This window comes from Microcoleus sp. B7-D4 (assembly GCF_036705125.1).
GTDB lineage: Bacteria > Cyanobacteriota > Cyanobacteriia > Cyanobacteriales > Microcoleaceae > Microcoleus.
The window spans coordinates 1-57,671 of the sequence record NZ_JAUBTT010000016.1; the positions used below are offsets into that span (position 1 = coordinate 1).

55 protein-coding genes and 2 tRNA genes (1 of these 57 running past the window's edge) are annotated in these 57,671 nt (G+C 45.8%); 37 read left to right on the top strand and 20 right to left on the bottom strand.

Annotation, left to right across the window (positions count from 1 at the left end; all coding sequences use genetic code 11):
- Positions 1–347 precede the first annotated feature (347 nt).
- The 3 genes from QUB12_RS08645 (at position 348) to QUB12_RS08655 (ending at position 2,787) form a co-directional block, all read left to right on the top strand.
- Positions 348–920: a hypothetical protein gene (locus QUB12_RS08645; protein ID WP_333144787.1), complete on the top strand. Its 573-nt coding sequence runs from the start codon at positions 348–350 to the stop codon at positions 918–920.
- A gap of 232 nt (positions 921–1,152) precedes the next feature.
- Positions 1,153–1,869 carry a GUN4 N-terminal ARM-like repeat domain-containing protein gene (locus QUB12_RS08650; protein ID WP_333144788.1) on the top strand — a complete coding sequence of 239 codons (717 nt, stop codon included), beginning with the start codon at positions 1,153–1,155 and terminating at the stop codon, positions 1,867–1,869.
- 357 nt (positions 1,870–2,226) lie between these two features.
- Positions 2,227–2,787 carry a Uma2 family endonuclease gene (locus tag QUB12_RS08655; protein ID WP_333306386.1) on the top strand — a complete coding sequence of 187 codons (561 nt, stop codon included), beginning with the start codon at positions 2,227–2,229 and terminating at the stop codon, positions 2,785–2,787.
- 143 nt (positions 2,788–2,930) lie between these two features.
- Here QUB12_RS08655 and QUB12_RS08660 read toward each other — a convergent pair whose 3' ends face one another.
- Positions 2,931–3,248 (bottom strand): hypothetical protein, encoded by a 318-nt coding sequence (locus QUB12_RS08660; protein WP_333144790.1) that lies wholly within the window; start codon positions 3,246–3,248, stop codon positions 2,931–2,933.
- Positions 3,249–3,466: 218 nt separating this feature from the next.
- Here QUB12_RS08660 and QUB12_RS08665 point away from each other — a divergent pair, with 218 nt between their 5' ends.
- The 3 genes from QUB12_RS08665 (at position 3,467) to QUB12_RS08675 (ending at position 6,893) form a co-directional block, all read left to right on the top strand.
- On the top strand, positions 3,467–4,861 hold the full coding sequence (locus QUB12_RS08665; protein ID WP_333144791.1) for an ATP-binding protein: 1,395 nt from the start codon (positions 3,467–3,469) through the stop codon (positions 4,859–4,861).
- Positions 4,862–4,869: 8 nt separating this feature from the next.
- Complete coding sequence (locus QUB12_RS08670) at positions 4,870–6,165, top strand: tetratricopeptide repeat protein (protein ID WP_333144792.1); 1,296 nt, start codon at positions 4,870–4,872, stop codon at positions 6,163–6,165.
- 71 nt (positions 6,166–6,236) lie between these two features.
- Positions 6,237–6,893 carry a restriction endonuclease subunit R gene (locus QUB12_RS08675; RefSeq protein WP_333144793.1) on the top strand — a complete coding sequence of 219 codons (657 nt, stop codon included), beginning with the start codon at positions 6,237–6,239 and terminating at the stop codon, positions 6,891–6,893.
- Positions 6,894–6,928: 35 nt separating this feature from the next.
- Here the strand turns inward: QUB12_RS08675 and QUB12_RS08680 are convergent, their stop codons facing one another.
- The 7 genes from QUB12_RS08680 to QUB12_RS08710 form a co-directional block, all read right to left on the bottom strand.
- Complete coding sequence (locus QUB12_RS08680) at positions 6,929–7,531, bottom strand: hypothetical protein (protein WP_333144794.1); 603 nt, start codon at positions 7,529–7,531, stop codon at positions 6,929–6,931.
- 42 nt (positions 7,532–7,573) lie between these two features.
- Complete coding sequence (locus QUB12_RS08685) at positions 7,574–8,293, bottom strand: DUF2786 domain-containing protein (protein WP_333306388.1); 720 nt, start codon at positions 8,291–8,293, stop codon at positions 7,574–7,576.
- Positions 8,294–8,439: 146 nt separating this feature from the next.
- Positions 8,440–9,654 carry a DUF790 family protein gene (locus QUB12_RS08690; RefSeq protein WP_333306390.1) on the bottom strand — a complete coding sequence of 405 codons (1,215 nt, stop codon included), beginning with the start codon at positions 9,652–9,654 and terminating at the stop codon, positions 8,440–8,442.
- 15 nt (positions 9,655–9,669) lie between these two features.
- Positions 9,670–10,131 (bottom strand): DUF3598 family protein, encoded by a 462-nt coding sequence (locus tag QUB12_RS08695; RefSeq protein WP_333306392.1) that lies wholly within the window; start codon positions 10,129–10,131, stop codon positions 9,670–9,672.
- Positions 10,132–10,401: 270 nt separating this feature from the next.
- Positions 10,402–13,227, bottom strand: a complete 2,826-nt coding sequence (locus tag QUB12_RS08700; protein ID WP_333144798.1) for a C2 family cysteine protease — start codon at positions 13,225–13,227, stop codon at positions 10,402–10,404.
- Positions 13,228–13,994: 767 nt separating this feature from the next.
- Complete coding sequence (locus tag QUB12_RS08705) at positions 13,995–14,171, bottom strand: hypothetical protein (RefSeq protein ID WP_333144799.1); 177 nt, start codon at positions 14,169–14,171, stop codon at positions 13,995–13,997.
- A gap of 97 nt (positions 14,172–14,268) precedes the next feature.
- On the bottom strand, positions 14,269–15,807 hold the full coding sequence (locus tag QUB12_RS08710; protein WP_333144800.1) for a DEAD/DEAH box helicase family protein: 1,539 nt from the start codon (positions 15,805–15,807) through the stop codon (positions 14,269–14,271).
- A 925-nt stretch (positions 15,808–16,732) separates the two neighbouring features.
- On the opposite strand from QUB12_RS08710, the gene ald reads away from it, so the two are divergent.
- Complete coding sequence (ald, locus tag QUB12_RS08715; RefSeq protein WP_333144801.1) at positions 16,733–17,821, top strand: alanine dehydrogenase; 1,089 nt, start codon at positions 16,733–16,735, stop codon at positions 17,819–17,821.
- 22 nt (positions 17,822–17,843) lie between these two features.
- Here ald and QUB12_RS08720 read toward each other — a convergent pair whose 3' ends face one another.
- The 3 genes from QUB12_RS08720 to QUB12_RS08730 form a co-directional block, all read right to left on the bottom strand.
- Positions 17,844–17,993 carry a hypothetical protein gene (locus QUB12_RS08720; protein ID WP_333306394.1) on the bottom strand — a complete coding sequence of 50 codons (150 nt, stop codon included), beginning with the start codon at positions 17,991–17,993 and terminating at the stop codon, positions 17,844–17,846.
- Between the two features lie 117 nt (positions 17,994–18,110).
- Positions 18,111–18,431, bottom strand: coding sequence for a hypothetical protein (locus tag QUB12_RS08725; RefSeq protein WP_333306396.1), 321 nt, complete (start codon positions 18,429–18,431; stop codon positions 18,111–18,113).
- Positions 18,418–18,651, bottom strand: coding sequence for a hypothetical protein (locus tag QUB12_RS08730; RefSeq protein WP_333306398.1), 234 nt, complete (start codon positions 18,649–18,651; stop codon positions 18,418–18,420). Before QUB12_RS08730 ends, QUB12_RS08725 begins: the two co-directional genes overlap by 14 nt.
- Before the next feature lie 70 nt (positions 18,652–18,721).
- On the opposite strand from QUB12_RS08730, the gene QUB12_RS08735 reads away from it, so the two are divergent.
- The 4 genes from QUB12_RS08735 to QUB12_RS37530 are packed head-to-tail and all read left to right on the top strand — an operon-like array spanning position 18,722 to position 19,563.
- On the top strand, positions 18,722–18,877 hold the full coding sequence (locus QUB12_RS08735) for a hypothetical protein (RefSeq protein WP_333234095.1): 156 nt from the start codon (positions 18,722–18,724) through the stop codon (positions 18,875–18,877).
- Positions 18,878–18,912: 35 nt separating this feature from the next.
- On the top strand, positions 18,913–19,206 hold the full coding sequence (locus QUB12_RS08740) for a hypothetical protein (protein WP_333058269.1): 294 nt from the start codon (positions 18,913–18,915) through the stop codon (positions 19,204–19,206).
- On the top strand, positions 19,206–19,394 hold the full coding sequence (locus QUB12_RS37525; RefSeq protein WP_333410395.1) for a type II toxin-antitoxin system PemK/MazF family toxin: 189 nt from the start codon (positions 19,206–19,208) through the stop codon (positions 19,392–19,394). Before QUB12_RS08740 ends, QUB12_RS37525 begins: the two co-directional genes overlap by 1 nt.
- Before the next feature lie 25 nt (positions 19,395–19,419).
- Positions 19,420–19,563, top strand: a complete 144-nt coding sequence (locus QUB12_RS37530) for a type II toxin-antitoxin system PemK/MazF family toxin (protein WP_445252072.1) — start codon at positions 19,420–19,422, stop codon at positions 19,561–19,563.
- On the opposite strand, the gene QUB12_RS08745 is transcribed toward QUB12_RS37530, so the two are convergent.
- On the bottom strand, positions 19,504–19,644 hold the full coding sequence (locus QUB12_RS08745; RefSeq protein ID WP_333144808.1) for a hypothetical protein: 141 nt from the start codon (positions 19,642–19,644) through the stop codon (positions 19,504–19,506). The genes QUB12_RS37530 and QUB12_RS08745 overlap by 60 nt on opposite strands.
- Positions 19,645–19,741: 97 nt before the next feature.
- Between QUB12_RS08745 and QUB12_RS08750 the strand changes: the two genes are divergently transcribed.
- From QUB12_RS08750 to QUB12_RS08765, 4 genes are all read left to right on the top strand, one after another.
- On the top strand, positions 19,742–20,086 hold the full coding sequence (locus QUB12_RS08750) for a hypothetical protein (protein ID WP_333144809.1): 345 nt from the start codon (positions 19,742–19,744) through the stop codon (positions 20,084–20,086).
- Positions 20,083–20,292: a hypothetical protein gene (locus tag QUB12_RS08755; protein WP_333058272.1), complete on the top strand. Its 210-nt coding sequence runs from the start codon at positions 20,083–20,085 to the stop codon at positions 20,290–20,292. Before QUB12_RS08750 ends, QUB12_RS08755 begins: the two co-directional genes overlap by 4 nt.
- A 261-nt stretch (positions 20,293–20,553) precedes the next feature.
- The gene (locus QUB12_RS08760; RefSeq protein WP_333306400.1) at positions 20,554–20,844 is read left to right on the top strand and encodes an endonuclease domain-containing protein; all 291 of its coding nucleotides are present in this window, start codon (positions 20,554–20,556) and stop codon (positions 20,842–20,844) included.
- Positions 20,845–21,078: 234 nt separating this feature from the next.
- Complete coding sequence (locus QUB12_RS08765; protein ID WP_333306402.1) at positions 21,079–22,269, top strand: transposase; 1,191 nt, start codon at positions 21,079–21,081, stop codon at positions 22,267–22,269.
- 3 nt (positions 22,270–22,272) lie between these two features.
- Here QUB12_RS08765 and QUB12_RS08770 read toward each other — a convergent pair whose 3' ends face one another.
- On the bottom strand, positions 22,273–22,503 hold the full coding sequence (locus QUB12_RS08770) for a hypothetical protein (RefSeq protein WP_333306404.1): 231 nt from the start codon (positions 22,501–22,503) through the stop codon (positions 22,273–22,275).
- A 64-nt stretch (positions 22,504–22,567) separates the two neighbouring features.
- Complete coding sequence (locus QUB12_RS08775) at positions 22,568–28,192, bottom strand: S8 family serine peptidase (RefSeq protein ID WP_333306406.1); 5,625 nt, start codon at positions 28,190–28,192, stop codon at positions 22,568–22,570.
- A gap of 49 nt (positions 28,193–28,241) precedes the next feature.
- Between QUB12_RS08775 and QUB12_RS08780 the strand changes: the two genes are divergently transcribed.
- Positions 28,242–28,487, top strand: a complete 246-nt coding sequence (locus tag QUB12_RS08780; protein ID WP_333144812.1) for a hypothetical protein — start codon at positions 28,242–28,244, stop codon at positions 28,485–28,487.
- A gap of 741 nt (positions 28,488–29,228) precedes the next feature.
- On the opposite strand, the gene QUB12_RS08785 is transcribed toward QUB12_RS08780, so the two are convergent.
- Entirely contained in the window at positions 29,229–29,357 is a 129-nt protein-coding gene (locus tag QUB12_RS08785) for a hypothetical protein (protein WP_333300927.1), read from the bottom strand.
- Here QUB12_RS08785 and QUB12_RS08790 point away from each other — a divergent pair.
- The 8 genes from QUB12_RS08790 (at position 29,356) to QUB12_RS37535 (ending at position 35,265) form a co-directional block, all read left to right on the top strand.
- Entirely contained in the window at positions 29,356–30,381 is a 1,026-nt protein-coding gene (locus QUB12_RS08790; protein WP_333144814.1) for a site-2 protease family protein, read from the top strand. The two genes, QUB12_RS08785 and QUB12_RS08790, sit on opposite strands and share 2 nt — an antisense overlap.
- 102 nt (positions 30,382–30,483) lie before the next feature.
- Positions 30,484–31,161 (top strand): PEP-CTERM sorting domain-containing protein, encoded by a 678-nt coding sequence (locus QUB12_RS08795; RefSeq protein WP_333144815.1) that lies wholly within the window; start codon positions 30,484–30,486, stop codon positions 31,159–31,161.
- A gap of 159 nt (positions 31,162–31,320) precedes the next feature.
- Positions 31,321–31,402: transfer RNA gene (locus QUB12_RS08800), tRNA-Leu, on the top strand.
- A 73-nt stretch (positions 31,403–31,475) separates the two neighbouring features.
- Positions 31,476–32,273, top strand: coding sequence for an RNA methyltransferase (locus QUB12_RS08805; RefSeq protein ID WP_333144816.1), 798 nt, complete (start codon positions 31,476–31,478; stop codon positions 32,271–32,273).
- A 609-nt stretch (positions 32,274–32,882) separates the two neighbouring features.
- Entirely contained in the window at positions 32,883–33,842 is a 960-nt protein-coding gene (locus tag QUB12_RS08810; RefSeq protein WP_333106022.1) for an RNA polymerase sigma factor, RpoD/SigA family, read from the top strand.
- A gap of 221 nt (positions 33,843–34,063) precedes the next feature.
- Complete coding sequence (locus tag QUB12_RS08815; protein ID WP_172187001.1) at positions 34,064–34,405, top strand: DUF760 domain-containing protein; 342 nt, start codon at positions 34,064–34,066, stop codon at positions 34,403–34,405.
- A gap of 188 nt (positions 34,406–34,593) precedes the next feature.
- Entirely contained in the window at positions 34,594–34,998 is a 405-nt protein-coding gene (mutT, locus tag QUB12_RS08820; RefSeq protein ID WP_333144817.1) for an 8-oxo-dGTP diphosphatase MutT, read from the top strand.
- Positions 34,999–35,088: 90 nt separating this feature from the next.
- Complete coding sequence (locus QUB12_RS37535) at positions 35,089–35,265, top strand: hypothetical protein (RefSeq protein WP_445252073.1); 177 nt, start codon at positions 35,089–35,091, stop codon at positions 35,263–35,265.
- A gap of 164 nt (positions 35,266–35,429) precedes the next feature.
- Here the strand turns inward: QUB12_RS37535 and QUB12_RS08825 are convergent, their stop codons facing one another.
- Positions 35,430–36,668: a histidine kinase gene (locus QUB12_RS08825; protein WP_333306408.1), complete on the bottom strand. Its 1,239-nt coding sequence runs from the start codon at positions 36,666–36,668 to the stop codon at positions 35,430–35,432.
- Between the two features lie 53 nt (positions 36,669–36,721).
- Between QUB12_RS08825 and QUB12_RS08830 the strand changes: the two genes are divergently transcribed.
- The 3 genes from QUB12_RS08830 (at position 36,722) to QUB12_RS08840 (ending at position 41,295) form a co-directional block, all read left to right on the top strand.
- Complete coding sequence (locus tag QUB12_RS08830; RefSeq protein WP_333306410.1) at positions 36,722–38,446, top strand: DUF2079 domain-containing protein; 1,725 nt, start codon at positions 36,722–36,724, stop codon at positions 38,444–38,446.
- Between the two features lie 251 nt (positions 38,447–38,697).
- Positions 38,698–39,885 (top strand): glycosyltransferase family 4 protein, encoded by a 1,188-nt coding sequence (locus QUB12_RS08835; protein ID WP_333306412.1) that lies wholly within the window; start codon positions 38,698–38,700, stop codon positions 39,883–39,885.
- 165 nt (positions 39,886–40,050) lie between these two features.
- Positions 40,051–41,295: an MFS transporter gene (locus tag QUB12_RS08840; RefSeq protein WP_333144821.1), complete on the top strand. Its 1,245-nt coding sequence runs from the start codon at positions 40,051–40,053 to the stop codon at positions 41,293–41,295.
- A 385-nt stretch (positions 41,296–41,680) separates the two neighbouring features.
- Here the strand turns inward: QUB12_RS08840 and QUB12_RS08845 are convergent.
- Positions 41,681–41,754, bottom strand: a tRNA-Arg gene (locus QUB12_RS08845).
- Between the two features lie 78 nt (positions 41,755–41,832).
- On the opposite strand from QUB12_RS08845, the gene moaC reads away from it, so the two are divergent.
- From moaC to QUB12_RS08860, 3 genes are all read left to right on the top strand, one after another.
- Positions 41,833–42,354 (top strand): cyclic pyranopterin monophosphate synthase MoaC, encoded by a 522-nt coding sequence (gene moaC, locus QUB12_RS08850; protein WP_333306414.1) that lies wholly within the window; start codon positions 41,833–41,835, stop codon positions 42,352–42,354.
- Positions 42,355–42,442: 88 nt separating this feature from the next.
- Positions 42,443–42,700, top strand: a complete 258-nt coding sequence (locus tag QUB12_RS08855) for a 2TM domain-containing protein (protein ID WP_006633890.1) — start codon at positions 42,443–42,445, stop codon at positions 42,698–42,700.
- Positions 42,701–42,764: 64 nt separating this feature from the next.
- Positions 42,765–43,067 (top strand): DUF3181 family protein, encoded by a 303-nt coding sequence (locus tag QUB12_RS08860; RefSeq protein ID WP_333240221.1) that lies wholly within the window; start codon positions 42,765–42,767, stop codon positions 43,065–43,067.
- Between the two features lie 64 nt (positions 43,068–43,131).
- Here QUB12_RS08860 and QUB12_RS08865 read toward each other — a convergent pair whose 3' ends face one another.
- Positions 43,132–47,451, bottom strand: a complete 4,320-nt coding sequence (locus QUB12_RS08865) for an FG-GAP-like repeat-containing protein (protein WP_333306416.1) — start codon at positions 47,449–47,451, stop codon at positions 43,132–43,134.
- Between the two features lie 284 nt (positions 47,452–47,735).
- Between QUB12_RS08865 and QUB12_RS08870 the strand changes: the two genes are divergently transcribed.
- A complete protein-coding gene (locus QUB12_RS08870) occupies positions 47,736–48,800 on the top strand; it encodes a TIGR03032 family protein (RefSeq protein ID WP_333306418.1) in 1,065 nt (354 codons plus the stop codon).
- 144 nt (positions 48,801–48,944) lie between these two features.
- On the opposite strand, the gene murJ is transcribed toward QUB12_RS08870, so the two are convergent.
- Entirely contained in the window at positions 48,945–50,558 is a 1,614-nt protein-coding gene (murJ, locus tag QUB12_RS08875; RefSeq protein ID WP_333306420.1) for a murein biosynthesis integral membrane protein MurJ, read from the bottom strand.
- Between the two features lie 67 nt (positions 50,559–50,625).
- Between murJ and QUB12_RS08880 the strand changes: the two genes are divergently transcribed.
- The 6 genes from QUB12_RS08880 (at position 50,626) to QUB12_RS08905 (ending at position 56,625) form a co-directional block, all read left to right on the top strand.
- Positions 50,626–51,795 (top strand): DUF3095 domain-containing protein, encoded by a 1,170-nt coding sequence (locus QUB12_RS08880; protein ID WP_333306422.1) that lies wholly within the window; start codon positions 50,626–50,628, stop codon positions 51,793–51,795.
- Positions 51,796–51,869: 74 nt separating this feature from the next.
- Positions 51,870–52,601 (top strand): DNA/RNA nuclease SfsA, encoded by a 732-nt coding sequence (gene sfsA, locus QUB12_RS08885; protein WP_333306424.1) that lies wholly within the window; start codon positions 51,870–51,872, stop codon positions 52,599–52,601.
- 251 nt (positions 52,602–52,852) lie between these two features.
- Positions 52,853–54,175 (top strand): 3-isopropylmalate dehydratase large subunit, encoded by a 1,323-nt coding sequence (locus QUB12_RS08890; protein ID WP_333145338.1) that lies wholly within the window; start codon positions 52,853–52,855, stop codon positions 54,173–54,175.
- 277 nt (positions 54,176–54,452) lie between these two features.
- Positions 54,453–54,596, top strand: coding sequence for a hypothetical protein (locus QUB12_RS08895; RefSeq protein WP_333306426.1), 144 nt, complete (start codon positions 54,453–54,455; stop codon positions 54,594–54,596).
- Between the two features lie 553 nt (positions 54,597–55,149).
- Positions 55,150–55,911, top strand: coding sequence for a DNA-binding protein (locus QUB12_RS08900; protein ID WP_333306428.1), 762 nt, complete (start codon positions 55,150–55,152; stop codon positions 55,909–55,911).
- Between the two features lie 222 nt (positions 55,912–56,133).
- Positions 56,134–56,625 carry a gluconokinase gene (locus QUB12_RS08905; protein WP_333145335.1) on the top strand — a complete coding sequence of 164 codons (492 nt, stop codon included), beginning with the start codon at positions 56,134–56,136 and terminating at the stop codon, positions 56,623–56,625.
- 724 nt (positions 56,626–57,349) lie between these two features.
- Here QUB12_RS08905 and QUB12_RS08910 read toward each other — a convergent pair.
- A protein-coding gene (locus QUB12_RS08910; RefSeq protein WP_333306430.1) for a carbohydrate kinase crosses the window boundary here: on the bottom strand, positions 57,350–57,671 show its 3' portion. 656 nt of this gene lie beyond the right edge of the window; only the last 322 of its 978 coding nucleotides appear in the window; its start codon lies off the right edge, out of view; the stop codon is at positions 57,350–57,352.

A 57,671-nucleotide genomic window follows, 5' to 3' on the forward strand; every position in this document is an offset into this window, starting at 1 on the left:
GCAGGCTACTTCAGTCTACACCAATTGTCGTGAGTATTACCTACAAGTCTAGGAAAATATCATCCTAGCAATTGCTCTTGTGTGGTTCCCCCGGAGTGCGGTTGTGGTTGTGGTTGTAGTTGTGGTGGTGTTTGTTGTCGCAACGGCCTTTAATCGAGGCGGTTGAAACTAGATCCCAATATCAGTCTACCTAATCCCGGAGGGGGTCAGTTTCAGAGAACGGTGAATGGGAAAATAAACAGGTAAGGCGAGTCTGTCGGTGGAGTTTCCCCGCCTATCAACTTCCTTACCTTCTGATGTTCGGGATTTGGATCTGGCACAATCGTATTTCATCTCGTAAAAACCCAATGGAAAATACTCTCGAAACTACCCGCAGACAGCGCGTATTGACAAGAACCCAGGAACGGCGTCAGGCAACACCCAAAGAAAAACAGTTGATTCACCTGCTAGCCAATATGGCTTGCAGTTTGATTAAATACGACTACAAACACGCAGCGGGCAAGGGTACTCTCCCGCCTTCGGAAAGCAAGCGTTTAGCGGAATGGCACTACCTGCGAGTTCAGCAAATTCGCAGGATCGAACGCTCATTGGAGCCCGTAGCGACCCTTAAGCGCGTGTACTACAAGAGCATCCTCAGTCCGAGGGATCTGAAGTCTTTGAAACTTCTGTGGCTGGAGGAGGACAAAAACCGCGTCAAACGGGTCGATCCTGAGTTGGACGACATCCTCAGCGAAGCTTTGGATCGGGGAGATACTTTAAAACAGCTATTTCACTCGATCGAAGTCAAAGAACGCACCTTTTCTGCAACTCCTAGCCCCGGCGCCGTGCCGCTTTGGGTCAAAGAGTGGGAAGACTCGGAATATGACATAAACTTTTTTCCGCCTTCCTTCCCTGCATGGGTTTCGATCGTGGACGACTAGGTTCAGGAAAAACTCTTTGACATGGCATCGATCGCAAATTTCAGATGGTAGACTTATTTGCGATTGCTGCCATTGGCCAAGAGTGTGCGGGCGTGAGGCTAAACGAGGCGGCGTTGCGCGCAGGCATCCGAGTACATAGAAGTGAATCGGAGTCAGTACCATTGTACAATGGGGGAAAACCAGGGCTTCAGCTAATCGCTGATAGCTGATAGCTGATAGCTGATAGTTTCTCATGACTGACTCGATTTCTACTTCTCCTCTAGACTCGGCGGCCGATACAGCCGAACTCCGCTCTCAGTTGAGGTCGGGTTCGGAAAAAACTCAACTGCAACTGCTGCAACAACAAATAGCAGATTCCGGTTGGGATGTATTGATGGAATTTTTATTAGAGCGCAAGTCAGATGCACCGACTGCGGTAATGGGTAAGGCTTACCAAATTCTTTACAGTGCTGGTTCTCCGAGAGTGGCGGAGTTTTTGCAAGCGAATTTTCCAACTGGGGTTGTGCCGCTGCGATCGGACTCTAACATTGATTACACTCCGCTGCAACAATTATTGGCGTTACAGGAATTTCAAGAAGCCGATCGCTTAACTTTAGACAAGCTTTGTGAATTGGCTGGTGATACAGCTTCTGTGAGAAAGTGGCTGTATTTTACCCAAGTTGAGAGTTTGCCCGTAACGGATTTGCAAACAATTAATACGCTGTGGAAAGTTCATTCCGAAGGCAAATTTGGCTTTTCGGTGCAGCGGGAAATTTGGCTAGGTTCGGGGAAGAATTGGGATAAGTTGTGGCCACTAATTGGCTGGAAAAAGGGGAATAATTGGACGCGGTATCCGCAAGAGTTTATCTGGGATTTGAGCGCGCCTAGGGGTCATTTGCCGCTGTCGAATCAGTTGCGGGGAGTGCAGCCTTTTGCAGCTTTGATGGCTCATCCTGCCTGGTTGAAGTGAATGGTTTTGGGGCTTTTGGAGAATGCGGGGCGGGCTGGATGGCCTGCCCCGCTATTGTTTTTGGGGAATTGGGATTGGGATTTTTGAGGCGCAGAAATTCACAGAAATTCACAGGCGGGATGCCTGTTCCAATTTTGGCATAGAGAGAGAAGGGCGATCGTATTTCTAGGAATGTTGGGAAATTTTGTATAATTGATATTTGATATCATGTCCGGTCGATTACCCTGATTCCTGTAGGGGCGGGTTCACCAATAATATTTGCCAAAAACGGACAATCTCACAAACCCGCCCCGACCAATGTATTATGGGTGAGCGATCGGACATGATAGGAGTTAATTAGCGAGAGGGCTGGGAGTCATGGTAGGCATCGGAACCAAACTCACTTTAGCAGAATTTCTAGCTTTGCCCGACGGAGATGTATATTGTGAGTTTGTAGATGGTGAAGCAGTTCCTAAAGTGTCTCCAAAATTTTTTCATTCCAGTTTACAGGGAGCTTTGTGTGACCTGATTCGTGTATGGTGTAAAGGACGCGGGCGAGTGCTTCCAGAATGGGCAATTTTGTTAAAACGTCAGGATAAAGATTGGGCACCTGTTCCCGATTTAACGTACATTTCTTATGAACGTCTGCCGAAAAGTTGGCGGCGAAATGAAGCTTGTCCCGCAATTCCTGAACTGGTGATTGAGATTATATCGCCCGATCAAACGATGAAGGAATTTGAAGAGAAGGCGAAAGATTATTTGGCGGCGGGCGTTCCGCGAGTTTGGGTGATAGATCCAGAGGCTATTTTAATTAAAAGTTTTTTGACCGATGGTTCTAGTCAAGTTTATACGGATAATACACCGATTGTGGATGAGTTGCTGCCCGGTTTGGAGTTGACGACTAGACAGATTTTTGAAGAAGCCGAATTGATTGATTAAGGGCGATCGTACTCTGTGAAAGATATCAGTCGTAGGGTGCGTGACAACGGGAAAACTTTTACTCGCGGCGGTGGAACTATTAAGTCACGCACCGCACGCGGGCAAAGCATTGAATAATACGCTGTCACCGGAAACGATCTCACTTACACTTCGAGACGGATTTTGACTGTTGTGCCAAAAGCTTTTCTGAAGGCTGATTCAACATCGGGAAGTTTTTGAATGGCCATTAGCAAAAGTGGTGTTGACGAGACTTTAATCCGGGCTTCGCCATCATGGAGACCAATCAGTTTTCCGTGCTGTCGCATCAGTTCTTTAGTCGTGCGTGCTGATATGTGAAGTAGCACAGTTTTCCATGTTAGGTCTAGTATTCCTTGCATGGCTTCTTCTATTTGTTTGAGGGTGTCGTTTTTTTTAGGTAAAACGCCTGGTAGTTCCAGTTGAACGAAATTTTGTGCTTGCATAGTCTTACTCATGATGAAGAAATGATTGTTTTAACTGGGAAATGAGCGATATCGCCTAACTTGCTTCCCATCTCTATATTCCTTGAACAGCAAAGGTTTGACGGCTCAATTTCAACGCACCTCTGGCGCTGTATCCAAAAGTGAGCCAAAATTGAGCCGCGCCACAAATTGGCAGATGTTATAAGTTAAATATGGTTACTGAAGGTTAAAAAATCAGCATGGCAGCTACTCTAAGAGCATCTGAATCTGGGCTGGAAATAGTCGATCGGGCAAGGCGAAAGAAAGGCTTGGAAAAACAAGCTTCTAGCTGGTGCGGAGATGCCCAAACTTCAGTCGCAACTTTAAAGCGGTTTTGGCGGCGAAAGCCTATTGGGCAGGAGGTTTTTGTCAAGATTTGCAAGGCTATAGAATTGGATAACTGGGAAGATATTGTTGATGATAGTCCCTTGTCTCAGACAGATTCGAGAGCAGAGTTTTTTGCTTGTGACGATGCTTGGGTTGGTCGAAAAGACTTGATTAGTCAACTCACAGAGAAAGTTCAGGGATCGTGTCGCTTGTTAATTCTTCTGGGCATCGCGGGAATTGGTAAAACGGCTTTAGCTGAAAGATTGGCGGTGGAGTTACAAGACGACGATCGTAAGTTTCATCAGGAGAATTTTGAAAACCAGCAGCAAGCTTCTGATTTTGCTAGTGTGGCGATTCGATGGCTGGAAAAGTGGGGAGAACGGATTACGCCAGATGACCGCAAAGATACACAGCGGTTGTTGAATAGATTGGTCAAGCGATTGCGAGAAAATCGGTATTTGGTGGTGATAGATTCTCTGGAACTGATTTTAAAAGGAAATGAAGAAACAGGCTGGAATGGTTTTCAGGATGAGTTGTGGGCAAAATTTTTTGAAACTTTTTTGGCAGTAGAATCTTTCCAAAGTCGTATCATCGTAACATCGCAGGATTTGCCAGAGCAAATTCCGGCTCGTTATAAAAATTTCTGGTATCGCCAAGAATTGAAGGGACTGACACCATCAGAACAGTTAGCCTTGTTCGATAAAACTGGACTAGAGGTTGATATAGATTCACCAAACAAACCTTATTTAGAACGAATCGGCGCTGCTTATGAAGGGCATCCATTGGCTTTGCGGGTGATTGCTGGGGAAATTGGCAGTCATCCTTTTTATGGTAACGTGACGGGTTATTGGAATAAATACGGGCAGGAAATTGAAGAAGTGGAGAAGGCAATTGAGGAAGCTAAGACCAAAGGAATAACGGCATCAGCAGATGACGACTGGCGACTGGATCGATATACTCGCGAACTGCGAAAAAATGTGCTAGTCCGGCTGGAAAAGACGTTTGAGAGATTGAAAAAAGATGTTTTGAATGCCTATCGATTGCTTTGCGAAGCTTCGGTGTATCGCTGTGCAGTACCGGAGGAGTTTTGGCTAAGTCATTTGGAAGATTGGGATTGCGATGACCAGAAGCAAGAGTTAGCGTTGGAGGCGCTGCGCGATCGCTTTTTGGTAGAAGAAGAATTAATTGACGATGAGATACACTTGCGGCAGCACAATTTAATTCGCAGCGTAGCACTTGAACACTTAAAGCAATTGACAGCGAGGTAGTGGGCAATATGAAGAGTGCTTTTGCTGAATTTGATTTTAAAAGTCAAAATGGTTTGGATGTTGACATCACGCCACCGGGAGAGTGGATGCTGGCTAATCTGGGAATTGATCTAGCAGCACCGGAGTTTAGGGAACTGCCCCCTTGTAAACGCGCTCAGTACAGAGCGGTTAAAAATTGGCTGACGAGGTACAAACTGAAGCCGGATGCTTCCAATCTTGAGAAAGTTCGGCGATACTTGGAAGCATTTCACCATCTGTGCGAAGTGGAAGACTGGGAAAGAGCTTGGGGAATTATTACTACTAGCATCAATTCGTCAAGTCATGAGGAATTACGTATTCAGCTATACGTTTGGGCATACAATTATGAACTGATTGATATGTGCCAAAGACTCTTAAGCAAGTTAGATTCTCCCCGAAATGCTATTCTTTGTCAAAATCTAGGAATTGCTTATAAGAATCTTGGAGACCATGCCAAAGCTATGGAGTACCATCAGCAGAATTTGACTATCGCACTCCAACTTTCAGACCTACAGGGTGTGCATAGTTCTTGTGGAAATTTGGGAGTTGCTTATAAGAATCTTGGAGACTATACTACAGCTATTCATTACTATTGGCAGAGTTGGACGATTGCGCTGGTACTGGAGGACCTACAGGGGATGGGAACTGCCCTAGGAAATCTGGGAGTTGCTTACAATAACCTTGGAGATTACACAATGGCGATTGAGTATCATCAACAACATTTATCGATCGCTAGGCAAATAGAAAACTGCCAGGAAGAAGGAAATGCTCTAGCGAATCTAGGCAAAACTTACCTAGACCTGCGAGCTTATGCTAAAGCAATTGATTACTCCCAGCAAAGTTTGGCAATCTGGCAGGAAATTGGACACCGCTACAAGGAAGGAATAGCTCTGGGAAATTTAGGGCTAGCTTACTATTCACTTAATGATTATACGAAAGCAATTGATTGTCAGCAGAGAAGTTTAGCGATTTCAGATGAAATAGGAGATCGCTATGGAAAAGCAATGGATTTGTGTCATTTAGGGGCTATCTTAGCCGCACTTGGTCAATATTCACAATCCCTAGAATATTTACAGAAATCAATACATATTTGTACAAAAATAGGCGCTCTTTTTATGGAGGCTTATGCTCTCAGTCAACTGACGGTAGTTTTTCTGAAACTAGGCAACCTCTCTCTAGCGCTTGAGTATTGCGATCGCGCTTTGTCCATATCCACAGAATTAGGCATCCCGCTAGCAAAAGAATGTCAAGAGTTAAAAGAAAAATTGCTGCTCGATCGAGCATAGCTTATGAGATTCTGAAACTGCACGAGCTAAAATAAGAGGTAGAATTTATCGTATCCCAATATTCTTAGGCTATGACTGCTCTCAATGCTAAAAATTTAACTCTCAGTGAAGTTCTCCGCCTGCTAAAATTCCAGAAATTGCCCAACGGCTCATTCACTCCGTTATTATCCCTAGAACCTTTAACCGAATTTGAACAACAAGAACTTATACAAACCTGCGAAGACTTCGATAGCTACCTGACAGATGGCAAGGTTTCTGAAGGCCAAGTCAAGTTAGTATCTGTTGGCCCGTTACTGCGGCTGGCTGGTTTTTATCGATCGCCAATTAAGATGTTTTTGGAAGAAGGTATCGCCGATATTGCTGTAGAAGATGAAGGCGCAACTATTACAGGGCGTTTGGATCTGTTAGCGATCGACAAAAATACACTCACAACTACAGATGTACCTTTCTGGATTTTAGTAATTGAAACGAAAAATAGTGCGATCGATGTATTGGCCGGCTTGCCTCAGTTACTCGCGTATGCTTATAAAAGCCTAGAGCATCAAACATCCGTCTGGGGGTTAGTGACAAACGGAGCGCGCTATCAGTTCGCTTACATCCAGTCGGGAACTCCTCCTACTTTTCAGTTGATGCCGTTACTAAATTTAATGGACTGTGAACCTGCTATCCAGATTTTACAAGTTCTAAAAGCTATTGGCAAGTTACAAAATACTCGCCTCGGTAACTGATACTAAAAAGCCCCTAAATTATCACATAAAATCAGCTAACCTTCCCGCACCATCCATACCAAAAAACCCAAAATTTGCTCGACAGGAGGAAGTGGATAATCAATCAAGTCAATTGTCACTGTTTGCCCTTCGAGTTTGAGGAATCGCCACTGAGTGCCATTGCTTACCACACCATAAATTATGGGAATCGGCTTTTTCTTAGCCTCATTAAATTTTTGTGCTGCCACCATTTCAGCAATACATTGCCCGAATCCTGTTCTGAGGTCAGATTTTTTTGCCTCCACAATGATGACGGCCGGTGCTTCGATTTCTAGAATTTCTTCGGAACGGCTAAAGAGAAAATCACACACGCCGTTCAGTCCAATTGATTCGTCTACTGTGAAGTCTTCTCCAGAAAATAAGCTGACTCGCCGCTGTAAAATTCGTCTCGCTTCTAGCAAAACAGGGAAAATAATTCCTTCAGAACGAGCTTTTTCGCTGGCGGATGAGGCAAACGGCAGGCTTTCTTCCAAAAAGGCAGTCAGTGCTGGAGAAGGGGAAATAGGGTCAATGTTAGGCAAAAAACGAACTGCTTCTACAGTGGTTAGATTAAATGCTTCCTTGACTTTACCGATTGTGGTGAAAGAACTGTAGGGCATAGGGATTAACAGTATAAATTGAATGGCTAACTATACTTAAACTCACAGAGATTCATTGAGTTGTTTTTGTTCCTCTTCAGGCTGCACTTGCTTGTGCAAACTAATTTGGTCGCCCACTTCATACCCCGAATTAAAACCCGCCTCGCTGCTGACTTGAGAATCTGTTCTCGTTCTAATTTTAACCCCTCTGCCCTCTAGATAATCGGCGATCGCCAGTTGATTTTTCTCAAACATCGATCGCACTACAATCCCTGGAGTCGCCGCCACATCCCCCGAACCCGGAATCCCCGACTCTTCCATCTCCTGTTTTTGTTCCAACAATCTTTGTCTCAACCTCGTCGCGCATCCAACCCGAAAAGCATTCAGATACGCCAACCCCCTGCCGTTTCCTTTGCGGTATTTAGCCCTTTTTTCAATCGCCGAACTCAAATACTCGTACAGATGTTTGCAAACAATCAGGTTTGTAGAAGTTCCCACCAAAAACATACTGCCATTATAAGTATTTCGCATGGCAGTACAACCGTTAGCGTCGGCAATTCCCGAAAGCAGCATCATTTTCCAAGTGACAAATTTCGATGTTGTTTCAACTGAGTCTTCGTCAATCTCTTCTTGGTGATTTGGCCCTAAATCGGCGAGGCTGAGATTGTACTGTGCCAGTAAAAGGGAAGCTTTTTCGGCCGCAGCAGTCGATTCGTTTTCATTGGATGAGGTGGCTAGGGCTAAAAGTTTTTTGATTCTTTCGACAATACTTGTGTCTGCCATTTTTCAATCGGTTTTAGGATGAGAGAGGATTTGGTGATCGAGGTGACTTTAGTATAATACCAAATCTGACTTAAATATCCCTCTTATTTCTTAGTCCGCGCAGGCGGACTTTGTTTGTGTAGTCGCGGTTTCAACCGCCGAGAACTCTATTCGAGGACTTCCAGGACTGATTTGGGCAACAATTTATCTTTAAACCAGACTACTTTTGCTGGCACATCATTTACATTCACCCCGGCTTTTTCTAAGTTCAGCCGTTCGGAAATAGCTAAAATCAAGTGATCGCATTCAGACTTCTGTACTTGGGCAAATTTCTTTTGCAAATACTCCGGCCGCCAATAGCCAACTATTTCTAATAAAAATACTCGTCCGTCGGGATGCACTAACCGAAAGTCGGGTATCATCACGCTACCTGGAATCGGAATTAAATCAACTTCTCGCTCTAGTTGCCACTCGGTTTTTGTGGAATTCCATCTTTCAGCAAATGCGGCTTCTAACATACTATCATAAGGCTTGCCTGGGGGATAGTGGCTGACTAAACCGCAGTCGGAATTTAGGGTGAATTTACCTGTTTTCAAAACGCCACTAAAAGGATCTTTTGTGTGCAGGGTGGAGTGCATACTCCATTTGGTGACGTGCAGCAGGGCGGGCAGCATTTTCGCGAGGGCTAAGCCGTAGCGGGTGCTGGGTTTGAATAAGCTTGTAGGGCCGTCTATTGTGAGTGTAAAACCGTGGTCTGCATCGCCTTCGATGTAAGTCATTAATTGAAATAGTTTCAGATAGCGAAATAAGAGTTTGTATTCTCCTGGATCGTTGCGGTGGGCGGTTAATTGGACTTGACTTGCTCGGTAAAATATGCCTTGAACTTGAGAAAGATTGTATTTGTGAAGCAAGTTTTCGGGTGTTGGTGCATTAAACTCAGTGAGGATTTTGTTTTCGTTTAAATCGGCGTATAAACCTGTAGTGATTTCGTGAGGCAAAACTTCTCTGTTTAACTCTTGGCTGAGCTCACTTGCTACTTTTTCCAGGGTTAATTGGGTGGATTGAGGGCTGGGAGTCGATCGCGCAGACAAGGCAAAAACCCGCTGTCTCAACTCTGAGGGTTCTAGGGGACTGATGACTTCCAAGGTGCAGAAACCGCCTTTCAGCAGGTGCGCTAATCCCCGTTTCAGCCGATAATCGGGGCTGTCGCCTTCTAATTCTAGCAAGCGTCCGTCGAGTTCGCCTTGGGTTTTGCCGATCGACTCTTGAAAGCAGTTGATCATTTCTTTAGCTGCTTCTAAGTTTTTAGCATCTATCTTGAGGCGGAGAGGGATGATTGATTCTCCGTTTTGGCGGTGACTTAATAAATCAGTTGGTAACATAAGCAGTGAAAAGTTTTACTCAATTTTTTGTTCAACAATCACCATAACTCCCCTAAGTTTTCCCTCTTCTGTCAAGCTTTGGGTAGTCCGAATTCGGCGATCGGAACTGACAAGATGGATTGTTTCAACAGCCCTCATAAAGCCAGTTGCTTTGTCCCATACTTGAAAAATTATCAAATCATCTCCAACTTCTGTCGCTAGTGTATTGTAGTTGGAAAAAACCGAGTCGCGACCTTCAATTTGCACTTGACCTTCGCCGACAACATAACCCACAAACTTTTGGGTTTCACTCTGGCCATTGGCATAAGTTTGAAGGTTAGTTTGCCTCCACTCGTTATCAACTATTTTCTGGGTAACAACTGCTGTAAAACGCCTTGTTTCTTTGCAGTCGGCATCCAGTATTGTCCAATCTCCCTCCCAAACTCCTGTATGTTTGGGGAAAACTTTAAAGTTAGTTATTAGTGCAGTTTCGCTCATTTTTAGGCAATGTAAATTAGTTGTTGATGATATTTTATTCCAGCTTCCTTTAATTTTAGTGTAGCCACAATCATAGAAGAGGATATTACTCAAAGACCTCTAATTGAGGCGCAGCCCAAAATTGCGTGTCGGTACGAGTTGGAACCTATTGCGTAGGTTGGGTTGACAATCGGAAACCCAACAGCCGTTTACTAGGTTGGGTCTCGCGAAACGAGACCCAACCTACATCTGTTCCAGCTTAACAGTTGGGTTTTGAAGAAGCGATAAATACTATGGCTGGGTCAGACTCACCCGACGAAATTGCTGCAACAACCGGTTGAAGGTGATCGCCAAAAACCCATCATTTCCGATCTTATTCGGATCTTCCGGTGCGAATAGCGGTACCCCCATGTTGTTTTCATTCTTTCTCAGAGAATTGTCATACCCCCAGGGGTTCCGCAGTAGGATCATCTTTTTACCATCAGCCGCCTCATAGGCATTGTGGATACTGTAGGCATGATTACTAACAAACAAATCTTCAGATCGCTTCCTGGCCTCCAAGCCTGCCACTGCCGTGACATAGCGACCCCCATTCAAGGCATCTTGAATCTGTTGAAAGATTTGCTCGCTCGTAATACTTTTTGAGTTCTTGGGCTTGCCACTCTCACCTAAATTTTCGCTCACCATATAATTTGGATTGGCTCGGTTGTCGGGATTCCACGCCATTTCTGTGATCGCCTGATTTGTGAGCCGTTTGAGGGCAACCCCCGGCCAATCGCCATTCCCAATCGCATTATAGCCATCGCGACCGGTCTCCTCACCCCGGAACTTAGCGTAGGCACGTTCAACAATGGGGGCCCAGATGGATTCCCCCGACGCTTGGTTCGGGTCTCGTTGCTTCTGATCCCATTTCACCCCAAACATTTCATTTTTCTTGGTCTTCTCATTTTCCTTGGTCACCACCTGGTCGTCCACGGTGACCATGCGCGGTTCGCCTGTTCTGTAGTTGTAGAACTGGAGGGTATAGTTGTTACCATCGCTCTTAATGAGATCGTTGAGCACTCCACTCTGCTTGGAGATCGGCTGGCTGACATCTTCGATCTTGCCGAACGTGGCCGCCAGGGCTGCAAGAAAGGCGCAGTCGCCGAACCTTCCTTGGTTGAGGCCAGAGATTTCAATCGGCCGATCTCGACCGCCCGTTAGAGGCGCATAGACTAATTTATGAGGCGTATCTTCTTTGAGACCCGTATCAGCCCGCTTCCCCTTTTCTAGAAATGTGGCGCGGGGCAACTGAGTGTCAGCACTCGCACTGCGTACCGCGTTTGCAATCGGCGTTCCCGTCACAGTGGCATTCAGCCTGTCAGCACTCGCACTGCGTACCGCGTTTGCAACCGCCGTTCCCGTCACCGTGGTATTCAGAGTATAGTCACCCAAGCCCGGAGCATCCACACTGGTGGCAAACACTACATATTGACCCCCCTGTTCCGTGGTGAAACTCACCTGGGCATTGAAGTCTCCGCCACTGGTGTTAATGTCATTGTTTTCAACGATCACTTCGCCCGTGAGCAGATCGACCACGGTCAAATAGGCATCGAAGTCATCCGATTGTTGAGTCACAGTCACCGTTAACCCAGCACCCAGTTCCTCTAGGAGATAGGGATCGGCATAGTTTTCCAGATCGTTCGGATCGAAGTCATCGTTTTGAGTCAAGGTGCCCGTTGTGGGGACGCCGGGGAAAAGTGGCTCATAGGCTTCAATGTCCACCCGGCTGCCAGGTTCGGAAATAGCAGCAATTTTGTAGGGCGTTGCCACCCCTGGGGCGGTGACATTGACGAAATAAGTACCGGGGTTGATGTTATCTTCCTGGATTTCATTGGTTCCCTGGGCAACAATCTCATCCGCATCCAACTGGTTGTTGCTATTGCGATCGCTCCACACAGTAAGGTTTAGATCCGCCTTCCGGTTCTCGGCAAACACATCTAGATAACCGCCGGGGTTGAGCACTTCCAGGCGATAGGCATCCACTGCATCAGCCCCGCCGACATAATCATGCAATTCCACCTCCCCATCGGTTGGCAAAGTCCGTGATGTGCTGGGTCGATCGCCCGCCAAATCAGGGGCTACAGTCCCGGCAACACCTGCCAAACTCAGGCTGTAGTTGGTATTCTCTTCAAAGGCCTCCACCGATAGGAAATATTTACCCGGATCGAGAGTTACATTCTCACTGGTTTCATTCGCAATTCCCGATCGCTCCGATGCGGAGATGATTTCATCTCCTCCTAATTCCCCATCGTCGTTTTTATCCTTATATAGTGCCACATCCGCATCTGCGCTCAAGCCACTCAAGCCCAAGTTAACAATGCTCGTTTCCTTCACCTGGAATTGGAAAAAGTCGGCATAATCTTCATCGCTCACTGCCCCCTGAAGGTTAGCTCCTCCCGGTATCGAACCCAGCACTGTAGCCCCCGGTTCCGTATCGTCCAGTGTCGCTTTGACGGTACTGAATAAGCCACTCAGGCTAGCAGGGCTGACTCCCTGCACCCGCGCCAAGATTGCACCAGTTGCTTTCAGCCGAATGAATGTATCGGTTCCATTCGCTTCCAGCGTTACGTCGGCTTCAGTCAGGGCATCGCCTGCTCCATCCGTCAGAGCGATGACATCGCCCTCTTCATCGCTAAAATCGGCGATCGTATCGGCGAGAGCCGGATTGGTTACAGCATCAGCGACATTCAAAACAAAAGCATCGGAACCATCGCTGCCAATTAGGCTATCAACTCCAGCACCCCCGGCTAGGAAATCGTCTCCCTCTTGACCTATTAATGTATCGTTGCCTTCACCGCCATAGATAACATCATTACCGCGTTCTCCCTGGAGATAATCTGCTCCAGCATTGCCCAACAGCAGATCGGCTCCGCGTCCGCCTTGTAGGCTGTCATTCCCGATTCCACCGGAGATCGAGTCCGAGCCGTCGTTCCCATACACCAAATCCGGGCGATCTGAGCCCACAATGGAATCTGCTCCTGCGAGCGATCGAATCCCAAAACCGGCCGGAACTTTGGAGTCGATCGTAAAAATATCGACACCGCTGGTCAAATCAAACAAGTTATTGGACGCCATTAGTATATGATCCCTTAATGATGAATGTATGAAGACATGAAAAATCCCACCAGCAATACCTCGGAATTAGTTAGAGCTGTGAATTAGTTGTGTATCCCAAATCCGGCTGAAATATCCCCTTGATGTCTTAGTCTGTCCTTAACTAAGTTCGAGGATAAAGTCCGGCAGACGTTGTAATTGGTTCTCGTGAGTTTTAGGTAATTTTAAAAATAAAACTTCCCGTGCTACAGCCCGGAAAGCCTGCGTGAGCGGATGCTCACACTACCGTTTCTACCACCAATTCAGAACAGCCAATTTATTCGTCTACTTAGGAGTTGCTGACGACAATATTGATGAGCTATTGCATCTTTATTAACTCTTATCAGACAAATATATCATACTTTAGAGAGATAACAAAGCAATCTGTATAATTAATGAAGGCTTGCTGAATCAGTTGGAAAAGTCAACGCTGTATGGGTTCACGGGGTGACAACCCCGTGAAGCTTGTAAGCTTCCCAAAAATCAGTGTCGCAGATGGCACACTGGCGATAAACTACCGGTAAAAATTGCCAAAGCCCCCGCTCTCGTGAGTTTTAGGTGATAATAAAAATAAAACTTTCGGTGGTAAAGGCCCGAAAGCCTGCGTGAGCGAGACGCTTACACTACTTCCACTACAAATCCAGAATAGCCGTATAGTTTGAGGTCAAAATTTTTCAATAGCCTTTTTCATAAAGGGGCTAACGGAGCTGAATTTGGCATTCTCAGGCTATACACTAAGTTGGCAATATTCAATCTTTATTTTCTTCGTCATAATTTTCTCCCCATTTGGCTGGTGATTCGGCTGCTTTTTTAGTCGCCTCCAGGTTGACTCCGTAAATGGGTGTTGGTTTGACAGTTTCTAATTTCTGATATTCAGGCTTGGGCGGTTCTATTTGTGTTTGTGGTTGGGGTTTGTGAGGCTGCATTCCTCCTCAGCGGCGTTGGGATGTTCTTCGTCGCGAAGAACGCGAATGGAAGAGGGAGAAAGAAAGAAAGAGAGTGTTCAGAAATAGTTTAGGCTTGCTACCAGGGAATTTCATCATTATCTTCTCCCCATTTTGCTGGTGATTCGGCTGCTTTTTTAGTCGCCTCCCGGTTGACTCCGTAAATCGGTGTCGGTTTGACAGTTTCTAATTTGTGATATTCAGGCTTTGGCGGTTCTATTTGTGTTTGTGGTTGGGGTTTGTGAGGCTGCATTCCTCCTCGGCGGCGTTGAGAAGTTCTTTCTTCGCTGGTGTCTTCGGTGACGACTTCGTAGAGAATAGCTAACTTATTTACATCGCTGCTTTTGCGGAGAACTCGACCCAATCGCTGAATGTATTCGCGTTCGCTGCCGGTTCCTGACAATATGATAGCAATTCTGGCGTCGGGAACGTCTACTCCTTCGTTGAGGACGTGGGAGGCGACGAGGGTTTTGTATTCGCCGCTGCGAAAACGATCGAGGATTTCGTGGCGTTCTTTGACTGGGGTTTGGTGGGTTATTGTGGGGATGAGAAATTCTTGGGAAATTCGGTAAACTGTGGCGTTGTCTCCGGTGAAAATTAGGGTGCGCTGGGGAGAGTGTTCTGCTAATATGTTGGCTAAAATTCGCAGTTTTCCTTCAGTACAAAGGGCGATTTCTTTGGCTTGGCGGTGGGCTAGCATGGCGCGCCGTCCCAGGGGCGATCGCGCGCTTGCCATGATAAACTGTTTCCAACCATCGAGGCTAGATATTTTGATGTTAGACTGTTTTAAGAAGTCGTTGCGAATGTTGATTAATTCGGCGTAGCGGTGGGTTTCTTCTGTTGACAGTTTTACCATAATTTGAACTATTTTATGGTCGGCTAAAGCATCGCCTGCCAAATCTTCGGGTCTTTTGCTAAATACTGTCGGGCCGATCAGGAAATGTAAATCGCTGTGGCGGCCATCTGTGCGATCGGGTGTAGCTGTCAGTCCCAGTCTAAAAGGCGCGATCGCATATTCGGAAATTACTCGATAAAAGTCCGTTGGCAAATGGTGGCATTCGTCAAAAACCAGCAAACCGTATTTATTGCCCAAGGTTTCTGCATGAATACTTGCACTGTCGTAGGTTGCCACTAAAATTGGCGTTTTGTCCCGCGAACCTCCGCCCAACAATCCGATTTCGATGTCGGGAAAAGCTGCTTTTAAATTAGCATACCACTGGTGCATTAAATCGAGAGTTGGTACTACAATTAATGTACTGCGACCAGTGACTTGCATGGCTAATTGTGCCAGATAAGTTTTGCCGGAAGCGGTGGGGAGGACGACTACTCCTTGGCTTCCTGCTTCCTGCCAAGCTGCGAGGGCCTGTTCTTGATGTGGGTAAGGCTGCATTTCCACGCTGGGTACGAGTTCGAGTAGTTCGTATGCCCTAGCTTCGTCGGTGAAGTGAATGCACTCGGCTTGGAGGCATTCTACCAGCGGGCGGTAGTGAATTGCTCGAATGCGGTATTTTTCCACGCGATCGTCCCAAGTGGCAAAGTCCACCCAGTCTCTGCCTTTGGGCGGCGGGTGTAGCAAGAGAGTTCCGCGATCGAATGTTAAGGTAGGTATCCGTGGCATTTGTTTAGATATGGGGGCGAGTTATGCCTGTTAAATTATAAGTGACCGATCAAATATATTGACACCAAACTCTCTATAAGTTAGTTTTTTTATAAGCAAATCTATAGAACCACCCTCTACTTTATACCGTTTCGGGTTGTTTGTTGAGATTTTTACCATTTTTTTTAGCCTATAAGTTTGCCAAAATGTCAAAATTTCATTGGCACGTACCTACTTATAGCCATCCTAAATCATTTGTGAATTTCTTACTCCCTCCCCGCGGGTTCGGGGAGGGTTGGGGTGGGGTAAAAATTTTACGACTCTTGCAAGGATTGCTATATAACCACCCTAAATCATTCGCCTAATTATTGTAGGGGCAATCCCCCCGTGGTTGCCCCGATAGATAGGGGATAGGCACTCTTAGCACTCCCCCTACAAATTTACATGAATGATTTAGGATTGCTATAGTTGAAAGTCTGGCGAAAATGTGGGAAGATATAAAAATAGTAGGGCTGCTGAACGGGTAGCTCAATACGGGTGCTTTGCAGAAAAAATCATTTCTATTACCAAGCCCCAAAAACTGCACCTCATTGATTATAATTGGGAGTAATTTAAATAAAAAGTAAGTAAAAAAAAACCAAAAAATGGGTTAGAAAAGGTAAATGTAGAATAACCATTTTAAGCGGCTTGACTTACGAGTATTTTGACGTAATGTATATGAATGCCGACCACGCATATCAAATAAAGTAGGAACAATCTAAAAAGACGATCGACTTGATGGAAAACGATCAATTTGGGAAATTGCGATCGCACTGGCAGAAAATCCCACAAAAATTCTCATAGCCCAGCCGGATTGCCAAATCTAAAATCTACAATGGTATTGTCCCGCTGGGGATGGTTTTTAGGTTAGATTCGATCGACGTATGCCTGAGATTAGAGGTTATAGATGGAAATAGGCGTCCCCAAGGAAATCAAGGATTTAGAGTTTCGAGTCGGGCTCAGCCCCACAAGTGTCCGGGCTTGTTCGGACAAAGGCCACACAGTTTTTGTGGAAACGAATGCTGGTGCTGGGGCCGGTTTTGCGGACGAGGACTACGTTGAAGCAGGCGCTAAGATTGTCTTAAATGCTTCCGATGTCTGGAAGCGCGAACTAATTGTTAAAGTTAAAGAACCGCTGCCTGCTGAGTATCCGCTGATTCAAAAAGAGCAGTTGCTGTTTACATATTTGCACTTGGCGGCCGATCGCACATTAACCCAGCATTTAATCAGCAGCGGAGTCCAGGCCATCGCCTACGAAACCGTCGAACTCCCGGACAGAAAATTGCCGCTGCTAACGCCGATGAGCATTATTGCAGGGCGTTTGGCCGTGCAGTTCGGAGCTCGCTTTCTGGAACGACAGCAAGGTGGCAGAGGAGTGCTTTTGGGCGGCGTACCGGGAGTGAGACCGGGTAAAGTTGTGATTTTGGGCGGCGGCATTGTCGGCACAGAAGCAGCGCGAATTGCTGTAGGAATGGGCGCGAGAGTGCAGATATTAGACGTAAATGTCGATCGCCTAGCCTACCTGGAAACTCTGTTCGGTTCCAGAGTAGAATACCTCTACAGCAGTCCTTTGCAAATTGAAGCAGTTGTTCCCGATGCTGATTTGTTAATCGGTGCGGTTTTGGTCTTAGGTAAAAAAGCTCCGGTGCTGGTTTCTCGCGAATTTGTTGCGAAGATGCACCCCGGTTCAGTGATTGTTGACGTAGCCGTTGATCAAGGCGGCTGCGTGGAAACTTTGCGGGTAACTTCTCACACAAATCCTACTTATGTTGAGGAAGGAGTTGTGCATTACGGCGTGCCAAATATGCCCGGTGCCGTGCCTTGGACTGCGACTCAAGCTTTGAATAACAGCACTTTGCCTTATGTTTTGCAGTTGGCAAATAACGGGATTAAAGCTTTGGAAATGAATCCGAGTTTGGCGAAGGGATTGAACGTGCAGAATCACCGATTGGTGCATCCGGCCGTGCGCGAGGTTTTCCCCGATTTGGCCGATTAGATTCCCCTTTTTTTTAAGTAAGCTATCCCGCATCTAAATTGTATTTTGGTGCGGGTAGGAGCAACAGTCTCGATACCCCTCGCATCCCCTTAAGAAGGGAGACTTTGAGTGAGGAGAGTTGAATGGCTTGCTCGATGCGATCGAGGTCATCAGATAAAATATTAGGCAGCATAATTCAGTCGTTGCGCTAGTTGCTGATGCAGCCCTCGATCGAGAAAAAGGAGTAAAGGGCGATCGACCTTTTTATGCCAAAAAGAGCGATCGACCTTCTCCCTAATTCACAAGATAATCATTCAGAGTTTTTAGTAAGCGTTGATGTCGCTTGCGATGAAATAGCTCCAATAGAACCGATAATTTGATTGCGAGGCAATACAGCAAGGAAACCTAACCGAATTAACGATTGAGACCGTAAACCACTGGCAGCAAAGTCTGGGTCTGAAGGGGAAATAATATCGACAAAATCTGGAACCTGTTGATGTAGTTGGGTGCTAACACCACAAACTAAAAAATCTCCATAAGGAGGTAGTTCCCTCAGAAGGATGACTGGACGATTCTTAATTTTCCCGTCAGCTTGAGGAATTGGGGTGAGAACAACATCAGCTTCCTGCATAGTCAGGATTTGGTGTTTTAATTGCATTGAGCGGGTAATCGTCGTTCTGATTGTAGGCCTTGTTTAGTTGATGCCTTGACAACCACAACCAGGCTTCGCGTTCTGCTAATTGTTCCGGGAGGACTGTGATAATGAGTTTTATGTTTGGTTCAAGCTTATAGGGTTCATCTAGCTGAATAGATTGCCCATCAAAATGTGCTGATAAAGAAATAAGCTTCATGGCTTGGATATCTTGAAGGCGAGTGCTTTTACTAAGTTTATTATATTTTGACGCTCTAGGGACACAGGCTTTGACCCGTTTCTCTACCATAAATTTGCTCCATTCCTTAGAAAAACGATCGCCCCTCCTCGAAGCAAAAAGCGAGATTCCTCGATCGAGAAAAGCGATCGAGCTTTCCATGACAAAAGAGCGATCGCTAACCCACTGGACGCGAATAGTTGTATAATAGACAAACTAGGCAAGCGCAAAAAGTGAAAACCTATGTCACAGGCAATCCTCAAACAAATTGTTAATCAGCTTGAAATGCTGGAAGTTTTAGAGTTACAGGAACTCGAGCGCGTAATCTGGAAATATCTGGCTGACAAACAGCAAGCTACTCAAAAATATCTACTTCAAAAATCTGCTAATAAAAAACAATTATTTCGAGAATGGGATGACATTTCTGATGAAGAAGCTGCGATACTAAAAGCTGAGTTTGCCGCCGAGGATTTAGCTTTTGCAGAAGTCGCCTTAAGTGATTATCTGCCTCGACTTCAGCAACAGGATAAAATCTGATGCTAGGAGATATTTATTTGGCAGATTTGAATCCTTCTAGAGGGTCAGAACAAGCAGGAATTAGACCAGTCATTATTGTACAGCGAGATACATTAGACCGCTTTACTACAACAGTAGTAGTAATTACCATAACAAGTAATCTGCGACGATGCTCAAATACCGGGGACAATTATTTTACCGACTGGTGAAGGTGGTTTAACACAAGATTCAGTCGTGCTTTGCTATCAAATAGTAGCCATCGATAGAGAGCGATTAATCAAAAAATTGGGCACTCTTTCAGCAGATTATGTATCAAGATTACAGGTAGCATTGCAGTATACATTGCAAATGGATGAATTTGAGAATGTAGAAGAATAGAATGAGTTGAAGTGCGATCGCACTCACAGCCCCAAAGAGCGATCGCCCCTGTCCATCCACAAGACCGAGATCCCTTTCCATATCCCCAAAAAGCGATTTCCTATGGGATAGCTTCGCACGCGGACTGCACGATCGTTTATAATTACAATGATTGACGAGTTATGAGGAGCGTGCAAGTATGGCAAAATTCCCCAACGAACTTGCGGAAATTATCTGGAATTTGAAACGCCAGTTGCTAGATATTGTTGACGCAGCAACAGCAGCAGAATTGACTCTATTTGAACTTTTTGGAGAAACGAGTGATACGATACCATTTCTGGATGAACTGAAAAGTGTGGCTGAACGTGCTACACCCTGGTTTAATCGGCTGTCTAATTTTCAGTTACGCATAGCTGAGTCTCAACCCACAATTTCGGTTGATATGCTAAACTTAGTAAACCAATCTATTGAACGCATCCAAATCGAAATTCCGGCAATGGAACGGAGTATTCAAGAAGTGAAAACGGAGTGGAATTTGCCATGACTAGCCAACCGCGTATTCCCAATCCTGAAACAGCCAAGAGATTATTGGCTAATTTGCGCCGCAGTCGTTTAGCAATGGAAGCAGCGACTCTGGAATTAGAAGACATTACAATGCAGTTGGAAAATGACAGCAGACAAAGGCGTTTGGTGCGGTTGAGGCAGGCAATTAACGATGCTGAGGCTGCTAATTTTTCAGTCAATGTCTGAAATTATTTCTTAAATCTCGCCCCAAAACTATAATTTAAATATTGACGAAAACAGCAAGATAGATCGCACTTTTTGACTCATAACAAAAGAGCGATCGACCTTTCCCTATCCCCAAAAGATCGCCCTAGTTGTCAAGTAGACATGGTTTGAGATAAACTAATTCTGAAACTATTCCCTAAATATCGCCCCATCACCTATAATTTCCATTAACATCTTATCCCCCCCTTCTTAAGGGGGGTTAGGGGTGATCGTACCGGCATCATGCCAAAACTAAACGACTCCAACTTCCACCTACCATACAACCCAAAACTCATCCCCATCGCCAAACAACTGCGGAAAAATCCAACTCCTGCGGAAAAAAAACTGTGGCAGGATTTTCTGAGAAATTTCCCTTTTCGAGTTTTGAGACAGCGCCCGACCGACAATTTTATCGTAGATTTTTATTGTGCGGCTTTACTGTTAGTAATTGAGATTGATGGGGAGAGTCATTTTACGGAAGAAGGGAAACTATATGATGCAGAAAGAACCGGGATTTTACAGGGTATGGATTGAAGGTTGTCAGGTTTACGAATGTTGAGGTGTTGCAGAGTTTTGAGGGGGTTTGTGGGGAGTTGTTGGGTTTGATTGAGGGTGATTGTTGAGACCAGATCCCCCCTAGCCCCCCTTAAGAAGGGGGGGACATGAGGGCTTTCATGGGTAGGTTTTTAATGATGACACCGGATTGGATAGTATAGAAACAGTGAGTTTTACACAGCTCCGGAGCTATTCTCAACCTGAGCAAACCCTATGAGTACGCCAAAGAGTTTAAAAAATTGGATAGGATTTGTCGCGGGGAAACTCCCTCATTTGAGCAAGCCGCAAGCCAGAGTTTTAGCTATGTGGAGCTTTGGTATGGCAATGGTGCAGTCTTGTGGCCTAACCACTGTCGCCACTTTTTTGGCGAATCTGTTAGAGACAAAAGAGAACACCATGCGGCAGCGATTGAGAGAATGGTATTGGGGAAAAAAAGATAAAACGGGAAAATGTCGCCAAGAATTGGACGTTACACAAAGCTTTGTCCCGCTGTTGCAGTGGATTTTAAGCCTGTGGCAAGACACTGAGAATAAGCAGCTTTTCTTGGCGATGGATGCCACCACTTTGGGGCAACGCTTCACAGTCTTAGCAATCAGTGTTTTGTATCGAGGTTGTGCGATTCCAGTGGCCTGGAAAATTGTTGAAGCTACTGCCAAAGGAGCTTGGCAGCCTTACTGGCTGCAATTATTTGATGTTTTCATGGGTTGTATCCCCTCAGATTGGAAGGTCATTGTAGCGGCTGACCGAGGACTCTATGCTGACTGGTTGTACGACAAAATTGTCGAACTAGAATGGCATCCTTATTTACGAGTTAATCTAGGCGGTCAATTTCGTCCCGAGGGCCAGTCGGATTTTCGCCCTTTGAAGACAGCCGTTTCAGAGCCGGGAAGTCTGCCTTGGTGTGGCCGGGTGACTTGTTTCAAAAACAAGCCAATTAAATGTACTTTAATCGCCCGTTGGGATGTCGGCTATGCTGACCCTTGGTTAATTGTGACGGATTTGTCTCCTGAGATGGCTACAAGTTGTTGGTATGGAATGCGAGCTTGGATTGAGTGTGGTTTTAAAGATACTAAACGCGGGGGTTGGCAATGGCATCAGACCAAAATGACTGACCCAGCTCGCGCTGAGCGGCTGTGGTTAGCGATTGCTGTAGCGACTCTCTGGTTAGTGAGTGTTGGGGGTGAAGTTGACAGCAATTTGCCTAAAAATGATTTGCAGTCTTTGTCGCCTCACCATGTAGCTAGATTGCGAACCACCACGTCAAAAACTTCCCCCCGTCTTTTAAGTTGCTTCCGGCGCGGTTTTTTAGCGATTTTAGTAGCTTTGCTGTTGGGCAAACCTTTACCGATTGGTAGCTTTATTCCTGAACCTTGGCCAAGCCGTTCTCACTTTTCTACGGCTTAAATTTTAAAAACCTACCCCTGAAAGGGACATGAGGGGAGGGGAGTTGAATGGGTGGCCCGATGCGATCGAGGCGATCGGATAAAATATTAGGCAACATAATTTAATTGTACTATGGAAAAGTTGACTCAATATCGATCGATCGCGCGATTCGTAAAAAAAGCGATCGACCTTTCCTTGCCAAAAGAGCGATCGACCTTTCCATCCCAAAAGATCGATCGCTCTCTCTATCCCCATTCATACACTCACGTCTCTCTCCAAAACCTTATCTAAAACCTTTATGGACAAAGCTTTTTGTTGCTTAAGGTTTTGGAGTGCTTGTTACTCCGTTAGCGTTTAAATAAAATGAAGCATTGCCTTGTTGAGAGCGAACAACATCAAGGATTTGTAAAAACATATTATTCCCTTGATTAATTCCTTCTACCCATTTTTTTAAAGTCTCTAACTTAACACCCGCAAATATGAGATCCTCTGCTTGTTTCAATGCTTTAGATGTAGCAGCTTTTTTCAGAATATACTCGAAGGTTTTTTCGCTCAAAGTAGCTATTATAATTCTGATTATTTTATCAACAACTTCAGGATTAATATTATTAACCCAACTCCCACTTAATAAAGACAATAGAGTTTGAGCGTTATCTGTAAAAGAGTCAGGCTTGACCAGATCCCGAACCTTCTCTTCTGCAAGTTTTGAAAAAATTTGTTGTTGAAAATTCAGATCTTCTGGTGCCATGTTATTAAAGAATAAATCTAAGCCAAAAGTCATTAAATTATAAACTAATGCACTTTCACTAGACTTCGTAATCTTTAATGATCCGCCTGGTGGAATTACTACATTTCTGACTTCTGTTGTTTCAAAAGCCTCTGTTTTTCTAGGATCACCCCAAGAATATCCATTAAAAAGAGTTTTGTATAATTTTTCTAGAGCTTCAAGGGAAAAGTCAACAACCCCAACTGGAGGTTTTGCCCCATCAAATCCTCTAATTTCTACTAACTCATTCTTCGCATTATAAACTTCAATAACTCCATCAGCATATCCGAAATTCAAAACATCAAAGCTCAAAAGTTGAGAGCCATTAGTTAAATATCTACTTTTTAGCCTATCTATTCCGAAATTTTTAATACCTTTCACTCCACTGAAATCTTTGGATGGGTCTGGGAGTGGCTCTTCAACTTTTTCACCAGGAATAGACGGAGAGTCAGCTCCAACTAAAGGTGGTGTTTGATTATTTACACCACCGATCACTACTTGACCAAATTGACCAAATTTGACATTAATAGCATTATTGCTTTCAAAAGTCTGAGTCAAACCAGCTTGATTTTTAGCAAGTACCGTAACTAGATAATTACCAGATTGCATATTGTTAGGAATCTGAAGCGTAACGATGTACTTTTCGCCATTATCAGTAACCTCCTTGGCTTTGACGGCTCGATCGCCAATATAGAAAATCATATCTTCAGTATTAGACTCCACTGAAAAACTAATGTTTTTTCCAGGGTCAACATTGGTGCTACCGTCTGTGGCATTCCTAACTGTACCGATAGTGACAACGGGAGGTGGTATGACACCTGGAATAGGTGAATAAGAGTTATTTGCACTATTAGGTTGCTGATTACCCGGTAATCCATTAGGAGTACCAGAAATATAAGCACTCGGCACCCAATAATTTGTTTTAGCTATTCTAAACCAGCTATTATTAGGTGTTCCCAACTTATAATCAACAACCGTATCCCCATACGTCCAAGCATCAAAGTTTAACGAAGTCCCATAAGGAATAGCTTCACCATTTTTATCATTAGTGTGAGGACTATTACGTAAAGCAACACCGATATTGGGCATAGCCCAACCCTTGAAATTAGCAAGGTTAATTGCTGGGTTATTATTTGACTGAGGTTGATTATTAGCAGGAGGAATAACATTACTTCCACCACTGCTGCTAGAAGAGTCAGGAAATAATGGGTTATTATAGCTGTAGGTAACATTTCCAGTATTAACTATCCCCGGTGCTGTTAGATTCACCACCAAGCGGTAGTTCGTATCATTTGCACTCGCCGGAACCACTTTCACATAATAGTCACCCTGAGCTAACTCTTTGCTGTATATTGGGTTAGTCGCTGTAAAAGTCTGTGAACCTACCAATTGCTTATTGGCATCATACAACTCTACTTTTACACCAGCCGGATTATCACTATCAAATAACCGAGGAGCAAGCTGTAACAAGCGAGAGTCTTTAATCGTAAACTTGTAATAGTCTGAACCATCGCGGGTTGCTCCTACAAAGTCCTCATATTCTTTTCGCTGACCCGTCAAATCACCTAAATTGCGAACCCTGCTCCAATCTTCACCCGCTTGGTCAAGCTGTACCGCAAGATTGTAAGGAGTATCGCCTTGAACCTGTTCCACTCCGACAAAATAAGGCCCTTCTGCTAATCCCGAAACTTCAAGGGGACTATTTTGACCGGGATAAAATAGCTGTTCTTTCACTGGTTGATTGTTGCCATCATACACAACTACTTTAGCTGTGGTGTTAGGAGCTAAATCATTCAAACCGAGCCGTAAAATGTTAGGAGACTGACTGCCCAAATTATTAATATTCAAGCGGTAGCGGTCATTGTCATACGCATTCGTACTTGATTTTTTAGCTGGATTGCTGCTGCTTAAATTTCCACTAATCACAGTCCGACCCGTGAAAGTTCCCAAAAATGGATTAGGCTGGCTATTAAAATTATTCTGATTGGCATCATTCAAAGTCTTCGCCAGATTTAGTACCATTGTGTAATCAGTATCCGCAGTGGCACTTCCCTTGTTGACTTCCACATAATAGTTGCCAGTGTCGAGAGTTTCTGACCATAATTTGTCAAATCCTTGACCCGCTGCTGGGGCTTCTCTTATCAAGGACTTGCTTGCATTTGGGTTTACTTTATAAAGTTTTAAACTAGCATCGGCACCCAAATTCCTGAGAGCAAAATTTAGCAAACTGCGGTCTTTTACTGCGAAATAGTAGCCGTCAGTATTATCTCCTGTACGCAGGCGACCTTTGTATTCATATCTGCCAATAAATTCACCCAACTGCCGATTTGCATCGGGTATAACTTGCGTTGGTTTTCCAAGTGTTTGAACTGTAGCAACTGAAGAGCTAGAACCCTTACCATACCACGTCTTATACCCAGTCGGTTGAATAGTCAGATAGCCATTGGTGTAGTAGTGGGTTGTGACACCATTACTTATGGCTGTGTATTGAAAATTTCCCGCATTCAGAGGTACTCCTCCTTGACCAGGTTGAGGTGCAACTGGTGGCTTCACAGGAGACGGGCCAATATTGACAGATCCGCCACCTGTATTGGGTACAGGAGACGCGCCAATACTCACAGATCCGCCACCTGTATTGGGTACAGGAGACGCGCCAATACTGACAGATGAACCCCCAGACTGAGGCGTTCCAGAACTAGCAACTGGAGTCGCGTCTAGTTTAAGTTCGTAGTTAGCATTCGCATTGTTGCTGGAAAAAACCTGTACATAGTATGTGCCAGGATTGACCGTATTAAATATAACGTCAGACGGATTTGTACCACTGGGATTGTATGTTTTATCAATTTCTTTGCCTTGAGCATCCAGTAGTTTAATATCCGAATTGCCTTGTAACCTCTTAAGGTAAAGAGCTACTTCGCTCGGTTGACTAACATCAAATCGGTAGAAATCACTTTTATCACTACCGCCAATTGAATCAGAAAACTTTATCTGATTACTGCTTAACGTACCAATATTTCGAGCTGTAGCTAGACTTCCATCGGGGTCAGTGACAAGTGGAGTAACGGAACCCTTTAATGGTACTGTTGTCTTGACATAAATCTTATATCGTCCTTTGTTCAAATTTAGATTTAGGTCGATCGGCTGACTTCCATCAGTTGAGTATGTGGTAATTGACTCCCACTGCTCTCCTGAACCCACAACTTTCCTAATTTCTATCTCGGCATAACCGATATTTGATTGCGAATTTAAGGTGAACTTAACAGGGTCGTTTACCTCGATTCCATATTGATAAGACTGATTACTGACTGCTGGTACATTCAATTCTGGAGAAGTGGGCGCAGACGTAAACATCCCACTGATATTATTTTGGAGTGGGATTCTAAACTGAGCCGAACCCGAAAACGCAGAAGAGCGATCGGGAATCAATTCAGTAGTTAAGCCATAATTCTTAATGCTAGTATCCTGTCCAGAAGCCACCTTAACTGCATAAGTTCCTGCATCAAGAAATACGGCTGCTGTCTTAGAAGTAGGAGTTTGCACTTTCGTTGAACCGAAAGTTTCATCGCCAATAGTAACACCCACGGAGTTAAAAACGCCTGAAGGCTCGCCCGGTATAAATTCAAAACCACCCGGTTTGCCATCAGCTTTTACTACACTGACAAGAGGCAATTTGGTACTGCCATTCGTTGGATTAACCGTGTAGCGGAAATACCCAGGCTCAGTTACCGTAAATGTATGATAGAGTGCCGGTTGAGCCGGACTAACTATGCCACTATCTGTGAAATTAGGTGACAGTTGCAAGGGTGCTGTATTAAACGATGTTCCACCTTGCGCCGCCCGTTCCTCCGGCGTTACTTTCCCTTCCCCACTCCAAGTATCCGGCGTCACCCACGGAGTAGGCTGATAAACCTCCGCCATCGTCTTCTTCGCCAAATCCACCGCCGCCAACGTATTCAAAAACCCAAAACCCGTCTCATCATCCCACCCAGACGGCCCCAAATCCCTCGCCGTAGACTTCAAAATCTCCATCACTTGGCGATAGTTCAAAGCAGGATTTGCCGCCCAAACCAAAGAAGCCGCCCCCGCAACTTTCGCAGTCGCTACCGAAGTCCCCGCCATCGTGCCCAAATCATTTCCCACCGTCGATAAACCGGGGTGTTCAGTCGTGCCCCCATCCGCCACAATATCCAAACCGCGGCCATAACTAGAATAGATCGATCGCCCGTTAATATCCCCAGCCCCAACAGTAAAAATATTATCAAATTCCTGCGAAGCTTGACCCAAAACCGACATCACACCGCCGTCGTTACCAGCCGCCGCTACCAGCAAAACTCCATTTTGCCGCGCATATTCTAACGCCTTACGTTCTGCTGGAGTCAACTCATAGCGCGTTGTCACACTCCCGTCAGGATTCTTCTGAGTCAAATCCAAACTGAGATTCGCGATCGCATTTTTCTGTCCAGAAGCCTTCGCAGCATCCACAAACTCTACCAAAGAATCAGCCCATCTCCCAGAATCGATCGCCCTTCCCACCCACTTCGGCGCAGTCTTATTAATCGCATCAATAATCCCCAACATAAAAGTACCGTGCTCGCTACCTTCCCCAGGCTTCAGCAACGGATTGTCATCCCCGCCGACATAATCGCGGCCCTTCTTAATATTCGCGTAATTCAAATAAGGACTATCCGCACTCACACCAGTATCAATCGACCCCACCAACGGCTGAGATACCAAAGGAAAATCTAGCAATTGACGAATTGCATTCGGATTGTTAGGATTCGGCGACTGCGGATCGACAGGAATTACAGCAATCGGCAAAGTCTCAAACGCACCGCCCGGATTGTAAGGGGTTTGAGTGGCAATCCCATCATGGTACAGACCCAGCGGGTCAAAATCAATCAGCGGCGGTAAATTGTTAGTTGGTGCTCCAGAAGGGTCGATCGGGCAAACACCGCTATCAGCCAAGAAATTAGGTAAATCTAAATCCGACAGCGACAAAAAACCCAATAACTGATGCAAGTAGTCAAACTCGTGCAGCCAACCCCCAACCCCCACACTCGGACTCACAATTTTTTCTAATATAAAACTTTTCGGTCGTTTCCGACTCTTTGTTTTACTTGAATCCCCAAAACCTTGAGCCTGTTTGCGTTTTTTGCCACCAAAATTTAGCCAACCCATAACTTTTGCACCCTGATTAATATGAATTCGATCGCAAGAACTTAATTAAATGCCTTCAGACATTCAACCAAAATCCTTTGTTGACAAGGATTTTTCAATAATCGTCAAAAATTTCTGTTTATTTGAGAATTCACGCAAACTTAACAAATTTTCTGAATGGGCGATCGCTTCACATCTGCCGCCCTTTGCTAACGGTCAGGCGGGCGATCGGACAAATACTTTGTTAATGCGTAATCTATATGATTTTTTGCTTCTTCACGATTATCATACACCCAAGTTATATGTGCGATCGTAAAGTTTGTGTAAACTTTTTGGGATAGCAATCCCCGCCTCAACCAGAAACATCCGCTACACGCTCGTTTCCCACACAATGACAGGTGAAAAATGCGTAACTCCTAAAATAGTTAGAACATACACTTGCTTTTTTTCTGATTTCTGATAATATGAATAACAACGTGAAATTTGGATTAAAGTCTAAAGCCCAAACAAATATCACTAAAGCTTCTTCACAAAATACTTGAATACTTCCCTGCTTCATTAAAACAGGGGAAAACTCAGCCCTTAAACTTTCCGTTTTCAGGAAGACTTAGACCGGCTCGAAATGCTCAAAAACCCAGAGGAGAGAGCTAAAAAAGAGAATATGGCGATCGATCCATGACAATTTAATAAAACTCAACCACAGTTCCCCGTGGTCGATCCAAAAGTCCAGATCCCCCTAAATCCCCCTTAAGAAGGGGGACTTTGAGTAAATTCTCTTGTTCTCCCCGATGTTTTGGGAGACTTGACGAACACTCTTATCCCCCCCCGATATTTTGGGAGACTTTAGGAACACTCTTATCCCCCCGATATTTTGGGAGACTTTAGGAACACTCTTATCCCCCCCCGATATTTTGGGAGACTTGACGAACACTCTTATCCCCCCCGATATTTTGGGAGAATTTACGAACACTCTTGTCCCCCCCGATATTTTGGGAGAATTTACGAACACTCTTGTCCCCCCCTTCTTAAGGGGGGCTAGGGGGGATCGAGTTTCGGCCTAAAACGCGTAATTCCTTCTTCCTTCTTCCTTCTTCCTTCTTCCTTCTTCCTTCTTTCTTCTTCCTTCTTCCTTCTTCCTTCTTCCTTCTTCCTTCTTCCTTCTTCCTTCTTCCTTCTGCCCAACCATGCAACTAAAATCAGCGGTGCAGTGGATACCTCATCCCGACGGTTATTGGATACTTCGCAATCCCGAAGACATTACCTGTATTCAAGTAGACGACTTTGACAAACAGGTAATTTTGCAATTAAGCCAACAGCCAATAACTAATATTCTCGCTGAATACAACCTCGATTTAGAAGACGTGCACAATCTCTTGAGAGACTTAGCACAAGCAGGAATGCTAGAAGGAACCAAGCCACCGAAAGCCAAATTTAACCTGCTATCCTTCACAATTCCCCTAGTCAATCCAGATGTTTGGCTATCGCAGCACATCGACAAATTACGCTGGATGTGGACGTGGGAATTTGGCTTTTTTCTGTGCGCTTTCATCGCTTCCTCTGTAGCAGTGTGGTTGGCTTCCTCTGCCGAAATCGCAGCCTCACATCAGCAGTTGTGGATAGCCGGAAAAAATGAGACTATTTTCCAATTGGTCTTGCTGACAATGCTGGTAATAGCTTGGCACGAACTAGGTCATGCTTTCACGCTCAAACACTACGGCGGCATAGTTAAAGAAATTGGATTGCTGTTTATGTGTCTCATCCCCGGATGTTACACAGATACAACAGATCAATACAGTTTAGTCAGGCGCAAACAGCGGGTGTTAGTAGTAGCCGCCGGAGTATTAATCCAAGTGACAATTTGGGCATTTGCTGTTTGGATGTGGCTGTTTTCTCAGTCAAATCCGGTTTGGCATCAAATTAGTTATTTGTTGATGGTGGCCGCCTTGCTGACAGTGGCAATTAATTTAAATCCGTTGAATAGATTTGACGGTTATTATTTGTTAGTAGCTGGAACTGGCATTAACAATCTGCGACAAAGGTCGTTTGATTTTTATGTGGATTTGTTGCGGAGGGAGGAGATGGAGGAAGCAGCGGAAACGCAATGGATTTTGGCGGCTTACGCGCCTTTGAGTATACTTTATACTGTTTGGGTTTTGAGTTATCTAGCGTCCTTGCTGGGTAATTGGGTTTTGCGGGTTTGGAGTTTTTAACCGCAGATTAATCACCGGCGGGACGCCCGTGCCACGATTAACCTAACGGGCGAGACGCCCGTGCCACAAAATGCAACTTTATTATTGTAGGAGTTTATCGAAATGAATGTTTTTCAAAAGTTGGGAATTGTTAGCGGAAGTTTGAGTTTTGCAGTTGTCAGTCAATGTTTTTCTGCACAAGCGGCAACTCTTACTCAAACTTACACTGTGAATTTGGGTTCGCAGCCGTTAAATAGCAGCACGAATGTAGTTTTACCCAAGTTTAATTCGCTGTTAGGAACACTATTAAGGGCTTATGTTACGGTTAAATCTACTGTTAATAACAGTGTTAGCATTACTCCTTTGACGGGAGATTTTATGGGGACGGCGGCGACTAATGCAAGTATTGCTGTGAATATTCCGCTGTTGAAAGTTGACCCTAATTTGACTTTAAGTGTGTTAGCGAGCCCGCCGGAAACGAGGATTGCTAGTGGCGGTACGGGAAGTGTTAGCGGTTCGGCTTCTGGTACTGTGTCGAAGAGTTATGATTTGCCGCAGTTTTTAAGTGCTTTAACTGGCTGCGATGGTGATACTTTTACTGCAGGCGTGGCGACAACTGGTTTGACTCAAATTCTGGGGAGTCCGGCTAGAGGTAGTTTTGGGGGTAAGGTTGTGGCTAACACTACAGTTAGTGCAATTTATGAGTATGAACCTGTACCGGAACCGATGACTGCTGTTGGTACATTTGTGGCTGCTGGAATGGGTTTGTGGTGGAAAAGAAGGGCTTCAAAAAAGGTGTAATATTAATTTGGAGATCCCCCTAGCCCCCCTTAATTAAGCAGGGTGGATAGGGGGGATCTCAAAGTTCTCCCTATTACTCGCAGCCCAGAAAAAAAATAAATTCCCCAAAACACTTGACATATTCGCGAACATATGGCAGAGTAGTAATTCGTGACCGATGCGGAACTGGCGGAATTGGTAGACGCGCATGATTCAGGTTCATGTGGTGCAAGCCTTCCGGGTTCAAGTCCCGGGTTCCGCATTCCCAAGGCAGAAGGAAGTTTGGGGTTAACCCGATACCGGCAATAACCCCATTCGCTCTGCTGAATTAAACAATGCTGACAAGTATTCAAAACCCCCTAGTTAAAGAAATTCGCAAGCTGCACAGCTCGAAGGGACGCAGGGAACAACAATTATTTTTACTCGAAGGGACGCACTTGCTCGAAGAAGCTTGCGCTGCCAAATACCCGCTAGCAACGGTTTGCTGCACTCCCGAATGGCTGGATCAGCACGGGGAACTTTGGCAGCAAGTTGGTAATTTAGCCGATCGCACAGAATTAGTAAGTGCAAAAGTGTTAGAGTCGATCGCCACTACAGTCCAACCCGACGGCATTGTCGCCACCGCACCCCGCACCGCAACAGATCCCGCAAAATTGTCAACTTTAGGAATAGCCCTAGAAACAATCCAAGATCCCGGCAACTTGGGGGCGATCGTCCGCACGGCTGCGGCTGCTAATGCCGACGGTTTGCTGCTGAGCGCTGAGTGCGCCGATTTAGACCATCCCAAAGTGCTCCGCGCCTCAGCAGGAGCTTGGTTTAAGCTGCCAATGGCAGTCAGTCCAGATTTAACCGCCGAAGTCTCTGCGTATAAAAATGGAGGAATGCAAATTTTAGCAACCGTCGCCGGGGCAAGTTTAAGTTATTGGGAAGTAGATTTGCGAGTGCCCACTCTGATAGTTTTGGGCAACGAAGGCTCTGGTTTGTCGGAAGAATTGAGGAGTTTGGCCGATCGACAAATCCAAATTCCCCTGAGTCGTGGCGTAGAATCTTTAAATGTGTCGATCGCCGCAGCCCTCATCTTGTACGAAGCTCAACGGCAAAGAAGTCAATCGATTTTAGATTTTAGATTTTAGATTTTAGATTGAAGCATTGAGCCCACGGATAAATTCGGGGGCCAGTTTATCCGATACAGGTTTTTTATTTCTGGACGGATGAATCCGGGGGCTTGTCTCCTGGATGTTTTCGGTCATTAGTTATTAGTCATGAGTCATTAGTCATTATCTGTTGGGGCGGGTTCATCAATATCTGTAACTTCATATTCAGGGCAGCCACGGGGGGCAGCCCCTACAAGATAATGAAACAGCCGTGCCCCATATCCCCCTGTGCCCCTCTCCCCCTCTGAGATTTGGCCGATTTTGTTTATATTGATGCAAACTGTAAAGCCAGGAAAGCAATTGCTCTCGTATCAACAGTCCAGGCTGGCATGAAATAAATATGAAGAAGTGTAGTCAAGTGCTCTCACAAATGTTAAGATTCTTAACATAACGTAGTATTGTGCTCGCCCCAACCAAAACCTAACCTGAGACGGTGCTGACTGGGAGTAGTAGCTAGCTACCATAAAATTAAGCCTCTTTAAAAGGAAGGAAAGCGCAAGTCCCCGCCCGCTTTCCTTCCCAGCTAAAGCTAGGGGTTTGCGACTACCGCAAACCTTTAGAGGCACAGATCCTCAGCGGGAAAAGCTCATGAAAACTCTTAAGTCCTCAGATACAGATTCTGTTCGCGCTTACTTGCGGGAAATCGGCCGCGTTCCCTTGTTGACCCATGAGCAAGAAATACTCTACGGGAAACAGGTACAGCGCTCAACCGCACTGCATCAGGAGAAAAATATTTTAGCCGAAGAGTTAGGCCGCGACCCGACGGCGGCTGAATGGGCACAGGCAGTTGGGCTGTCTGAGGCACAGTTGCAGCGGACGATCGAGCAGGGGGAAAGGGCAAAGCGCCAAATGGTGGAAGCGAATCTCCGCCTGGTAGTCTCTGTTGCCAAAAAATATATCAAGCGCAACGTAGATTTACTGGATCTAATTCAGGAAGGCACGATCGGGATGCAGCGGGGAGTAGAAAAATTTGACCCGACTAAGGGCTACAGATTTTCTACTTATGCTTATTGGTGGATTCGTCAGGCAATTACTCGGGCGATCGCCGAAAAAGGCCGCACCATCCGCTTGCCGATCCACATCACCGAAAAGCTCAACAAAATTAAAAAGGCTCAGCGCCAACTTGCTCAACAGCTCGGCCGCGCGGCCACGGCTGCTGAATTGGCATCAGAGCTAGAATTGACTCCCAAACAGATTCGCGAATATCTCGATCGGGCGCGCCTGCCACTTTCCCTGGACTTGCGCGTGGGAGACAATCAAGATACAGAGTTGGGCGATTTGTTGGAAGATACGGGTACTACCCCGGAAGATTTTGCCCTGCAATCTTCCCTGCGGACTGACTTAGACCACCTAATGGCGGAACTGACTCAGCAACAGCGAGAAGTGCTCGCGTTGCGGTTCGGTTTAGAAGACGGGCAAACCCTAACTTTGGCCAAAATAGGCGATCGTCTCAACATCAGTCGGGAACGAGTGCGGCAAATAGAACGGGAAGCTTTGACCAAACTCCGCAAGCGCAAGCAAGATATCAACGATTATCTAGCCAGCTAGCTAGATTGGGGATTGGCGATCGGGTCCCCCCCACTTGCAATCCCCAATCTAAAATCGTAAAAACCGCCGCTTTTAATTCGGTTGTGCCCACTTGGTTGCTATGACTGTCCTGCTACATTAGTAATTACTTAGTAATAAAGATCAGCAGCCATCAGATAAGGGTTATTTAATTTAACCGCCCGCGTCTAACATAACAAGCTGTTTCTGAAACGGAGGTACTCGTGAGCAACTCATCTAATAAATCCCCAGAATTCTTTGAAGAAGACGGAGAAAATGCCAACTTATTATGGCAATACGTGCAGTCAATGGCTCCCGACACAGTTTCTCAGTTGTCTAAGCCGACTTCTCACGAAGTGTTTCAAGTAATGGAACGAAATATTGTTGGACTATTGGGGAATTTGCCTTCGGAACACTTCGGGGTGACAGTCACTACCAGTCGCGAACATTTGGGTAGATTGCTCGCCTCGGCTATGATTAGCGGTTATTTTCTGAAAAATGCCGAACAGCGAATGACTTTTGAAAAGTCGATACAAGCCAGTGAGAGACATGGCTCGGATGATTAGTAGATTCTTAACATTTAAGTGAGCCAAGTGTCAAGCCCCCCCTCGCAAGATGGGGGCTTAATATTTTAGATTTTAGATTTTAGATTTTAGATTTTAGAGGGTTGATTTTAGATTAAATAATTGAATAATTATTGATATTATTCTTACATTCCCAATTCCCCATTCCCCATTCCCCATTCCTAATTAATATGTCTGTTTCTCCTGTTGCCCACAAAGTTATCGGCGTTGCTGCAATCTGGAACGATCGCCAACAAATTTTGATTGACAAGCGCCGACAACATGGACTGCACGGGGGTTTCTGGGAGTTTCCGGGCGGTAAAATAGAGCCGGGGGAAACGATCGAAGCTTGCATAAAACGGGAAATTATGGAGGAGTTGGGGATTGTCGTAGAAGTTGGCGATCGCTTGATTACAATTGACCACGACTACACTAAATTTACAGTTAGACTATACGTGCACCACTGCCGCCACGTCAGCGGGGAACCGCAAACGATCGAGTGCGATGAAATTCGCTGGGTGACACTCGATGAAATTGACCAATTTACTTTTCCCAAGGCAAACGCACAGATTATTGCTGCACTGCGGAAAATTTGAGCTGTATACCAGAAATAAGAAGCAATAAGCAATCTTCCGCAAGGGTTTTAGGAATTAAGAACGTCCTAACCGTCGGGCGCGGTTGCTGTAATATCAAATTCGGTTGCAACTGACAACGGACAACTGACAACGGACAACGGACAACGGACAACTGACAACGGACAACTGACAACGGACAACGGACAACTGACAACTGACAACGGACAACTGACAACTGACAACGGACAACGGACAACTGACAACGGACAACTGACAACTGACAACTGACAACGGACAACTGACAACTGACAACTGACAACTGACAACTGACAACGGACAACTGACAACTGACAACTGACAACTGACAACGGACAACTGACAACTGACAACTGACAACTGACAACTGACAACGGACAACTGACAACTGACAACTGACAACTGACAGCTAACTTTTATTTTTGGACGGGCAGAGTAAAGTGAAAACAACTGCCTCTATCGGGTACAGAGTCTACCCAAATTTGACCGTAGTGGGCGCGGATGATGCCTTGACACAGAGACAGTCCAATGCCGTAACCGTCGGTTGATTTATCTCGCTGCAAGCGAAAGCTGTCTTCAAAAATGCTCGCGCAATCTTCTTCAGGAATTCCCGGCCCGCTGTTGCAAATGCTGACTTGAACTTTGTAAGCGGTGCGGTGGAGAATTGAAAGATTAACAGTTCCTCGGTCTGGCGTGTACTTGCTGGCGTTGTCCAGCAGGTTGACTATGACTTGTTTGATGCGATCGGGATCGGCATAAACCAAGGGTAAATCTGCGGGAATGTCTGTTTCTAAGTTCAGACTTTTCGCCTGAAATTTGTCTTGAAACTGCAGGATTACATCTTGACAAATCGCCCCCAGTTCGATTCTTTTTGGTTCAATGTGGAGTTGAGCGTTTGTACCCCGGGCTGCTTGCAGGATATCTGTAATCATACGATCGACAATTCGGATTTGGCGGCGGGCTTGTTTCATCAAATGAGCCGCCAGACTCGGTGTCAAACGCGACTTTTCCCCCTCTTTCACCTTCTGACTTGACTCCAAAGTCTCCAAAGCCAAAGATGCGGCTGTCAAGGGATTACGCAAGTCGTGAGCTAGCATCGCAATAATCCGGTCTTTCAACTGCAACTGCTCTTGCAGGTGTTCTTTTTCCTGTTTGAGGCGAAAAACTTCATCAGAAAGCTGCACAAGTTCGGCCGCGCAAGCAACGGAATAGATGGGTTTTGAGTCAGTAAGGGTTCCAGGAATAGCTGGGGCCGACTGTTGTTGAGCTGCGTATTCCTCTACAGAACGCTTCCAGCGGGGCCACCAGTGTTCGAGTTGGGCGATCAAATTGCTGCCGGCGAGAGTTTGTCGCGGATCGGGATGAATTTTGAGCAGCGAGGGTGTGGCTACAAGTTTAAAGTGTTCGGCTAAATCGGGCTGTTCTCCTACATCGATGATTTGAAGCTCAAAGTCCCACTCTGCCTTCAAATCCTTTAGGGACTTGCGGATGTGTCTGGTCTGTTCCCTGGAAGAGGGACGCTTGTCTACAAACAGCAAAAGCTGTAAAAGCGGTGCGGAATTGGCCGGCTGTTCGGGAGAACAGTCGGTATCGCTGCTGTCTGGTGTTGGATGGACGCTGTTGAGCTTTTCGATCGGGTGAAAATAATTGAGCATTGCCGAGCCGAGTTATTTCACTTCTACTTTAATTTAATACTTACTTTAGATTTATGCTATTGTCCGATAATTTCATTACAAGCGGGCAGATGATATTTTTGAGATGGAAGAAAAATGAGTCGCTGCGGGTGGTGGTTCAAGTGGCGGCCGCCTTTTTTGTGCTGTGCCTGTTGCTGACGCTGCACCGCTACTACAGCTTTTACGCTACTTACGACCAAGGCATTTTCAATCAACTTTTTTGGAACGGCACTCGGGGTCACTTGTTTGAGAGTTCCCTCTCTTCGGCGTTGTCCACTAATGTCGTTCACCAAAACCAGCTCCCGGAGGTATCTTACTACCGGTTGGGGCAGCATTTCACCCCGGCGCTGATGCTCTGGCTGCCAATTTACTCGCTGTTTCCCTCGCCCGTCACTTTGACTGTGTTGCAGGTGACTTTAATTACGGCGGCTGGAGGAGTGCTCTATGCTCTCGCCAGACACTATCTGGAACCGAGGCTGTCGGCGACAATTGTTGTGAGCTATTACTGCGCTAACGCGGTCATCGGCCCGACTATGGGCAATTTTCACGATGTTTGTCAAATTCCGCTGTATGTCTTTGGCTTGCTGCTGGCGATGGAGAAGCGCTGGTGGCCATTGTTTGGGATTCTGGCAACTTTAATTTTGGCCGTGCGAGAAGATGGGGGAGTTGTTTTATTTGGCGTCGGAGTTTACCTGATTTTGAGCCGGCGCTACCCTCGGACTGGTTTGGCTGTCTGCATACTCAGTTTTGGTTATATGATCGTCCTGACCAATCTGATTATGCCTTTGTTTTCTGCTGATATATCCCAGCGGTTTATGATGGAGCGCTTCGGTCAATATGCCGAGGGAGATGAAGCTTCTACTCTAGAAATTATTTGGGGAATGGTGAGCAATCCCGGACGGTTGGTGGCTCAATTATTTACGCCGTTTTTTGCTAAGATTAGATACCTCCTTGGCCAGTGGTTGCCATTAGCTTTGGTTCCCGCTTTCGCGCCTGCCTCTTGGATGATAGCTGGATTTCCGCTGCTGAAGCTATTTTTAGCGAAAGGAGAGTCGGTGCTGGCGATTAATATTCGCTATGCGATGACTGTGGTTCCAGGGCTTTTTTATGGGGCAATTCTGTGGTGGGCCCAGCGTCAAAAGGAAGAAGATAGAATGGTGAGAGAGGAAAAAATGTTTTTGCGTTTTCCTTCTGCTTTATTTCCTCTGCCTTCGTCTTCAAAGTTTCGCCGCTTTTGGGCGTTTTGCATCTGTTTGTCGCTATTTTTTACCTTCACTTCTAACCCAAATCGGACTTTTTCTTTGATTTTGCCCGATGCGATCGATCCTTGGGTGCAGGTTCCTCTCGTCAGACAATGGCAGCACGTTTTGCAAGTGCGGCCGCTATTGGCTCAAATTCCTGCGGATGCTAGCGTGGCAGCGACGAATACTATTGTGCCGATTTTGTCAAGCAGGCGGGAAATTCTCAGGTTTCCGATGTTGGAACTCCGCAATGATGCGGGGCAGGCAGTGAAGATGCAATATGTAATTGCCGATCTCTGGCAGTTGCAGCAGTATCAGGCTGCGTTTCGCACGGAACGGGGACAGTTGCGGGAGATCGTACCGGCGATCGATCGAATGTCCAAATCTGGAGAGTACGGAATTGTTGGCTTTGAAGACGGTGCGATTTTGATGCGTCAGGGTGCTGTTTCTAATTCTGCATCGGCTGCTGCTTGGACCCGTTTTCGCGGCGAATTGGAGCCGATTTTGAAGAAAGGGTAAGCTGGTAGCCACGATCGCCATTGCTGCCCTCAGTGGCTCAAATCTTGAGGAAACCTGTTTTTTTCAGGTAATGGCGATCGAGCAATTTCATGCAAAAACCCGGTTGAGGCATGATTTTCTGTCTTTGTTGCTGCCAAAAGTCAGGCATTGGGCATCAACTTGCGTTCAACTCAAAATTAAGGTTGATAATTATACAATAAGTCTGTTAATCCTAAACATTAAGATATATAAAAGCTTTGGAGGGGAGAAAGATGAAAATTTTGGTATTGGCATGGGAGTTTCCTCCCAGAATCGTAGGCGGTATCGCCCGCCACGTATCGGAACTATATCCAGAATTGGTGAAGCTGGGACACGAAATTCACTTAATTACAGTAGAGTTCGGCCACGCGCCGATGTACGAAGTGGTGGAAGGAATACGTGTGCATCGGGTGGTGGTGGGGCACGCTAGGGACTTTTTTCACTGGGTGGCGAACCTCAACCAAAGCATGGGCCACCAAGGCGGGAAACTGATGCTTGAGGAAGGCCCTTTTGATATCATCCACGCTCACGATTGGTTAGTGGGAGATGCGGCGATCGCCCTCAAGCATACCTTTAAAGTACCGCTAATTGCCACCATCCACGCCACCGAATACGGGCGCTTCAACGGCATCCACAATGAAGGGCAGCGCTACATTAACACCAAGGAAAACGACCTCGCTTACAACGCTTGGCGAGTAATTGTTTGCAGTGATTATATGCGGCGGGAAGCCGAACGGGTACTATCGACTCCGTGGAACAAAATAGAGGTAATTTACAACGGAATTAGGTCGGAGAAAAAACCGCGCTGGCACGAATTTGACGCGATGAACTTCCGCCGACAGTTTGCGACAGACGACGAAAAAATAGTATATTATGTAGGAAGAATTAGCTACGAAAAAGGCATTGCTGTATTTCTAAATGCTGCACCTAAAGTAATTTGGGAAATGGGGGGGGAAGCGAAAATTGTAATTGTTGGCGGCGGCAATACAGACCATCTAAAACAGTTGGCTTGGCATTTAGGAATTTGGAATAAGTGTTATTTTACAGGCTTCATGTTTGAGGAACATCTCGACAAATTCCAGACGGTGGCTGACTGCGCGGTTTTCCCCAGTCTTTACGAACCTTTTGGGATTGTAGCGTTAGAAAGCTTTGCTGCAAGAGTGCCTGTGGTGGTTTCGGATGCGGGCGGACTTCCAGAGGTGGTGTTGCACACTAAAACTGGCGTTGTTACTGAGGCAAACAATCGGGATTCTTTGGCCTGGGGAATTTTGGAGGTTTTGAAAAATCCGGGTTACGCGCAGTGGTTGGTTGACAATGCTTATCAGGATTTGGAACGCCGGTTTAGTTGGCCTAAGTTGGCGATAGAAACCCAGTGGGTTTATGAACGGGTGGTGGAGGAAAGGGCTGAGGTTGATTGGTAAGAATGCTCTTTTTTGACAGTTGACGGTTGACAGTTGACAGTTGACAGTTGACAGTGAGTCGAATTTCAACTTTTTTGGTGCAAATCTTAAGAAATTGTAACACAATGATAGAGACACTCGAACTTACTTTGAGTGTACTCGGAAGATTTAAAGGGAATTAGCATCTTGAATATTTTTAGGGAAATCGATCCCCAACCCAGACGCAGCTTACTGATTTTATTCACCGCAGGCCTGCTATTCTGGTCGAGTTTGGCTTCGCTACTGCCAACTTTGCCGTTGTACGTTCAATATGTGGGCGGCACAAAACAGCAAATTGGTTTTGTGATGGGTGCATTTGCGATCGGACTTTTGCTATCGAGGCCACAATTGGGCAAAATAGCCGACAGCAGGGGGCGAAAACAAGTTTTGCTTCTAGGTGCGTCAGTTGCTGCGATCGCCCCTTTGGGCTACCTGTTAGCTCAATCTATCCCCTTACTCTTACTTATTCGCGTTTTTCACGGCATTAGTATCGCCGCTTTTACTACAGCTTACAGCGCTTTGGTAACAGATTTGTCGCCGCCAGGAAAGCGGGGCGAATTAATCGGTAACATGAGCTTGGTGAATCCTATTGGTCTAGCAGTTGGGCCGGCTATTGGCGGATTTGTGCAAGCTTGGGTTGGTTATACTCCTTTGTTTGCGATGTCGGTGGCTTTCGCTGCAACGGCGGTATTTTTTACCTGCCAAATTGCGGAACCTAATTTTGCAGATTTAACCAAATCGGGCTCGCTAGCGGAGGACAAAAATAGCCAAAAATACTGGGAAATGCTGTGGAATCCGAGAGTGCGGATTCCGGCTTTAGTGTTATTGGTGGTTGGTTTAGTATTTGGAACTTTGAGCACTTTTATGCCTTTGTTTATCCAAGAAACTAAGGCTAATTTGAATCCGGGATTATTTTATTCTACGGCGGCTATCGCCAGTTTCGGCATACGGTTGGTCACGGGAAGGGCTTCGGACAAATACGGCCGCGGCTTGTTTATTTCTGGCGGCTTAATCTGTTATGCCGTATCTATGCTATTGTTGTATTTTGCTAACAACAGCAGTGCTTTTTTAATAGCAGCTTTGGTTGAAGGTTGCGCGGGCGGTACGGTTTTGCCGATGATGGTAACGCTGATGTCGGACAGGTGCGAACCTCATGAAAGGGGCCGCTTGTTTTCGCTTTGTATTGGCGGATTTGATTTGGGTATTGCGATTGCGGGGCCGACTTTAGGCTTTGTGGCTGAACAAGTTGGCTACAGAAATATGTTTGGTTTTGCGGCTGGACTCGCTGGTTTGGCTTTGCTGGTTTTTATTACTCAGTCTAGCAAGGGCTTGTCTAATTCGATGAAATTTGCGATCGGTCGAGGCAAAGATGTTTATGCTTTGAATCGATGATAAGCTGTTACGCATTTAAATTGGAAAATCTGGACAGGCTAGAAGCCCGTCCCACAAGAGTTTTATTGATTTTTGACACACAGTTTAAATGTAGAACAGCTTATAACAGAAGCAAGAAGGAAGAGGCAATCAGGGGACTTACCAAAAAACCCGGTTTCTCCCAAAAATTCTGAATCTATGCGACAGATATTGAGGCAGAAACCGGGTTTTTGTTCCCGCGCAGCATTCTGAAAAACAGGCAAGATGCCTGTTCCACAAAGAGTGAGTTTTCTGTAAAAGGTACAAATTAAAAAAGTTCTGAGTTTTAAATCGTGAGTTGAATTAATTTCTTAATTCAAAACTCAAAACTCAGAACTCAGAACTCACAGCTTATAACGTTTTTAAATGGGCTTGGAGGGATTCGAACCCCCGACCTCATGGTTCGTAGCCATGCACTCTATCCAACTAAGCTACAAGCCCCTGTTGAGTTCAGATTTAATCTAAAATTGATTAAGTTCTTTTCTCACAGAATCTAACAGTAACACCATTACCAAAAAAATGCAAGACCTTTCGCAAACTTTTTCTAAATTGCCCGATCGCACACAGCTAACTCACCTCGACAACAGCGGGGAAGCCCAAATGGTGGACGTTTCGGCGAAAGTGCCCACTGTGCGGCAAGCTGTGGCTGCTGGCCGGGTGCGGATGCTGCCGGAGACGTTTGCGGCGATTGAGGCGGGGAATGCGCCGAAAGGTGATGTGTTGGGCACTGCAAGGCTGGCTGGAATTATGGCGGCGAAACAGACTGCACATTTGATTCCTCTGTGTCACCCTCTGCCGCTGAGTAGCGTGGAGGTGCAGGTGATAGCGGATGCTGGGTTGCCGGGGTATCAAATTCGGGCGACGGTGAAAATTAAGGCGGAAACAGGGGTGGAAATGGAGGCGCTGACGGCGGTTTCGGTGGCGGCGCTGACTTTGTATGATATGGCGAAAGGGTTGGAAAAGTCGATCGCCATTGAGTCGATTCGCCTGGTGAGTAAAAGTGGCGGCAAGTCGGGAGACTATGAAAATGTAGAGGCATAAGTTTCATGCCGAAAGAGGGATGCAGCATTCAAAAAGCTGCACTTATGATTAAAATAGGCACTGAACTACTAATATCAACTGAAAAACTATGCCTCCTCGTTGGCCCCGCAAACCCGATCGCAATGATCCAGAGTACCGCCGCTTAGATGACCGGATGAATTTTGCTATCCACGTCGGTCTTTTTTCTGCTACCAATTCAGGTTTGTGGTTTGTTCACAATTTGCAAAAGGCTGATTGGCCTTGGGCAATTTCGGTAACGGGTGGATGGGCTCTAGTAGTTTTGGCCCACGCGATTTACCATTTTGCGATCGCCGATTATTCGCCCCTCACCAAAGATTCTGGCTGAAGGCAGTTATCGGCGATTTGTTAAGTCTTTTGATTGATAACAAATAACTTTCGGCTTTTTTGATATGGCTAATACTACACAGGCGATCGAATCCTTAGCAGCCGAAATCGGCGAAAATGTCTACATTGATATTGCCAAATGGCATTTGTATCTCAATGATGCTCACCTGCATACAGTTGTTGCCCAACAACTTTATTCGATGCTGGAAGATGGGAAGTTAGATGCTGACAAAGTTGGACAAGTTTTGCAAGGAATTCCAGTCAAGTTGGGGGGCGGCAAGCGGGAAGTGCCGCTGGCAGATTTGATTCCGATGCAGTGTCAAGTTCAGTTGATGGATGTGCTTGAAGAATTTCAGCGGAAGATGTAGTAAAGTGCGATCGCCTTTTTTGGTCTTTTTGTACCGAAGGGGCGATCGCACTTTACTTGATTTCCTAAATCAACCGGAAATTAGCCGATGTAATCGCATTGGCACTTACTCCAATCATCACACCTAACTCCTCTCCTGTCAAGACATTTTTGATGAGAGTTCCCTGAGTATTTTGAGTTATTTCTAACTGACCAAAACTCAAACCTCCGCTTAATCCAATCAAGTCTTGACCGCTTGTAAAATCAGCAATAATATCAAATCCTTGACCAGCTTTTAAGACAAAGATATCGTTACCGCTACCGCCCATCAAACTATCATTTCCCAACTCTCCGTAAATAATATCCTCACCTTGACAACCAGTGAGAGTATCGTTGTCTTCGCCTCCGTAAAGAGTATCATTTCCTTCACATCCTCCCAGGATATCTGCTGATTCGTCACCACTGATTAAGTCATTACCTACACCGCCGCAGATGGTATCCGAGCCCTGGTTTCCAAACAGGTAGTCATCACCTTGACTACCAAGCACTATGTCATTTCCTTTGCCTCCATATAAGGTGTCATTATCCTTGCCACCATCGATGAAGTCATCATTTCTATTAGCATAAATGATGTCATTACCTTCGCGGCTATTTATGGAGTCATTGCCTTTGCCTCCAAAGATTAAATCATTGCCCAAGTTGCCAAGAATAATGTCATTATTTTGATCTCCAAATAGGATGTCATCACCTGTGCCACCGCTGATAAAATCATTGCCTGTGTTGCCGTTGAGGATGTCGCTGCTGTCGCCACCATATAAGTTGTCATCCCCGGATTTGGCATCGAATATATTGCCGCTGTTGCTGCCTAGTAATTCATCGTTTTTGGCAGTGCCTATTTGAATTGTCGATACACCGAGTATGGTGTTTTCAACTGAATTCGGTTGGTTTAAGTTGGGATAGTCAATGTCATCGCAGATGCAGTCGTCATTGGGGATGTTGTTGGGTGTTGGTGTGGGTGTTTCCGCAGGGCTTGGTGCGGGTGCGGGTGTAGGTGTTTCCGCAGGGCTTGGTGCGGGTGCGGGTGCGGGTGTAGGTGTTTCCGCAGGGCTTGGTGCGGGTGCGGGTGCAGGTGCGGGTGTCGGTGTTTCCGCAGGGCTTGGTGCGGGTGCGGGTGCGGGTGTGGGTGCAGATGCGGGTGCAGGTGCGGGTGCGGGTGTTGGTGTTTCCGCAGGGCTTGGTGCGGGTGTTGGTGCGGGTGCAGGTGCAGGTGCAGGTGCGGGTGCGGGTGCAGGTGCGGGTGCGGGTGCGGGTGTCGGTGTTTCCGCAGGGCTTGGTGTCGGTGTTTCCGCGCCAATATTAACGTTTAAAGTCCCGAAACTGGTTGCAGCATTCAAATTGCCAAAACTATCTTTAACCTGATTTGCTTGCAACTGAATAGTGTAAGTTTCATTATTCTCCCAATTACCCCCAGGAGGAGTAAACGAATAAGTCGCTGTCCGAGGGGTACCATTAGTATTAGTATCGACACTGACAAATTCTCCAGGAATCTCACCCCCAGACCAAGTTATCACAACATCATCACTATCCAAACTAGAAACATCGACACCATTATCATCGCTGAAAGTGACCCTCAAACTTTGACTCGATCCTCCAGTGGTAGTAATGCCAGACGTACCATTTAAACTCGCACCGGGCCCAGTTTTGTCAATGCTATAAACTTCTCCTGTTAAATCACCATTACCAGTAATTGCACCGCCTAATGCAACTCCCAAGCTATTTTTGATGCTGTCATCATCTTTCAACTTTAACTCTATCGCGCCACTTCCCGTACCTGTGTTAACTTGCAGTTTGTAAGTCTTAGCATCAACAGCAGTTACAGTGCCAATAGTTGCACCAGTTACAACAGGTGGTACTAAAATAAAGTCAGAAACATCAACCCCTGTAACATCCTCAGAGAATTTAATTTCGTAATTAACAGTAGCCGCAGCAGTGGGAGATGGATCAAGGCGGTTGATGGATGTAACTGTGGGGAATGTGTTGTTATAAACAACGCTATTGTCTGTACTTGTACTGGCAGTATTGTTATTGCGTGCTATATCAGTAACGCCGTTAGCTTTGATACTAGCAATCACATTACCGCTACCTGTCATCCCGTTAACAGCGACGGTGTAAATAGGGCCACTACCGGTGATGATTGGCCTTAATGTTCCCGTTGCTGTACTTGCAGTTAAGTCGATATCACGGAAATCAAAACCTGTGACTGGTTCGCTAAAAGTGACGGTAAAGTTGATGGGTTCAGAAGGTGTCGGATCGGTTTGTTCTGCTGCTTGGTTGATAGTAACCGTGGGTGCAACACCATCGATAACTATGGCTTTACTACCGCCGAGGGAGTTAGCTGAGGCTAAGGCGGGGAGAGTTAAGAGGGCATCTACATCCAAATTATCTTTAATGGTGCCACCGTTAAGGGTGAGAGCGTTGGTGGCGAGGTATTGCAAGTCATCCGAGGTGTCTCCTGCTTGCACTACATAGTTGAAGGTGAGGGTTGTACTCCCGCTACCACTAACATAAGTGGCAAAGCGATCTGTTGTACCGGTTTCTAGTTGCAGTTGGGGAGTAGCGGTGACGATGACACCTTCATCGAAGGTGACGGTGATGGGGATTGTCGTACCTACGCCGTAGGTGCCGTTGGCGGTAGTAGCGCGGACAGCAGTAACTTTGGCAGTGTTGTTGAGCAGGATGGAGACGTTGTTGCTACCAATGTTCGCCACAGCTAAGTCAGGTTTCCCGTCGCTGTTGATGTCGCTGATGCTGACGGATCTCGAGCTAGTGCCAGTAGGGAACTCAACTGGGGTGGCGAAAGTGGGGGTGGTGGCTCCGGTGGCGGTGGTGTTGAGCAGGATAGAGGATCTGGTGCCCTGGTTTGCCACTGCTAAGTCTGGTAAACCGTCACCGTTGATGTCGGTGATGCTTACGGATCTGGGGCCACCCCCACTACTGAAGTCAACTTTGGTGGCGAAAGTGGGGGTGGTGGCTCCGGTGGCGGTGGTGTTGAGCAGGATGGAGACGTTGTTGCTGCCCCAGTTTCCCACTGCTACGTCTGGGAAGCCGTCGCCGTTGATGTCGCCGATGCTGACGGATCTGGGCTGAGAGCCTGTAGGGAGGTCAACTTTGGTGGCGAAGGTGGGGGTGGTGGCTCCGGTGGCGGTGGTGTTGAGCAAGATGGAGACGCTAGCGCTCCTCTCGTTTGCCACTGCTAAGTCTGGTTTGTTGTCGCCGTTGAGGTCGCCGATGGTGACGAATTCGGGTTTAGTGCCCGTAGGGAAGTCAACTTTGGTGGCTAAAGTGGGAGTGGTGGCTCCGGTGGCGGTGGTGTTGAGCAGGATGGAGACATTGTGGCTGTTATAGTTCCCCACAGCTAAGTCTGGTTTGTTGTCGCCGTTGATGTCGCCGATGCTGAGGGGCCAGGGGTTAGTGCCAGTAGGGAAGTCAACTTTGGTGGCGAAAGTGGGGGTGGTGGCGAAGGTGGCGGTGGTGTTGAGCAGGATTGAGGCAGTGTTGTTGTCTATGTTGGCCACGGCTAAATCCGGTTTGCCGTCGCCGTTGAAATCCCCGAGGCTGAGGGATGGGGGAGTAGTGGCAGTAGGGAAGTCAACTTTGGTGGCGAAAGTGGGTGTGGTGGCTCCGGTGGCGGTGGTGTTGAGCAGGATCGAGGCTGTGTCGCTGTCTCTGTTTGCCACAGCTAAATCTGGTTTGCCGTCGCCGTTGATGTCGCCGACGCTGAGGGAGATGGGGCTAATGCCAGTTGGGAAGGTGACATGGGTGGGAAAGCCTAGTACGCCGCTATAGGTTTTGAGGGCGACTTTTGTCAGAGCAAGTTTGGGCGCTTGCGGGGATGGGGGGATGAGTTGAGAGATATCCCAGTTGCCGCCTAGTTTGCTGTTACCCGTGGTAGTGGGGTTAGCGACGATGTTTGCGCCTGTGAGTTGGTAAAGTTGATTCAGGAATTGGTGGCCTCTGTCCCCGGCTGCTACGTTACATCCATATAAGATGATGCTGGCATTGGCAGTGAGGCTGTTTCGCCACCGTTGCAACTGTTGGGCGTAGTTGTGTATGTTGCTGCTGTTAAGTTCTGTTGCGCCTAAGTAGAGGCTGCCAGGGCTACCATGTGAGATGATGTGTAGCGCTTCGATGCTTGTATGCTGAGCTAAAAGTGTGGTGATTTGCTCTAGGGCATCCGGCTGGCTTTTGAGGATGTAGGTTGCAGTACCCCTTTTGATACCAGAGGCTATGTGGGTGCTGTCGGGTATTGTGGGGTCAAGGATGACTATTTCCCTTTGTTGGTTGCTAATGTCACAAGCCTGGGGAAAAACTTTTTTTTGAGACTTAATTTGAACGAGAGTTTTCATATGTTTTTACTTCCACTAGAATGCTTTGGCCAGCACCAAAGGCTCTCTCACCTGATTTGAGTTGAGATGCGGGCTTTCTACCGGGTGGCAGATCGCAGGCTATATTTTTAACTACTACTTAGTAGGATTGGAGCGCACTGTCAATGCTTTAGTTCCCTTATGTACAAATCTTTATGTTTTTCTAAGTAATTTTACACGAATCATCAAAACCCGCAGCGATTTACCGTGGCGCGGCGACGGGTTTATGAGATTATTGATTTTAGGCAATTACGCTCAGTGATTCTATGAATAACGATCGCACAAATTTCAATACAGTCCAAGAACACGAGATTTTTGGCGATCGCGATTTTCCATCTTGGTTAACCCAACAACAAATCAGCCTCGCTTGCACTACCTATCAAACCAGCAGGTTAATGTTAATCGGTGCTGTGCCAGAAACGAACAGGATATCGGCTTTTTGGCGAATATTCGATCGCGCAATGGGGCTTTTCTGCACGCCGGAACGCCTTTATTTAAGTTCAAAATATCAACTTTGGCAATTAGATAATGTCTTAGAACCCGGGAAATTATACCAAGGCTACGATAAATTATATATACCAAGAATCGGTTATACTACAGGAGATATCGACATTCACGATATCGCAGTCGATAAAAATAATCAAATCATTTTTATTAGCACTTTGTTTAATTGTATCGCTACTTTGAGCGATCGGCACAGTTGCAAACCTCTCTGGAAACCGGGTTTTATCTCACAATATATAAATGAAGACCGCTGTCACCTCAACGGTTTGGCAATGGTGGATGGGGAGGCGAAATATGTCACGGCGTCGAGTCAGTCGGATGTGGTGGATGGCTGGCGCGATCGCAGAAAAAATGGCGGTATAGTTATTGATATTGAATCTAATGATATCATCGTCACAGGATTGTCAATGCCCCACTCACCCCGTTGGTATCAAGATAAATTGTGGCTGCTGAATTCGGGGAGAGGGGAATTAGGATATGTGGATTTAGACACAGGAAAATTTGAGGCAATTACGTTTTGTCCGGGATACGTGCGAGGCCTAGCTTTTTGGCAAAATTGGGCAATTGTCGGACTGTCGAAACCTCGAGGAGGTGACAACACTTTTAGCGGTTTAGAATTGGATGAGTTGTTAGCAGCACAGGATGCTGAGCCTCGCTGTGGTATGATGGTGATTGATTTGACGAATGGGGCGATCGTTCACTGGTTGCGGTTTGAAGGGATTGTCACGGAACTCTATGATGTGCAGGTGATTCCCCAAGTGCAAAGGCCGATGGCTTTAGGTTTTCAAACGGAAGAAATTGCTCAGTTAATTACTTTGGAACTTTAAGGGCAGATGGTGGCGGATATACGCGGATGGACGCGGATGAGTGTTGATTTGGATTTAAGGGCGAGATCCTTTTTTGGTCTTTTTTGTACTGAAGGGCGATCGCACTTTTGTTGATTCCTGGAATCTGCAGCCAATTTCGGATATTTATTTGCGAAAACGGCCGCGAATGCGATCGACAAACATATCAACTTCCGGCAACTTCATCTGACTGACAAACAGGGCAAAAACCCCTAACCCTACAAAACTTGCCACACTCAACTGCACTAATTGAATTACCAAACCTTCAGTACCCAAAACTCTTTGACACGCTTGCAGAGTAGCCAAGGTAACGAAAGCAGTTAGAGAACTGCCAGAAGTTAACCCCAGAAAAGGCAAACTCCACTCCCCCCAAGGCAGGCCACCCAGCTTTTTATTTAAACAGTACAAAAGCATAATCATCGAAATAAGATTCACTCCCACCGTCGCCAAAACTAATCCGGGCGCGCCAAAGGCTCCTACTAACAAATAATCCAAAAGACCGTTTAAAAAGATATTGATAATACTGATGCGAAAAGGGGTTTCTCCGTCTCCCAAAGCGTAAAATACCCGTACCAAAACGTCGCGTCCCAAATACACAAACATTCCAATACTGTAAGCCATCAAGATCGGCGTGACAAACTCCGAGGCCTCTCGATCGAAAGCATAGCGTTCGTAAACCACGCGGACGATCGGCCCAGCCAGCGTTACCATTAAAGCACTCAGCGGCAGCATCGTAAGGGCCGTCAAAATCAAAGATTGACGAATTCGAGCTTTTAATTCCGGCCAATCTCTCGGATCGGTGAGGCGAGAAAATATGGGTAGAAATGGCACTAAAATTACATTAGAAATAATGCCTAAAGGCGTCATAACTAACAAGCCGCTGTAACCCATCGCAGAGGCAGCTTGAGGGATGTAGGATGCGAAAAATAGGTCAGTATAAACATTAATTTGTAGCATTCCTGATGATAAGGTCGCAGGAACCATCACCTTAATTACTTCTTGCACTCCCGGCCGTTTAAAATTAAACCGCAAGCGCAATGTTCCCAAGCCGGCGCGCCACTGCGCCACCAGTTGCACCAACCACTGCAAAACTGCGCCCGCTAAAGTTCCCCAAGCTAACACTAAGCCGCCCATTAGTGCGAATTCTGGCTGAGTTATTTTGTCTCCGAGTTGCATTGCGAGAATCCCCAAACCGCCGACAAGTGCAACGCTAGAAAATAAAGGGCTAATCGAAGGAAGCCAGTACATATCGGCAGCGTTGAGAGTGCCGAAACCAATGCCGATTAAGCCTGAAAGTAATGCCATCGGCGCCATAATCCGAAATTGCTGGACGGCAATTGCTTTAATTTGTAAACCTTCTGCTGTTCTATTTAATCCCGGTGCCACCAAATCAATCAGCGGATCGGCAAAAATAACTAAAGCGACTGTTACCAACAGCAACAAGCCCCCGACTAAGGTGGTGATAGTCTCGACTAAGGGTGCTGCTTCTTTTTTATCCCGGCGGGCTAAAACACTGACTATGGCGCTGTGAAAGGGCCCGTTAATCCCTCCCAGCAAAATAAATAAGAAACCAGGGATGACGTAGGCGTAGTTGTAGGCATCGACGGCGACACCGACTCCAAAGGCTGCGGCGATCGCAATTTGGCGCACCAATCCAAAGACTTTGCTAATTAGAGTGGCGACTGCGACAATGCCGGCAATCCCTGCGAGGGAACGAGAGGGCTTCTGTAATTGGGACACAAATGGTTACAAACGCTAATGCTAAAAGGATTCACTTATTTTAATCGCGAATCGGGAGAATGATAACATGAATTCCGAAAACTTCTATTCCCAATTACCTTTACTGGACAATTTTATCAAGATTACCGATCTGGGTAATTTTGTTGACGTACCTGATGATTGGTACATTGTTGTCACAGATATTCGCGGTTCTACAAAAGCGATTGAAGCGGGAAAATACAAAGAAGTTAACTTATTGGGGGCTTGTTCGATCGTTGCTGTTTTGAATGTAGCAGGCAAAACTGAGATTCCGTTTGTGTTTGGTGGCGACGGCGCTTCTCTTTTAATGGGGCCATCGCTTTTACCCGCTGCTAAGATTGCTTTGCTGGCCACTCAACAAATGGCTAAGACTCAATTTGACATGGATTTGCGAGTTGGAGCCGTCCCGGTTCAAGTTGTGGCAGCTAATTATCCGGTTAAAATAGCTAAGTTTAAAGTTTCAGAAAATTACAGCCAAGCTGTTTTTAGTGGCGGCGGCTTAACTCGTGCTACTGAACTTATTAAAGATCCGGCGCCTGGTAATATTTACAGTATTAAAAATAAGGGCATTTCTGCAACAGCCGATTTTTCGGGATTGGAATGCCGGTGGCAGGATATTCCCAGCAAGTATGGGGAAATAGTAACGCTGCTGGTAATGGTGCGAGAAGATTTTGGTCAGCAAAGTCATCAATTATATAGAAAAATTATCAAAAAAATTAACTACATTTACGGCAAGGAAAATTGTTTAAATCCTATCGATAGTAAAAACCTTAAATTGACACTTAATAGCACCAAGCTGATTAAAGAAACTCTAGTTAGGGCGAGCAATGCTAGTTGGTTAGACCGCCAGATGTATTTATCAAAAATACAGTTAGAGACGGCGCTTGGTTCGCTACTAATGAATTTGAAGGTTAAGACAGAAGAGTTAGATTGGGGAGTTTATAAAGATATTGCGATCGCAGCTACGGATTACCGCAAATTTGATGATATGTTGAGAATGGTAATTTCGGGCAATGAGTGGCGGCGAAAAAAATTGACGGGGTACTTGGAAAGGAATTACCGAGAAGGCAAGCTGGTTTACGGTTTGCACGTTTCTGACAGAGCGTTGATGACTTGTTTGGTGTTTGAACGCAACGGTCGCCAAGTGCATTTTATAGACGGTGCTGATGGAGGTTATGCTTTAGCTGCTAAGGATATGAAACAAAGAATGCAGGACTAAAGTCCTTACTACAAACCGTCGTTTCATGCTATGATGCCTCACTCTAAAATCTAAAATCTAAAACCTCAAATCGAATGACAGACTTAATTTACAAATATCCTCCTCTTTTACCCGGAATTCTCATCAAACGTTACAAGCGATTTTTTGCCGAAATAGAACTAGATTCGGGAGAAATCATCACCGCGCACTGTCCGAATACGGGCCCGATGACAGGTGTTTTGATTCCCGGCAATCCAGTGCTAGTATCTCCCAGCGACAATCCTAAACGCAAGTTAGCTTATACTTGGGAATTAATTAAAGTTTGCGACACTGTGCCAACTTGGGTGGGAGTTAATACTGGGCTGCCAAATCGAGTAGTTAAATTAGCTTTGGAATTGAAATTGTTTCCAGAGTTGGGCAATTACAGTGTAATTCAACCGGAGGTTGTTTACGGCACTGATAAAAAAAGTCGAGTGGATTTTTGGCTAACTGGTGAGGAAAAACCGATTTTTCTGGAAGTGAAAAATACAACTTGGGTAAAAGAGCAGTTGGCTTTATTTCCCGATACAGTGACGGAGAGGGGACAGAAACATTTGCGGGAATTAATGGAAGTGGTGCGGCAGGGTTCGAGGGCTGTAATGCTGTATTTTATTAATCGCGGAGATTGTACGGATTTTGCTCCGGGGGATAGTGCCGATCGCCTTTACGGAGAATTGTTCAGACAGGCTATAAGTGAAGGTGTAGAGGTTTTGCCTTGTCGGTTTGACGTGACACCGGAAGGTGTTCGGTATTTGGGATTGGCGAAGCTAAATCTTTATAGCCTTTAATCCTAGTGAAAAAGTGGGAGTTTATAAGTCTACTAATACTGCAATAAACTTTCCTTGACCTTTCATTAAAACTAATAGTTCGCTCGCGCTTGACTAAATAAGTTTTTGGCGGATGAACCATAACTTCACAATCAGGCGTACTCCCACTTTGAGGAGAAGACGCTCATATTCATAATAAATTTCCTCTCAACATCAGGCGATATTTCGTACAATACACTATGTAGCATCTAATAAAAAAGAGCGATCGCACTATGGGAATGACTCTGACCGAAAAAATATTAGCCAAAGCATCAGGCCGCACTAAAGTTGAGCCCGGAGAAAATATTTGGGTAGAAACAGACGTGTTGATGACCCACGATGTCTGCGGGCCCGGCACCATCGGCGTTTTCAAACGCGAATTCGGTGAGAATGCAAAAGTCTGGAACCCTGACAAAATCGTCCTCATTCCTGACCACTACATTTTCACCAACGACGAACGCGCTAACCGCAACGTCGATATTCTCCGCGATTTTGCCAAAGAACAAGGGATAAAATACTTTTACGACATCACGGATCGATCGGACTTCAAAGCAAATCCCGACTACAAAGGAGTTTGCCACATCGCCCTAGCACAAGAAGGCCACACCAGACCAGGGGAAGTGCTCTTCGGCACAGATTCCCACACCTGCAATGCCGGCGCTTTCGGACAATTTGCCACCGGTATCGGCAATACAGACGCGGCTTTTATCATGGGAACCGGCAAACTGTTAATCAAAGTTCCCGCAACCATGCGCTTTGTGTTCAACGGTGAACTGCCGGATTATTTGTTAGCAAAAGACCTAATTTTGCAGATTATTGGTGATATTAGCGTGGCCGGTGCTAACTACCGGACAATGGAATTTGCGGGCGATACAGTTGAGCGTTTGACGATGGAAGAACGGATGACGCTGTGCAATATGGTGATTGAAGCTGGCGGCAAAAACGGCACGGTTGCGCCCGACAAAACTACGTTTGATTACGTTACTTCGCGGACTGATAAAGCCTTCGATTCATTTTACAGCGATGGGGATGCTAAATTTTATAGCGATCGCACCTACGATGTCACCCAATTAGAACCAGTCGTCGCCAAACCGCACTCTCCCGACAACCGCGACTTAGCCCGCAACTGCCGCGATGTCAAGATCGATCGAGTTTACATCGGTTCCTGCACCGGCGGCAAAACCTCCGACTTTCTGAATGCCGCCCGCATTCTGAAAGGAAATCAAGTCAAAGTTCCGACTTATTTAGTACCAGCAACTCAGAAAGTTTACGAAGATTTGTTTGTCACAAAATACGATGGTCAAACGCTTTCGGAAATCTTCTTAGCTGCTGGCTGCATCGAACCCGCAGCGCCTTCTTGCGCCGCTTGTTTGGGCGGCCCGAAAGATACTTTCGGGCGGATGAACGAACCCGAAATTTGCGTGTCTACAACTAACCGCAATTTCCCCGGCCGGATGGGGAATAAAGAAGCGCAAGTTTATCTAGCTTCGCCTTACACGGCGGCGGCTTCTGCGCTGACTGGGTATGTCACAGATCCGCGCGAATTCCTGTGTTAGAAAGTAGCTGATATAAGGTGCTCTTCGGGGCACCCGGAGGCCCCTGGAAGGTGCGCCGAAGAGTACCCTACGAGATGAATGTAAGGTGTTGTTCGGCGCACCAGCAAAAATGAGTGTAAAATGCTGTATAAAAAAGTAGGAGGACGATATTAAGCTGTGTTGCATCTAGATTGCCTATGGTATTAGAGAGGGAGAAGGTCCGATGGGGATCGGGGGAGAGGATTTGGCGATTTTTGATCGGGACTCGAAATATACAATTTAAATGCACAACAGCTTAATGCCAAACTCTCGCCGATTTTACTACCTTCCGGGTGAAAGTTTCTTCCTAACGCTTGTTACCTACAATCGCACACCGCTATTTTTAGAGTCAGAAAATGTCTCGCGACTCCGCAATGCTGTAGGGGCGATTAAATCAGAATAACCTTTTGAAATTATTGGGCAGTTGTCTTGCCTGACCACATCCATTTTTTGTTAAAATTACCTCCTAATTAGACTACCTATGCCAAGCTTATTGGAGAGATAAAATTTGTATTTACACAATCTTTGCGAGGTCAAGGAACTTGGACTTAAAATGTCTCATTTTCTAGTCTCCATCGTCGAGAAAGTGATGTTGGCTATCGGCGATTTGGGGGATATCCTGTTTGCAAACAAGATGATTTTGAACAGCATTTAAACTATAATCCCTACAATTATGTTAAGCACAATTTAAGTTATTGTCCGCATTTGTGGTATTATTCTAGCTTGAGCTTATGGTTGAAAAAAATGTTGATTTAGTTGATTGGTGCTGTTGTCCTCATGGCAGAAAGCCAAAAATACTAAATTTTGATGCCATTTCCTATAGACTAGGAGAATAAATTCACAGGACTTACGTAAAAATTTGTATGACAGGCTACTTATAGCGGTAAGGTGCGCCGCAGGGCGCAACCCTATCCTTGTGTAAGGTGTGCACTGCTTGAATTGACAGGAGATTTGCTTTGAAAACACTATTTTTAGCTTGGCAAAGCCCGGGCAGCGGTTCTTGGTTTCCGATTGGTAGATTGACATTTAACGGTAAAGAATACCAGTTCAATTATACAAATGGTGTTCTAGAAGCGAAACTTAAGTGCGGGTTTCTGCCTTTGCCATCTTTCCCGGATTTCAACAATGTTTACACTTCACAGAAACTGTTTTCGTTGTTTTCTAATCGAGTGATGGCGCGATCGCGCCCTGACTACCCTGAATTTGTACAGTGGTTGAATATCCCTGAACACGAACATGACCCAATTGCTTTATTGGCGCGCAGCGGAGGCAAACGGGCAACTGATAAATTTGAGGTGTTCCCTTGTCCCGAACTGGATGAAAATGGACGTTACTGTATCCATTTTTTTGCAGATGGACTGCGATACCTTTCAAAGTCGGCAATTGAACGGATTAATCGGCTTCAAGTGGGCGAACTTTTGTATTTAGCCCACGAATTTCAAAATCCGCGCGCTTCCCGTCTGCTTCTGTGTACTAAAGATCACTGGATTGTCGGCTATTGTCAGCGCTATCTTGTGGATGATATTTTTGAAATTATTTCGCAGCATCCAGAATTGGTTCGCCTAGAAGTCGATCGCCTCAATCAACCCCCAGCGCCGCTACAGTTCCGCTTGCTGTGCAAGATGACTGCCGATTCCCAGCAAGGGTTTCGCCCCTTCCAAGGCCCGATGTACCAGCCGATTAGCAGTGATGTTTTAGCTGCAAGTGCGATCGGATAATCAGCAACTATCAGTAAAATTACGATCGCATAATTAGGGAAGAAGTCAAGTTAATTATTCGGAATTCATTAGACCCACTCTATAAGAAACTTGATCTAGAATTAGAAATAGGCTGGGTTTGTTAAATTGTTTATAATTGTATGATTCATCGGGCCACTTAAGAAACCCGGTTTCTCGATCGCACAACTCGATAAAGTTCCAAGTATTCGGTAAATAAGTGCCATGATTACGATCGTGATGGGAGTCTCCGGTTCCGGCAAAACTACTGTTGGCAAGTTGCTGGCGCAATCTCTCAATTGGGATTTCAGCGATGCCGACGATTTTCACCCATCAGCTAATATCGATAAAATGAGTCGGGGCATTCCTTTAGAAGATGCGGATCGCCTTCCTTGGCTATTACAATTGCAAGCTGCAATAGACAGGTGGCTGTTAGAAAATAAAAATGTAGTTTTGGCTTGTTCTGCTTTAAAAACATCTTACCGCGAACTGCTCTACCGAGACCCAAAGCGCATGAAGATAGTTTATCTAAAATGTTCTTTTCAGCTATTAGCCACAAGGTTAAAAACTCGCGAAAACCACTACATGAAAGCAGACTTGCTTTTAAGTCAGTTAGACAGTCTCGAAGAACCACAAGATGCAATTATCATAGATGCTTCGCAGCCACTAGAGTTAATCGTGCGCCAAATTATATCATGTCCGATCGATCGCCCATAATACAATTGCCGGGGCGGGTTTTTGAGATTGTGTGTTTTTGGCAAATATTATTGGTGAACCCGCCCCTACAGGAATCAGGGTAATCGACCGGACATGATATGATGTGTGGTTAATTGCCCACAATAAAACCTATAGCGATTCTAAATGATTCAGATAAATTTGTAGGGGTAGTGCCCCCGTGCCTACCCCCTATCTATAGGGCAACCACGGGGGGATTGCCCCTACAATAATTATGAGAATGATTTAGGATTGCTATAGCGATTCTAAATGAATTGTGTAATTGTTGTAGGGGCAAAACCCACGCCCGGTTGCCCCGATCCGTGGGGGGTAGGCACGGGGAGTAGGGGTAGCACTACCCCTACATATTTTTACAACTGATGCGAGGATTGCTATATAATACTAAATCGGGCTTAAATACCAGTTTATTTCTTACTCCCTCTTAACTAGGGCGAGAGTTTGTATAGTAGCTATTTCAAACGGCGAGTCTTAGCGAGGGTTTTTAACTCGGATTTAGTATAAGCTGTTACACATTTAAACCAATAACGATAGAGGTAGGGTGCGTCAGCTAGAACACTGGCGGGATATGGGAAATACTTATGTACGCTCCGCACCCTACTATCCTCTTTTAAATGCCCAACAGCTTAACAGTTATTTTTTTCCTAGCAACCGAGTTTCTGAACCAAATTTAGCCCCCTCTCCGTTTCCGGGAGAGAGGTTTCGCCTGCTAATTTTTGTACAAATACAAGAAAGCTTCTACTTCAGCGGCGGTTGGTTGAGCCGCAATTGCACCCGGTTTCATCGCTGTCATCGAACCTACCGCACTCGCATAAGTTACAACTTTTTTGGTTATTTCTGGAGTGGCTAAACTCTTAATTCCCACCTTGCATAATTGGCTGACAAAACCAGCCAGAAAACCGTCGCCGGCACCTGTTGTATCCTCAACATCTACTGTAAATGCGGGGATTTTTCCTTCATTTTCCGAGATACAATAGGCGCAACCTTTCTCGCCTGCAGTAACCAAAACGCCTTCTACGGAATCGAGACGG

Bases quoted from the DNA above. Each gene is read 5' to 3' on its own strand.
- QUB12_RS08645 (WP_333144787.1), top strand. From the start codon at position 348: ATGGAAAATACTCTCGAAACTACCCGCAGACAGCGCGTATTGACAAGA.
- QUB12_RS08650 (WP_333144788.1), top strand. From the start codon at position 1,153: ATGACTGACTCGATTTCTACTTCTCCTCTAGACTCGGCGGCCGATACA.
- QUB12_RS08655 (WP_333306386.1), top strand. From the start codon at position 2,227: ATGGTAGGCATCGGAACCAAACTCACTTTAGCAGAATTTCTAGCTTTG.
- QUB12_RS08660 (WP_333144790.1), bottom strand. From the start codon at position 3,248: ATGCAAGCACAAAATTTCGTTCAACTGGAACTACCAGGCGTTTTACCT.
- QUB12_RS08665 (WP_333144791.1), top strand. From the start codon at position 3,467: ATGGCAGCTACTCTAAGAGCATCTGAATCTGGGCTGGAAATAGTCGAT.
- QUB12_RS08670 (WP_333144792.1), top strand. From the start codon at position 4,870: ATGAAGAGTGCTTTTGCTGAATTTGATTTTAAAAGTCAAAATGGTTTG.
- QUB12_RS08675 (WP_333144793.1), top strand. From the start codon at position 6,237: ATGACTGCTCTCAATGCTAAAAATTTAACTCTCAGTGAAGTTCTCCGC.
- QUB12_RS08680 (WP_333144794.1), bottom strand. From the start codon at position 7,531: ATGCCCTACAGTTCTTTCACCACAATCGGTAAAGTCAAGGAAGCATTT.
- QUB12_RS08685 (WP_333306388.1), bottom strand. From the start codon at position 8,293: ATGGCAGACACAAGTATTGTCGAAAGAATCAAAAAACTTTTAGCCCTA.
- QUB12_RS08690 (WP_333306390.1), bottom strand. From the start codon at position 9,654: ATGTTACCAACTGATTTATTAAGTCACCGCCAAAACGGAGAATCAATC.
- QUB12_RS08695 (WP_333306392.1), bottom strand. From the start codon at position 10,131: ATGAGCGAAACTGCACTAATAACTAACTTTAAAGTTTTCCCCAAACAT.
- QUB12_RS08700 (WP_333144798.1), bottom strand. From the start codon at position 13,227: ATGGCGTCCAATAACTTGTTTGATTTGACCAGCGGTGTCGATATTTTT.
- QUB12_RS08705 (WP_333144799.1), bottom strand. From the start codon at position 14,171: ATGCAGCCTCACAAACCCCAACCACAAACACAAATAGAACCGCCCAAG.
- QUB12_RS08710 (WP_333144800.1), bottom strand. From the start codon at position 15,807: ATGCCACGGATACCTACCTTAACATTCGATCGCGGAACTCTCTTGCTA.
- ald (WP_333144801.1), top strand. From the start codon at position 16,733: ATGGAAATAGGCGTCCCCAAGGAAATCAAGGATTTAGAGTTTCGAGTC.
- QUB12_RS08720 (WP_333306394.1), bottom strand. From the start codon at position 17,993: ATGCTGCCTAATATTTTATCTGATGACCTCGATCGCATCGAGCAAGCC.
- QUB12_RS08725 (WP_333306396.1), bottom strand. From the start codon at position 18,431: ATGCAGGAAGCTGATGTTGTTCTCACCCCAATTCCTCAAGCTGACGGG.
- QUB12_RS08730 (WP_333306398.1), bottom strand. From the start codon at position 18,651: ATGAAGCTTATTTCTTTATCAGCACATTTTGATGGGCAATCTATTCAG.
- QUB12_RS08740 (WP_333058269.1), top strand. From the start codon at position 18,913: ATGTCACAGGCAATCCTCAAACAAATTGTTAATCAGCTTGAAATGCTG.
- QUB12_RS37525 (WP_333410395.1), top strand. From the start codon at position 19,206: ATGCTAGGAGATATTTATTTGGCAGATTTGAATCCTTCTAGAGGGTCA.
- QUB12_RS08745 (WP_333144808.1), bottom strand. From the start codon at position 19,644: ATGGAAAGGGATCTCGGTCTTGTGGATGGACAGGGGCGATCGCTCTTT.
- QUB12_RS08750 (WP_333144809.1), top strand. From the start codon at position 19,742: ATGGCAAAATTCCCCAACGAACTTGCGGAAATTATCTGGAATTTGAAA.
- QUB12_RS08755 (WP_333058272.1), top strand. From the start codon at position 20,083: ATGACTAGCCAACCGCGTATTCCCAATCCTGAAACAGCCAAGAGATTA.
- QUB12_RS08760 (WP_333306400.1), top strand. From the start codon at position 20,554: ATGCCAAAACTAAACGACTCCAACTTCCACCTACCATACAACCCAAAA.
- QUB12_RS08765 (WP_333306402.1), top strand. From the start codon at position 21,079: ATGAGTACGCCAAAGAGTTTAAAAAATTGGATAGGATTTGTCGCGGGG.
- QUB12_RS08770 (WP_333306404.1), bottom strand. From the start codon at position 22,503: ATGGGGATAGAGAGAGCGATCGATCTTTTGGGATGGAAAGGTCGATCG.
- QUB12_RS08775 (WP_333306406.1), bottom strand. From the start codon at position 28,192: ATGGGTTGGCTAAATTTTGGTGGCAAAAAACGCAAACAGGCTCAAGGT.
- QUB12_RS08780 (WP_333144812.1), top strand. From the start codon at position 28,242: ATGCCTTCAGACATTCAACCAAAATCCTTTGTTGACAAGGATTTTTCA.
- QUB12_RS08790 (WP_333144814.1), top strand. From the start codon at position 29,356: ATGCAACTAAAATCAGCGGTGCAGTGGATACCTCATCCCGACGGTTAT.
- QUB12_RS08785 (WP_333300927.1), bottom strand. From the start codon at position 29,357: ATGGTTGGGCAGAAGGAAGAAGGAAGAAGGAAGAAGGAAGAAGGAAGA.
- QUB12_RS08795 (WP_333144815.1), top strand. From the start codon at position 30,484: ATGAATGTTTTTCAAAAGTTGGGAATTGTTAGCGGAAGTTTGAGTTTT.
- QUB12_RS08805 (WP_333144816.1), top strand. From the start codon at position 31,476: ATGCTGACAAGTATTCAAAACCCCCTAGTTAAAGAAATTCGCAAGCTG.
- QUB12_RS08810 (WP_333106022.1), top strand. From the start codon at position 32,883: ATGAAAACTCTTAAGTCCTCAGATACAGATTCTGTTCGCGCTTACTTG.
- mutT (WP_333144817.1), top strand. From the start codon at position 34,594: ATGTCTGTTTCTCCTGTTGCCCACAAAGTTATCGGCGTTGCTGCAATC.
- QUB12_RS08825 (WP_333306408.1), bottom strand. From the start codon at position 36,668: ATGCTCAATTATTTTCACCCGATCGAAAAGCTCAACAGCGTCCATCCA.
- QUB12_RS08830 (WP_333306410.1), top strand. From the start codon at position 36,722: ATGCTATTGTCCGATAATTTCATTACAAGCGGGCAGATGATATTTTTG.
- QUB12_RS08835 (WP_333306412.1), top strand. From the start codon at position 38,698: ATGAAAATTTTGGTATTGGCATGGGAGTTTCCTCCCAGAATCGTAGGC.
- moaC (WP_333306414.1), top strand. From the start codon at position 41,833: ATGCAAGACCTTTCGCAAACTTTTTCTAAATTGCCCGATCGCACACAG.
- QUB12_RS08855 (WP_006633890.1), top strand. From the start codon at position 42,443: ATGCCTCCTCGTTGGCCCCGCAAACCCGATCGCAATGATCCAGAGTAC.
- QUB12_RS08860 (WP_333240221.1), top strand. From the start codon at position 42,765: ATGGCTAATACTACACAGGCGATCGAATCCTTAGCAGCCGAAATCGGC.
- QUB12_RS08865 (WP_333306416.1), bottom strand. From the start codon at position 47,451: ATGAAAACTCTCGTTCAAATTAAGTCTCAAAAAAAAGTTTTTCCCCAG.
- QUB12_RS08870 (WP_333306418.1), top strand. From the start codon at position 47,736: ATGAATAACGATCGCACAAATTTCAATACAGTCCAAGAACACGAGATT.
- QUB12_RS08880 (WP_333306422.1), top strand. From the start codon at position 50,626: ATGAATTCCGAAAACTTCTATTCCCAATTACCTTTACTGGACAATTTT.
- sfsA (WP_333306424.1), top strand. From the start codon at position 51,870: ATGACAGACTTAATTTACAAATATCCTCCTCTTTTACCCGGAATTCTC.
- QUB12_RS08890 (WP_333145338.1), top strand. From the start codon at position 52,853: ATGGGAATGACTCTGACCGAAAAAATATTAGCCAAAGCATCAGGCCGC.
- QUB12_RS08895 (WP_333306426.1), top strand. From the start codon at position 54,453: ATGCCAAACTCTCGCCGATTTTACTACCTTCCGGGTGAAAGTTTCTTC.
- QUB12_RS08905 (WP_333145335.1), top strand. From the start codon at position 56,134: ATGATTACGATCGTGATGGGAGTCTCCGGTTCCGGCAAAACTACTGTT.